General features: G+C 66.6%; 52 protein-coding genes (1 of these 52 running past the window's edge). 34 read left to right on the forward strand and 18 right to left on the reverse strand.

The window, feature by feature from the left end; genetic code table 11:
* Together ileS and AC1DFU_RS19375 are read right to left on the reverse strand one after the other, a co-directional pair.
* On the reverse strand, positions 1-417 hold the start of the coding sequence (ileS, locus tag AC1DFU_RS19370; protein WP_441592311.1) for an isoleucine--tRNA ligase. It extends 2,463 nt beyond the left edge of the window; 417 of the gene's 2,880 nt are visible here — the first part of the coding sequence; its start codon is at positions 415-417; its stop codon lies off the left edge, out of view.
* A 113-nt stretch (positions 418-530) separates the two neighbouring features.
* Positions 531-1,529, reverse strand: a complete 999-nt coding sequence (locus AC1DFU_RS19375) for a bifunctional riboflavin kinase/FAD synthetase (protein WP_441592313.1) — start codon at positions 1,527-1,529, stop codon at positions 531-533.
* Between the two features lie 190 nt (positions 1,530-1,719).
* On the opposite strand from AC1DFU_RS19375, the gene AC1DFU_RS19380 reads away from it, so the two are divergent.
* Positions 1,720-3,525 (forward strand): ATP-binding response regulator, encoded by a 1,806-nt coding sequence (locus AC1DFU_RS19380; protein ID WP_441592315.1) that lies wholly within the window; start codon positions 1,720-1,722, stop codon positions 3,523-3,525.
* Positions 3,526-3,594: 69 nt separating this feature from the next.
* Here AC1DFU_RS19380 and AC1DFU_RS19385 read toward each other — a convergent pair whose 3' ends face one another.
* Complete coding sequence (locus AC1DFU_RS19385) at positions 3,595-4,254, reverse strand: response regulator (RefSeq protein ID WP_092300966.1); 660 nt, start codon at positions 4,252-4,254, stop codon at positions 3,595-3,597.
* Positions 4,255-4,488: 234 nt separating this feature from the next.
* Here AC1DFU_RS19385 and purN point away from each other — a divergent pair, with 234 nt between their 5' ends.
* From purN to nadC, 6 genes are all read left to right on the forward strand, one after another.
* Positions 4,489-5,148 (forward strand): phosphoribosylglycinamide formyltransferase, encoded by a 660-nt coding sequence (purN, locus tag AC1DFU_RS19390; RefSeq protein ID WP_092300963.1) that lies wholly within the window; start codon positions 4,489-4,491, stop codon positions 5,146-5,148.
* On the forward strand, positions 5,145-6,545 hold the full coding sequence (locus AC1DFU_RS19395; protein ID WP_092300960.1) for an RsmB/NOP family class I SAM-dependent RNA methyltransferase: 1,401 nt from the start codon (positions 5,145-5,147) through the stop codon (positions 6,543-6,545). Before purN ends, AC1DFU_RS19395 begins: the two co-directional genes overlap by 4 nt.
* Positions 6,546-6,557: 12 nt before the next feature.
* Positions 6,558-7,871: a mechanosensitive ion channel family protein gene (locus AC1DFU_RS19400; RefSeq protein WP_092300957.1), complete on the forward strand. Its 1,314-nt coding sequence runs from the start codon at positions 6,558-6,560 to the stop codon at positions 7,869-7,871.
* A 302-nt stretch (positions 7,872-8,173) separates the two neighbouring features.
* On the forward strand, positions 8,174-9,364 hold the full coding sequence (locus AC1DFU_RS19405) for a DesA family fatty acid desaturase (RefSeq protein ID WP_092300954.1): 1,191 nt from the start codon (positions 8,174-8,176) through the stop codon (positions 9,362-9,364).
* A 139-nt stretch (positions 9,365-9,503) separates the two neighbouring features.
* The gene (gene nadA / locus AC1DFU_RS19410; protein WP_092300951.1) at positions 9,504-10,658 is read left to right on the forward strand and encodes a quinolinate synthase NadA; all 1,155 of its coding nucleotides are present in this window, start codon (positions 9,504-9,506) and stop codon (positions 10,656-10,658) included.
* Complete coding sequence (gene nadC / locus AC1DFU_RS19415) at positions 10,655-11,518, forward strand: carboxylating nicotinate-nucleotide diphosphorylase (protein WP_441592319.1); 864 nt, start codon at positions 10,655-10,657, stop codon at positions 11,516-11,518. Before nadA ends, nadC begins: the two co-directional genes overlap by 4 nt.
* Before the next feature lie 58 nt (positions 11,519-11,576).
* On the opposite strand, the gene nadB is transcribed toward nadC, so the two are convergent.
* The 4 genes from nadB to radC form a co-directional block, all read right to left on the reverse strand.
* Positions 11,577-13,196, reverse strand: coding sequence for an L-aspartate oxidase (nadB, locus tag AC1DFU_RS19420; RefSeq protein WP_092300945.1), 1,620 nt, complete (start codon positions 13,194-13,196; stop codon positions 11,577-11,579).
* A gap of 180 nt (positions 13,197-13,376) precedes the next feature.
* Entirely contained in the window at positions 13,377-13,547 is a 171-nt protein-coding gene (rpmG, locus tag AC1DFU_RS19425; protein ID WP_008644909.1) for a 50S ribosomal protein L33, read from the reverse strand.
* A gap of 13 nt (positions 13,548-13,560) precedes the next feature.
* Positions 13,561-13,794, reverse strand: a complete 234-nt coding sequence (gene rpmB / locus AC1DFU_RS19430; RefSeq protein WP_006575661.1) for a 50S ribosomal protein L28 — start codon at positions 13,792-13,794, stop codon at positions 13,561-13,563.
* Positions 13,795-13,998: 204 nt separating this feature from the next.
* Positions 13,999-14,691 carry a RadC family protein gene (gene radC, locus AC1DFU_RS19435; RefSeq protein ID WP_477159872.1) on the reverse strand — a complete coding sequence of 231 codons (693 nt, stop codon included), beginning with the start codon at positions 14,689-14,691 and terminating at the stop codon, positions 13,999-14,001.
* A gap of 118 nt (positions 14,692-14,809) precedes the next feature.
* Between radC and AC1DFU_RS19440 the strand changes: the two genes are divergently transcribed.
* The 7 genes from AC1DFU_RS19440 (at position 14,810) to AC1DFU_RS19470 (ending at position 22,018) form a co-directional block, all read left to right on the forward strand.
* Positions 14,810-15,301, forward strand: a complete 492-nt coding sequence (locus tag AC1DFU_RS19440; RefSeq protein WP_092300942.1) for an FKBP-type peptidyl-prolyl cis-trans isomerase — start codon at positions 14,810-14,812, stop codon at positions 15,299-15,301.
* Between the two features lie 26 nt (positions 15,302-15,327).
* Entirely contained in the window at positions 15,328-16,293 is a 966-nt protein-coding gene (gene ispH / locus AC1DFU_RS19445) for a 4-hydroxy-3-methylbut-2-enyl diphosphate reductase (RefSeq protein WP_177220010.1), read from the forward strand.
* 676 nt (positions 16,294-16,969) lie between these two features.
* Entirely contained in the window at positions 16,970-18,172 is a 1,203-nt protein-coding gene (locus AC1DFU_RS19450) for a branched-chain amino acid ABC transporter substrate-binding protein (RefSeq protein ID WP_092300936.1), read from the forward strand.
* Between the two features lie 218 nt (positions 18,173-18,390).
* Positions 18,391-19,326, forward strand: a complete 936-nt coding sequence (locus AC1DFU_RS19455) for a branched-chain amino acid ABC transporter permease (RefSeq protein ID WP_092300933.1) — start codon at positions 18,391-18,393, stop codon at positions 19,324-19,326.
* 13 nt (positions 19,327-19,339) lie between these two features.
* Entirely contained in the window at positions 19,340-20,494 is a 1,155-nt protein-coding gene (locus tag AC1DFU_RS19460; RefSeq protein WP_092300930.1) for an ABC transporter permease subunit, read from the forward strand.
* Between the two features lie 13 nt (positions 20,495-20,507).
* A complete protein-coding gene (locus tag AC1DFU_RS19465; protein WP_092300927.1) occupies positions 20,508-21,284 on the forward strand; it encodes an ABC transporter ATP-binding protein in 777 nt (258 codons plus the stop codon).
* Positions 21,285-21,301: 17 nt separating this feature from the next.
* Positions 21,302-22,018, forward strand: coding sequence for an ABC transporter ATP-binding protein (locus AC1DFU_RS19470; RefSeq protein ID WP_092300924.1), 717 nt, complete (start codon positions 21,302-21,304; stop codon positions 22,016-22,018).
* A gap of 79 nt (positions 22,019-22,097) precedes the next feature.
* Here AC1DFU_RS19470 and AC1DFU_RS19475 read toward each other — a convergent pair whose 3' ends face one another.
* A complete protein-coding gene (locus AC1DFU_RS19475) occupies positions 22,098-23,285 on the reverse strand; it encodes an acetylornithine transaminase (protein ID WP_092300921.1) in 1,188 nt (395 codons plus the stop codon).
* Positions 23,286-23,563: 278 nt separating this feature from the next.
* A complete protein-coding gene (locus AC1DFU_RS19480; protein WP_092300918.1) occupies positions 23,564-24,619 on the reverse strand; it encodes a CDP-6-deoxy-delta-3,4-glucoseen reductase in 1,056 nt (351 codons plus the stop codon).
* Between the two features lie 10 nt (positions 24,620-24,629).
* On the opposite strand from AC1DFU_RS19480, the gene AC1DFU_RS19485 reads away from it, so the two are divergent.
* From AC1DFU_RS19485 to AC1DFU_RS19550, 14 genes are all read left to right on the forward strand, one after another.
* A complete protein-coding gene (locus tag AC1DFU_RS19485) occupies positions 24,630-25,658 on the forward strand; it encodes an NAD-dependent epimerase/dehydratase family protein (protein ID WP_441592326.1) in 1,029 nt (342 codons plus the stop codon).
* A gap of 216 nt (positions 25,659-25,874) precedes the next feature.
* Positions 25,875-26,837 (forward strand): ABC transporter substrate-binding protein, encoded by a 963-nt coding sequence (locus AC1DFU_RS19490; protein ID WP_092300912.1) that lies wholly within the window; start codon positions 25,875-25,877, stop codon positions 26,835-26,837.
* 52 nt (positions 26,838-26,889) lie between these two features.
* Positions 26,890-27,735 (forward strand): ABC transporter permease, encoded by an 846-nt coding sequence (locus tag AC1DFU_RS19495; RefSeq protein WP_092301058.1) that lies wholly within the window; start codon positions 26,890-26,892, stop codon positions 27,733-27,735.
* A complete protein-coding gene (locus AC1DFU_RS19500) occupies positions 27,732-28,511 on the forward strand; it encodes an ABC transporter ATP-binding protein (RefSeq protein ID WP_441592329.1) in 780 nt (259 codons plus the stop codon). Before AC1DFU_RS19495 ends, AC1DFU_RS19500 begins: the two co-directional genes overlap by 4 nt.
* Before the next feature lie 5 nt (positions 28,512-28,516).
* The gene (hutC, locus tag AC1DFU_RS19505; RefSeq protein ID WP_092300906.1) at positions 28,517-29,290 is read left to right on the forward strand and encodes a histidine utilization repressor; all 774 of its coding nucleotides are present in this window, start codon (positions 28,517-28,519) and stop codon (positions 29,288-29,290) included.
* A 145-nt stretch (positions 29,291-29,435) separates the two neighbouring features.
* Complete coding sequence (hutH, locus tag AC1DFU_RS19510) at positions 29,436-30,998, forward strand: histidine ammonia-lyase (RefSeq protein ID WP_441592331.1); 1,563 nt, start codon at positions 29,436-29,438, stop codon at positions 30,996-30,998.
* Positions 30,999-31,055: 57 nt separating this feature from the next.
* The gene (hutU, locus tag AC1DFU_RS19515) at positions 31,056-32,750 is read left to right on the forward strand and encodes a urocanate hydratase (protein ID WP_092300903.1); all 1,695 of its coding nucleotides are present in this window, start codon (positions 31,056-31,058) and stop codon (positions 32,748-32,750) included.
* A gap of 32 nt (positions 32,751-32,782) precedes the next feature.
* On the forward strand, positions 32,783-33,388 hold the full coding sequence (locus AC1DFU_RS19520; protein WP_441592332.1) for a HutD/Ves family protein: 606 nt from the start codon (positions 32,783-32,785) through the stop codon (positions 33,386-33,388).
* A complete protein-coding gene (hutI, locus tag AC1DFU_RS19525; protein ID WP_092300900.1) occupies positions 33,385-34,638 on the forward strand; it encodes an imidazolonepropionase in 1,254 nt (417 codons plus the stop codon). The genes AC1DFU_RS19520 and hutI overlap by 4 nt, the downstream gene beginning before the upstream one ends.
* Positions 34,635-36,041 carry a formimidoylglutamate deiminase gene (locus tag AC1DFU_RS19530; protein ID WP_092300897.1) on the forward strand — a complete coding sequence of 469 codons (1,407 nt, stop codon included), beginning with the start codon at positions 34,635-34,637 and terminating at the stop codon, positions 36,039-36,041. Before hutI ends, AC1DFU_RS19530 begins: the two co-directional genes overlap by 4 nt.
* Before the next feature lie 27 nt (positions 36,042-36,068).
* Positions 36,069-36,884: an N-formylglutamate deformylase gene (hutG, locus tag AC1DFU_RS19535; RefSeq protein ID WP_092300894.1), complete on the forward strand. Its 816-nt coding sequence runs from the start codon at positions 36,069-36,071 to the stop codon at positions 36,882-36,884.
* Positions 36,885-37,091: 207 nt separating this feature from the next.
* Positions 37,092-37,799 carry a hypothetical protein gene (locus tag AC1DFU_RS19540; protein ID WP_441592335.1) on the forward strand — a complete coding sequence of 236 codons (708 nt, stop codon included), beginning with the start codon at positions 37,092-37,094 and terminating at the stop codon, positions 37,797-37,799.
* The gene (locus tag AC1DFU_RS19545) at positions 37,796-38,803 is read left to right on the forward strand and encodes a M35 family metalloendopeptidase (protein WP_477159871.1); all 1,008 of its coding nucleotides are present in this window, start codon (positions 37,796-37,798) and stop codon (positions 38,801-38,803) included. The genes AC1DFU_RS19540 and AC1DFU_RS19545 overlap by 4 nt, the downstream gene beginning before the upstream one ends.
* A gap of 10 nt (positions 38,804-38,813) precedes the next feature.
* Complete coding sequence (locus tag AC1DFU_RS19550) at positions 38,814-39,188, forward strand: hypothetical protein (RefSeq protein ID WP_092300885.1); 375 nt, start codon at positions 38,814-38,816, stop codon at positions 39,186-39,188.
* Positions 39,189-39,285: 97 nt separating this feature from the next.
* On the opposite strand, the gene AC1DFU_RS19555 is transcribed toward AC1DFU_RS19550, so the two are convergent.
* The 4 genes from AC1DFU_RS19555 to AC1DFU_RS19570 all read right to left on the reverse strand — a co-directional run bounded on the left by AC1DFU_RS19555 (position 39,286) and on the right by AC1DFU_RS19570 (position 44,039).
* The gene (locus AC1DFU_RS19555; protein WP_092300882.1) at positions 39,286-40,914 is read right to left on the reverse strand and encodes a bifunctional aspartate transaminase/aspartate 4-decarboxylase; all 1,629 of its coding nucleotides are present in this window, start codon (positions 40,912-40,914) and stop codon (positions 39,286-39,288) included.
* 19 nt (positions 40,915-40,933) lie between these two features.
* A complete protein-coding gene (gene aspT / locus AC1DFU_RS19560; RefSeq protein ID WP_092300879.1) occupies positions 40,934-42,619 on the reverse strand; it encodes an aspartate-alanine antiporter in 1,686 nt (561 codons plus the stop codon).
* Positions 42,620-42,890: 271 nt separating this feature from the next.
* Entirely contained in the window at positions 42,891-43,652 is a 762-nt protein-coding gene (gene loiP / locus AC1DFU_RS19565; protein ID WP_092300876.1) for a metalloprotease LoiP, read from the reverse strand.
* Between the two features lie 132 nt (positions 43,653-43,784).
* A complete protein-coding gene (locus AC1DFU_RS19570; RefSeq protein ID WP_092300873.1) occupies positions 43,785-44,039 on the reverse strand; it encodes an RNA recognition motif domain-containing protein in 255 nt (84 codons plus the stop codon).
* Positions 44,040-44,233: 194 nt separating this feature from the next.
* Between AC1DFU_RS19570 and ppk2 the strand changes: the two genes are divergently transcribed.
* Positions 44,234-45,091, forward strand: a complete 858-nt coding sequence (gene ppk2, locus AC1DFU_RS19575) for a polyphosphate kinase 2 (protein WP_441592340.1) — start codon at positions 44,234-44,236, stop codon at positions 45,089-45,091.
* A 51-nt stretch (positions 45,092-45,142) separates the two neighbouring features.
* Positions 45,143-46,843: a SulP family inorganic anion transporter gene (locus AC1DFU_RS19580; protein ID WP_441592342.1), complete on the forward strand. Its 1,701-nt coding sequence runs from the start codon at positions 45,143-45,145 to the stop codon at positions 46,841-46,843.
* Here AC1DFU_RS19580 and AC1DFU_RS19585 read toward each other — a convergent pair.
* On the reverse strand, positions 46,801-47,865 hold the full coding sequence (locus tag AC1DFU_RS19585) for an AraC family transcriptional regulator (protein ID WP_218158059.1): 1,065 nt from the start codon (positions 47,863-47,865) through the stop codon (positions 46,801-46,803). The genes AC1DFU_RS19580 and AC1DFU_RS19585 overlap by 43 nt on opposite strands.
* A gap of 181 nt (positions 47,866-48,046) precedes the next feature.
* Here AC1DFU_RS19585 and AC1DFU_RS19590 point away from each other — a divergent pair, with 181 nt between their 5' ends.
* The 3 genes from AC1DFU_RS19590 to AC1DFU_RS19600 are packed head-to-tail and all read left to right on the forward strand — an operon-like array spanning position 48,047 to position 51,569.
* A complete protein-coding gene (locus AC1DFU_RS19590) occupies positions 48,047-49,027 on the forward strand; it encodes a quinone oxidoreductase family protein (RefSeq protein ID WP_092300861.1) in 981 nt (326 codons plus the stop codon).
* Between the two features lie 11 nt (positions 49,028-49,038).
* Positions 49,039-49,887, forward strand: a complete 849-nt coding sequence (locus AC1DFU_RS19595; RefSeq protein ID WP_092300858.1) for a TauD/TfdA dioxygenase family protein — start codon at positions 49,039-49,041, stop codon at positions 49,885-49,887.
* Between the two features lie 20 nt (positions 49,888-49,907).
* On the forward strand, positions 49,908-51,569 hold the full coding sequence (locus AC1DFU_RS19600; protein ID WP_441592345.1) for a fatty acid--CoA ligase: 1,662 nt from the start codon (positions 49,908-49,910) through the stop codon (positions 51,567-51,569).
* Positions 51,570-51,653: 84 nt separating this feature from the next.
* Here AC1DFU_RS19600 and AC1DFU_RS19605 read toward each other — a convergent pair whose 3' ends face one another.
* The 3 genes from AC1DFU_RS19605 to AC1DFU_RS19615 are packed head-to-tail and all read right to left on the reverse strand — an operon-like array spanning position 51,654 to position 54,006.
* Positions 51,654-52,631 (reverse strand): Bug family tripartite tricarboxylate transporter substrate binding protein, encoded by a 978-nt coding sequence (locus AC1DFU_RS19605; protein WP_092300852.1) that lies wholly within the window; start codon positions 52,629-52,631, stop codon positions 51,654-51,656.
* 43 nt (positions 52,632-52,674) lie between these two features.
* Positions 52,675-52,932: a DUF1289 domain-containing protein gene (locus AC1DFU_RS19610; RefSeq protein ID WP_441592347.1), complete on the reverse strand. Its 258-nt coding sequence runs from the start codon at positions 52,930-52,932 to the stop codon at positions 52,675-52,677.
* A gap of 18 nt (positions 52,933-52,950) precedes the next feature.
* Complete coding sequence (locus tag AC1DFU_RS19615; RefSeq protein ID WP_092300846.1) at positions 52,951-54,006, reverse strand: beta-keto acid cleavage family enzyme; 1,056 nt, start codon at positions 54,004-54,006, stop codon at positions 52,951-52,953.
* Between the two features lie 160 nt (positions 54,007-54,166).
* On the opposite strand from AC1DFU_RS19615, the gene AC1DFU_RS19620 reads away from it, so the two are divergent.
* Positions 54,167-55,189 carry an AraC family transcriptional regulator gene (locus AC1DFU_RS19620; RefSeq protein ID WP_441592349.1) on the forward strand — a complete coding sequence of 341 codons (1,023 nt, stop codon included), beginning with the start codon at positions 54,167-54,169 and terminating at the stop codon, positions 55,187-55,189.
* Between the two features lie 28 nt (positions 55,190-55,217).
* Here AC1DFU_RS19620 and AC1DFU_RS19625 read toward each other — a convergent pair whose 3' ends face one another.
* Positions 55,218-56,387, reverse strand: coding sequence for a porin (locus tag AC1DFU_RS19625; protein ID WP_092300840.1), 1,170 nt, complete (start codon positions 56,385-56,387; stop codon positions 55,218-55,220).
* Positions 56,388-56,423: the final 36 nt, after the last annotated feature.

Raw genomic sequence — 56,423 nt, forward strand, 5'->3', positions numbered from 1 at the left:
GATCTGTTCGGTGGCGTAGGCGCGGGCCTTGGCCTGCACTTCCTGCACCGGCAGGCCCTTGCCGAATTTCTTCTCGATCTGGATCTCGATCGGCATGCCGTGGCAGTCCCAGCCCGGCACATACACGGCGTCCAGCCCTGTCAGCCCGCGCGCCTTGATGATCATGTCCTTGAGGACCTTGTTCACGGCGTGGCCAATGTGGATGTCGCCGTTGGCATACGGGGGGCCATCGTGCAGCACGAACTTCTTCGCGCCCTTGCGCGCGGCGCGAATCTTCTTGTAGAGCTGCTTGTCCTGCCACTGCTTCACCCATTGCGGCTCGCGCTTGGGCAGGTCGCCACGCATGGGGAAGGGGGTATCCAGCAGGTTCACCGGATACTTGCTTTTCTCGGGCTTGGCGCGTTTCTCGTCGGACATGTTCGATTCTCGGGGCAATTCAGTGGGGCGCGGCGGGTGGAATGGCCGGCGCGCTGGTCATGGGGTACGGCGGGGCGGGTCCCGGCTGCTGCACCTTCGGCAGCGGCCGGCCGCTAGCTAATTCGGTCGGTGGCGGAGGTGGCGAAGTCGCGCCGGCCCGGGCCGGCCTCGGTGCCGCCGGGGGCGGCCAGGCCGAAGAAGGCGCGGGCGTCGAGGGTGTCCTGGGCGATGGCCGCCGTCAGGGCCTCGAGCGTGTCGAAGCGCGCTTCATCGCGCAGCTTCTTCATGAATTCCACGCGGACCAGCTTGCCGTAAAGGTTCTCGTTGAAGTCGAACAGATGCACTTCCAGCAGCACGCGGCCGGCATCCTCGACGGTGGGGCGCACGCCGATGCTGGCCACGCCGGGCAGCGGATGATCGGCCAGCCCGTGCACCTGCACCACGAAGATGCCGTTCACGGCGGGCCGCTTGTGCGAGATCTTGAGGTTCAGCGTCGGGAAACCGAGGTCGCGGCCGAGCTTGCGGCCGTGGATCACGTGGCCGCTGATGGCGTAGCCATGGCCCAGCAGGCGTCGGGCGTGTTCGAGGTCGCCATCGGCCAGCGCCTGCCGCACGGCCGAGCTGGAGATACGGATGCCGCCTTCGGAGACGGAGCCCATTTGCTCGACGTCGAAGCCGAACTGGCGGCCCGCTTCCTCAAGATAGGCAAAGTCGCCGGCGCGGCGGGCGCCGAAGCGGAAATCATCGCCCACCAGCACCCAGCGCGCGTGCAGCCCGTGCCAGAGCACGTTCTCGACGAAGGCTTGCGGAGACTGGGCGGCGAAATGGGCGTTGAAGTGCTCCACCACCACGCGGTCCACCCCGTTGCGGCGCAGGGCGTCGAGCTTGTCGCGCAACAGCGCGATGCGCGTGGGCGCGCGCTCGGGTGTGAAGAATTCGCGCGGATGCGGCTCGAACGTCATTACACAGAGCGGCAGGCCGCGGGCATCCGCGGCGGCGCGCGCGCGCGCGAGCAACGACTGGTGGCCGCGATGCACACCGTCGAAATTGCCGATGGTGAGCGCGCAGGGCGCCCGGCTTTCGGCGTTGGGCAGGCCGCGGAAGACTTTCACGAGGACGGCGGACTAAGCGTTTTGGGGAAAGGGGGCATTATAAGGCGAATGGGGCGGCTTGCCCCGCTTTGGGGGCGGACCGGGGCGGGCAGGGCGGCGCCTTGCCCGCAAGCGTTGACTTTGTGCGTCATCCGGCCCGCCAGGCGTGGCGCCCTCAGGCAAAAGGCGGCATGATATGCGCGACTCCGACATGCCACGGCCCCCTTTGAACGCGCTGCTCAACAAGATCTTGCCCCCGCCCGGGCCACAACTGGACACCGAGACGCGGGCCAAGCTGCTTGCCACGGTGCACCGCGTTTCGCCCACCGGCATCGCCGCGTCGGTCCTGCTACCGTGGCTGACCGCCGCTGCCTTCTGGAGCGAGGCCAACCACTTCGCCCTGCTGGCCTGGTGCGCGATCATGGCGGTCCTGACCGCCGGCGGCACCTGGTTCTACCTTGGCTACCAGCGCGACGCCGGCAGAATGAGCCGTTCGGCGCACACGCGCAAGTGGTGGAACCACATGCGCGCGATTGCCTTCCTCACCGGCCTGACCTGGGGCAGCTCCGCGCTGCTCCATCTGTATTCCAGCTCCGTGGTGTTCTCGAGCGTGCTGTACCTGCTCACGCTCGGCGTGCTGGCGGGCGGCGCCACCTCGCAGTCGCCTATCCCGTCGAACCTTGTCTTCGCGGGCGTCCCGATCCTCGTGCCGAATGTCTTGCTGGCCGATTTCGCCTTCCCGAACCATGGCGGCTACGTGCAGGTGCTGCTCGCCCTGTACGCGCTGATGCTGGCGCGGCACGCGCTGAACCTGCAGCAGACGCTGGTGCGCGCCATCCAGCTGGAGAGCGAAAGCCGCCGGCTGGCCAAGCAGTTCCAGGAGGAAAAGGAGCGCGCGCTCCACGCCAGCGAGGAGAAATCCCGCTTCCTGGCCGCTGCCAGCCACGACCTGCGCCAGCCCGTGCATGCGCTGGTCATGCTCGTGGAAGCGTTGCGTGCGCGCAACCAGTCGAGCTCGCTCCATCCGCTGGTGGAGCAGGTGGCGGCCGGCACGCAGACCATCGACCTGCTGTTCCGGTCCTTGCTCGACCTCTCCAAGCTCGAAGGCCGCAAGGTGCTGCCGACGCTGGAGCCTTGCGAGCTGAGTTCGCTGATCAACGATGTCATGAGCCAGTTCGCCGCCGATGCGCGCGACAGCGGCCTGACCCTGAGCCCGCGCGTGCCGAGCGAGCTGTACGCGATGGCCGAGCCGGTGCTGCTGCGCCGCGCGCTGTTCAACCTCGTGCAGAACGCGCTGCGCTATACCAAGCGCGGCGGCGTGCTGGTGACGGCGCGGCAGCGGCGCAAGCACATCCGGCTCGAAGTCTGGGACACCGGCGCCGGCATCACGCCCGAGCACCTGCCGGACATTTTCTCGCCGTATTACCAGGTCCATAACCCGCAGCGCGACCCCTCGCAGGGCCTGGGGCTGGGTCTGGCGATCTTCAAGGAATGCGTGCGGTTGATGCGCGGCACCTACGGCGTGCGCTCGGTGCCGGGCAAGGGCTCGGTGTTCTGGTTCGCGCTGGCGCCGGTGCCGGCGGAGACCATCGAAGCCGTGCGCGCCATGCGCGCCAACGTCCAGGCGCAGGAGGCCAAGCCGGAACGGCTGCGCGGCACCGTGCTCGTGGTGGACGACGACAGCCAGATCCGCAAGGCCTGGATCGCGCTGATGGAGGCGTGGGGCATCCGCGTGGCCTGCGCCGCCCATGGCGCCGAGGCCGACGCGCTGTTCGCCAAGGGGCTGAAGCCGGACATCATCTTCTGCGACCTGCGCCTGCCCGGCAGCGAAAACGGGCTGGACCTGCTCGAACGCTGGCAGACCACGCAGCCCCAGGCGCGCAGCGCGCTGCTGACCGGCGACCTGAAATCGGCGGCGCTCCAGGCGGCCGAGGAGGCGGGCTACTTCGTGCTGCCCAAGCCGGTGGACCCGAGCAACCTGCGCATGTTGCTGCGGCGCTGGCTCCATCCGGCCTGATCGCTGTTCTGCAATGCAAAACGCCACCGCTAGGGGGGTGGCGTTATTGCTTGAAGATCCTACGATGAATTACTGGCGAAGCCGGAACCGTTCCATGCGCGACATGACCTGCATCCGCGTGCGCACGCCCAGCCGTTGCAGAATGGCGGAGACGTGCTCCTTGACCGTATTCTCGGTGAGGCCCAGCTTGCGGGCGATGACCTTGTTCGGCAGTCCTTCCAGCACCAGCGCGAGCACCGAGCCCTGGCGCGGCGTCAGGCCCAGTTCGGCCGGCGTCACGGGAATGCCGTGGGCGGGGCCGAAGGACTGGGAGCGGCCGGAGAGCGCCTCGTCGGTCGGGAAGCTGGTATCGCCGGCCAGCACTTTGCGCACGGCGGCCGTGAACGCGTTGGCATCGAGGTGCTTGCCCACGAAGCCGCAGGCGGAGAGCGCCCGCGCGCGGCCCACGATCTCTGGCGTGGCCTCGGCGGACATGAAGATGAAGCGCGCGCTCGGGATCACGGTCTTGAATGCCAGCATGGCATCGAAGCCGGTACCGTCGTTCAGCCAGATATCGAGCAGCACGATATCGGGGCGCAATCCCTGGTTTAGCGAGTGGAGGGCTTCCTTGGCACTGCCCGCCGCGTGGACGGCGACATCGGGCATCACCTCCGCGAGAAATGCGGTGGTGCCTGAGAGGGCCATAGGATGATCATCGACCACCAACAAAGTCGGTGCAGCGTTCGACATGCGTATTCCCGTCTAATTTCCCGTCTCGTCCTTGTTGTCACCTACTTGCACAGTGGCGCGTGGACGTAGTGACCACTCTATCAGAGCGGGGGAGGCGTCACAATCCATCACACAGGGGTATATGCATCGTACTGGGCGCCGCGCGCCCGCTCCGGAGGCCGGTTTCGCGTGAATTAAGTACCTAATGTGCTCGCTTTGCAAGCGTTTGGACCACAGCTTGGTAGAATCGCGCCGATGAAAAATATTGTGATCCTGATTTCCGGGCGTGGCAGCAACATGGAAGCCATCGTCCGGGCCTGCGCCGCGGAGCAGTGGCCGGGGCGCGTGGCGGCGGTGCTGTCGAACCGTCCCGACGCCAGCGGCCTGGCGTTTGCGGGGGAACACGGCATTGCCACGGGCGTGGTGGACCACAAGCAGTACCCCGATCGTGCCGGTTTCGATGCGGCGATGCGCGATGCCATCGACGCGCACCAGCCCGATCTCGTTGTGCTGGCGGGCTTCATGCGCATCTTGACGCCCGAATTCGTGGAGCATTACGCGGGCCGGATGCTGAATATCCACCCGTCGCTGCTGCCCAGTTTCCCGGGTCTCCATACCCATCGCCAGGCCCTTGAGGCCGGCGTCAAGTTTCACGGGGCGACAGTCCATTTCGTCACTCCGGAGCTCGATCATGGTCCGATCGTGCTGCAAGCAGCACTCGATGTTCTGCCTGGCGACACTCCCGAGTCGCTCGCCACGCGTTTGCTCGACTGCGAGCATGTGATGTATCCCCGCGCCGTCCGCTGGTTTGTGGAAGACCGTCTGCAGGTACGAGACGGCGTGGTTCAAGTTCAACCGGCCGAACCGCAGTGGTTCCTGGCCCTCTCCGCTCCGGCGGCAGGCATCTCTCAATGAGTCGTAATCCCGCAACACCTCAGGACAAAAGCCAGCGTTCGCGCGGCAGCAAAGGCAAGGGCAGCCCGATCCGCATGGCCCCCACGCCGCGCCCGCAAGGGGTGGATGGCGCACATGGGCGCTCGGGTAGCCTGCAGGCTTTCCACCTGCAACACATCGAACGGCTGCTGGGCAAGGTGCTGCTGTTCGCACGCCCGGCCGACGCCGTCGTCAGCTACTACTTCCGCGAGAACGCGAAACTCGGTCATCGGGATCGCGGCATCATCGCCGAGGCGATCTATGCAGTGTTGCGCCGACGCGTCGAATTCGGCCAATTCGCCGAAAGTGGCACCGGTGCGGCCACCCGCCGACTGGGCCTGCTGGGCCTCGCCGCGACGCTGGGCCGCGATGTCCTGAGCCCGTTCCTTTACCCGGATGAAGCCGAGTGGCTGGACCGTCTGACGACGATCGAGCGCTCCAGCCTCTCGCCGCGCGTGCGGGCGAACCTGCCGGAATGGCTCTACGACGACCTCGTCGCGCACCATGGCGAAGCCTTCACCACCGCCCTCGGCGATGCGTGGCTGCGTCCCGCGCCGCTGGATCTGCGCGTGAACACGGCCAAGATCTCCCGCGAAGAAGCGCTGGCCGAACTGGAAACGGCTGGCATCGCCGCCGAAGTCGCCCCGATGTCGCCCGCCGGCATCCGCCTCAAGGGCAAGCCCGCGCTGAACCAGTTGCCGCTGTTTATCAACGGCGGCGTGGAAGTGCAGGACGAAGGCAGCCAACTGCTGTGCCACCTCGTGGCGCCCAAGCGTGGCGAGATGGTTGTGGATTTCTGCGCCGGCGCGGGTGGCAAGACGCTGTCGCTGGGCGCCGCCATGCGCTCGACCGGCCGGCTCTACGCCTTCGACGTCTCCGAGAAGCGTCTGGCCAACCTGAAGCCGCGCCTGGCGCGCAGCGGGCTGTCGAACGTCCATCCGGTGCTGATCGATTCCGAACGCGACGCCAAGATCAAGCGTCTGGCTGGCAAGATCGACCGCGTACTGGTGGATGCGCCTTGCAGCGGCCTCGGCACCCTGCGCCGCAACCCGGACCTGAAGTGGCGCCAGTCGCCGGAGTCGGTGGTTGAGCTGACCGCGAAGCAGTCGGCCATCCTTGACTCGGCGGCCCGCCTGGTGAAGGGCGGCGGACGAGTCGTATATGCGACTTGCAGCGTGCTGGAAGCTGAAAACGAGGCAATCGTCCGCGATTTCCTGGCAACCCACGAGAATTTCCGCCTCGTGCCGGTGGCTGAAGTGCTGGCCGAGCAAAAGATCGAAGTGCCCCAGTTGCCGGCAGAAGGCGGCATGTTGGCGCTGTTTCCGCATATCCATCAGACCGATGGCTTCTTCGCGGCGGTGTTGGAACGCACCCGATAAGCCCCGGCGCCCATGGAGCATTCCGGATTTGGCAAGATGCTGGACGACCTGCTCCGCGATGCAGGCGGGCCGGGCTTCTTCTGGCAGCTTGGGGTGCTGGCCGCCTGCCTGGTGGTGGCATGGCCGCTCGCGCGCCATGTGACCCGCCGGCTGGAAGCGCGCTACGAATCCTCGAGTTTCTCGCTCCGGCTGGCCGCCGTCAGCCTTGAGCGGGCGATGTTTCCGCTGATTGGCTGGCTGCTGGTCCTGGCCGCGCGCTTCGCGCTGGCGCCGTTCCTGTCGATCAGCGTGCTGCGGCTGGCGCTGGTGCCGCTGTTCGGCATCACCTCGCTTTATGTCGGCTTCTATATCCTGCGGCGCGTATTGTCGGGCAACGGGCAGTTGCACGGCATGCTGGTGCTGGTGGAGAAGGTGCTGACCACGGTGGTCTGGCTCGGCATGGCGCTGTACGTGCTGGGCGTGCTGTCCGACGTGATGGCGTGGATGCATGCGGTGCGCTTCTCGATCGGCGGCAAGCACGACGTCAGCCTGGCCAGCACGCTGATGGCCGTGGTCTGGATTCTGCTGACCGTGCTCGCGGCGATGTGGTTTGGCTCGTGGCTCGAGGAGCGGCTGATGCGCGCGCCGAGCCTCGATTCGAACCTGAAGGTGGTGCTTACGCGCATCGCCAAGGCGTTGCTGCTGCTGGTGTCGCTGCTGCTGAGCCTGTCGCTGGTCGGCATCGATCTGACCGTGCTGTCGGTATTCGGCGGCGCGCTGGGCGTGGGCCTCGGCCTGGGCCTGCAGAAGATTGCCAGCAACTACATCTCGGGCTTCATCATCCTGCTGGACCGCTCGGTCAAGCTCGGCGACCAGATCACGGTGGACAAGTACACCGGCATCGTCTCGCAGATCCGCACCCGCTACACCGTGGTGCGTAATGGTGACGGCGAGACGCTGGTGCCGAATGAGCAACTTGTCGCCCAATCGGTGCAGAACCATTCGTTTTCAGGGACAAATGTGCGCGTAGCGACACGCGTGCAGGCCGACTACGCCGCCGACCCCGAAACGGTGATCACGCTGCTCCAGGATTGCGTGCGCGGCCTGCCGCGTGTGCTGCCCGAGCCGGCCCCGGCTGCGTTTCTTGTCATGTTTGCGGACAGCGGCATCGAGTACGAGGTGGCGGTCAACATTGCCGACCCGCAAAACGGCAAGCTCGGGGTGCAATCGGCGATGAATCGTGCTATTTGGCGCACTTTCCGCGAACATGGCATCGCGATCCCGTATCCCCAGCGGGAGATGCGCGTGCTGGCATCCCAGGCGGCGCCTGCGCCACCCCTCGCATGAAAGGGGAACGAAAGCCATAGGGGGCACTCAAAGTCGGGGAAAAAGCGGATGTTCGAGTGGCGCCGATCCGGTAGAATACCGGGTTGACGCGCGCTTGCAGAGCAAGCCGCAGCCCCACACAAAACAGCCGCCAGATTGCAGCGGCTCGTGCCTTCGCCCGGCTCCCATACTGTTTCGACAGGTTGCGCCAGGCGCCAGTAATAATCGCAATCGCCTGATTTCGCAGTCTTTTTTCTGCGCGTTCGCCGTGCCGCACCATTGTGCCGCGCTGCAAGACCTTCGATTCACAGACGGAGAACAGTTTGTTCGACTCAATTCTTGACTGGGCCGCCAACGGCCTTGCCAACTGGTCCTGGTGGGAGATCGTGATCTTCACCCTCGTGGTGACGCATATCACGATCGCCGGCGTGACCATTTTCCTGCACCGCTGCATGGCGCACCGGTCGCTGGACCTGCACCCTATTGCGCAACACTTCTTCCGCTTTTGGCTCTGGCTGACGACGGGCATGGTGACCAAGGAATGGACCGCCATCCACCGCAAGCACCACGCCAAGTGCGAGACCGAGGACGATCCGCACAGCCCGCAGACCCGCGGCATCCGCAAGGTGCTGCTGGAAGGCGCGGAGCTGTATCGCGAGGAAGCCAAGAACAAGGAAACCGTCGCCAAGTTCGGCCATGGCACGCCTGACGACTGGGTCGAGCGCAACGTGTACTCGCGCTTCGCCTGGCAGGGCGTTGGCCTGATGCTGATCATCGACGTGGCGCTGTTCGGCGTGATCGGCCTGTCGGTCTGGGCCGTGCAGATGCTCTGGATCCCGATCCACGCGGCCGGCATCATCAACGGCCTGGGCCACTGGTGGGGCTATCGCAACTACGATTGCGAGGATGCTTCGACCAACGTGTCGCCGTGGGGCTTTATCATCGGCGGCGAAGAGCTGCACAACAACCACCACACGTATCCGACGTCGGCCAAGTTCTCGATCAAGTGGTACGAGATCGATGTGGGCTGGTGGTACATCCGTGCGATGCAGTCCGTGGGCCTGGCCAAGGTCAAGAAGACCCCGCCCAAGGCGCGTCTGGTGGATGCCCGCCCGGTGGACCACAACACGCTGGAAGCGATCATCGCCAACCGCTACGACGTTATGGCGCGCTACGCCAAGGCCGTGAAGAGCGCATACAACGAGGAACTGGAGAAGCTGAAGGAAGGCCGTGCGGCCGACTACAGCCACTTCAAGCTCGCCCGCAAGTGGTTCCATCGCGAGGAAGGCAAGCTGGCCGCGCCGCAGCGCCAGCAACTGGCCAGCATCGTCGAGCAGAACAAGGCGCTGCATACCTTCGTGGAAATGCGCCGCGAACTCGCCGCGATCTGGGGTCGTTCGAGCCTCACACGCGAGCAGCTGCTCCAGCAACTGCAGGCGTGGTGCCATCGCGCCGAAGCCAGCGGAATCCAGGCCCTGCAAGAGTTTTCGCTGCGCCTGCGCCGGTACGCCTGATACAATTCTCGTCGCGCCCGCATGGTAAAAGCCCCGCCCCTGGCGGGGCTTTTCTTTTCGCTACACTCCCCCATGTCCAGGTCAGACCGCGTGCTTCCAAGCGCGGCGGCCCACGGGTGCCCCGAGGAGTACTGCTGAGATGACCCCACAAACGATCAAGTCCATCGAGTTCGAGAAACCGAACCTGACGGATACCGAAAGCGCAGCCGGCGGCAGTTGCGTGGCCCATGCCTGGGCCAAGGTACCGCCCGCGCTGACCCCCGACGAGCGCCAGGCACTCAAGGCCCGCATCCGCAAGCTGCTCAAGGAGCGCAACGCGGTGCTCGTGGCCCACTATTACGTCGATGCCGACCTGCAGGACCTGGCCGAGGAAACCGGCGGCTGCGTGTCGGACTCGCTGGAAATGGCGCGCTTCGGCCGCGATCATGCGGCTCAGACGCTGGTCGTGGCCGGCGTGCGCTTCATGGGCGAGACCGCCAAGATCCTGAGCCCCGAGAAGACCATCCTGATGCCGGACCTCGACGCCACGTGCTCGCTGGATCTCGGCTGCCCGGCTGACGAATTCTCGGCATTCTGCGACGCCCACCCGGATCGCACGGTGGTGGTCTATGCCAATACCAGTGCGGCCGTGAAGGCCCGTGCGGATTGGATGGTGACGTCGAGCATCGGCCTGAAAATCGTCGAACATCTACACGCGCGCGGCGAGAAAATTCTTTGGGCACCGGACAAGCACCTCGGCGGCTACATCCAGAAGGAAACCGGCGCCGACATGCTGCTGTGGCAGGGCTCCTGCCTGGTGCATGACGAGTTCAAAGGCATCGAGCTGGACCTGCTGCGCAAGGACTATCCGAATGCCAAGATCCTGGTGCACCCGGAATCCCCGGCCAATGTGGTGGCGCAGGCGGACGTGGTGGGTTCCACGAGCCAACTGATCGCGGCGGCCCAGCACCTCGACGCCAACGAGTTCATCGTGGCCACCGACAACGGCATCCTGCACAAGATGCGGATGGCCGCGCCGGGCAAGCACTTCATCGAGGCTCCCACGGCCGGCAACAGCGCCACCTGCAAGAGCTGCGCGCATTGCCCGTGGATGGCCATGAATGCGCTGACCAATCTGGCCGAAGTGCTGGAAACGGGGCGCAACGAGATCCAAGTGGACCCGATCATCGGCCAGCGCGCCGTTACCTGCATTGATCGGATGCTCAACTTCGCCGCGCAGCAGAAGGCCAATGTGCGGCCGGCCAGCGATCTGGCCCAGACGGGCGCGCTGTTCCAGGGAGTGGGCCCGGCATGACTGTGAATTCCGTGTTCGATAGTTACGGCCCGGCGCTGCCCGCGGCGCTGGCAGCCAACGTGCAGGCCGCGATTGCCGAGGATGTGGGCACCGGCGACCTGACGGGCCTGCTGATTCCGGCCGACAAACCCGTGCAGGCGCGCGTGATCGTGCGCGAGAGCGCGGTGCTGTGCGGCCAGCCCTGGTTTGAGGCGTGTATGGCGGCCGTCGATGCGCGGCTCCAGGTGCGCTGGCTCAAGGAGGAGGGCGCGCGGATGGCCCCCGATGATGTGGTGTGCGAGATTGCCGGCCCGGCCCGTGCGCTGCTGACGGCGGAGCGGCCATCGCTGAACTTCCTGCAACTGCTGTCCGGCGTGGCCACGGCCACCCGGCGCTATGCGGATCTGATTGCCGGCACGCGGGCCCGCGTGCTCGACACCCGCAAGACGCTGCCCGGCCTGCGCCTGGCGCAGAAGTACGCGGTGCGCATCGGCGGCGGCGAGAATCAGCGGCTGGCGCTCTATGACGGCATCCTGATCAAGGAAAACCATATCGCGGCGGCGGGCAGCATCACGGCGTCCATGCAGGCTGCGCTGGCGCTGGGCACGGACGCCTCGGTGCAGATCGAGGTGGAGTCAATCGCCGAACTGGAAGAGGCACTCGCTGCCGGCGCCAAATCGGTCCTGATCGACAACTTTACGGTGCCGATGATGCGCGAAGCGGTGGAAATCAACCGTGGTCGGGCGCTGCTGGAGGTGTCGGGCGGCGTCAATGCCGAGTCGATTCGGGAATTCGCCGAAACGGGCGTGGACCGGATCTCGGTGGGCGCGCTGACCAAGGATGTGCGCGCGACCGACTATTCGCTGCGGATCGTTGGGTAACGCGCAAAGCGCATCGCAAAAGGGAAGGGGCCGTATCGGCCCCTTTTTCACGTCTGTTTTACGACTTTTGCTTGTTCTGTCGATGCTGCGCCGCGCGGCCCAGCAGCGGCTGGAGCACGGTCGGCAACGCCTTGGGCAGCGTGTCGGGGTAGTCGCGGCTGAAGTGGAGGCCCCGGCTTTCGTGGCGCGAGTACGCGCTGTCGACGATCAGTGCCGCCACTTCGACCAGATTGCGCAGTTCCAGCAGGTCGCGCGTGACGCGGAAGTTGGCGTAGTACTCGGCAATTTCCTCGCGTAACAGACCAATCCGGTGCTGGGCGCGCTCGAGGCGCTTGTCCGTGCGGACGATGCCGACGTAGTTCCACATCATGCGGCGCAGTTCGTCCCAGTTGTGGGACACCACCACTTCCTCGTCCGCATCGGCCACGCGGCTGGCATCCCAGGCGGGCAGGCTGATATCCGGCGCGCCGGCCTTGTCCTGCCGGGCGATGTCCTCGGCGGCTGCGCGACCGATCACCATGCATTCGAGCAGCGAGTTGGAGGCCAGCCGGTTTGCGCCGTGCAGGCCGGTGCAGGCGGTCTCGCCCACGGCATAGAGGTTCGACAGGTCCGTGCGACCCGCAGTGTCGGTCACCACGCCGCCGCACGTGTAGTGGGCGGCCGGTACCACGGGAATCGGCTCGCGGGTGATATCGATGCCCAACTCCAGGCAACGTGCGTAGATCGTCGGGAAATGTTCCTTCAGGAACGCTTCCGGCTGGTGCGTGATGTCGAGGTAGACGCAGTCGAGGCCGCGCTTCTTCATCTCGAAGTCGATCGCGCGCGCCACCACGTCGCGCGGTGCCAGTTCGGCACGCGGATCGTGGTCGGGCATGAAGCGGGTGCCGTCGGGCAACTTCAGCAGGCCACCTTCGCCACGTACCGCCTCGGAAATCAGGAACGACTTGGCGTAGGGGTGGTAGAGGCAGGTCGGGTGGAACTGGATAAATTCCATGTTCGACACCCGGCAGCCGGCGCGCCACGCCATGGCGATGCCGTCGCCGGTTGCGGTGTCGGGGTTGGTCGTATAGAGATAGACCTTGCCCGCGCCGCCGGCGGCCAGCACCGTGTGGGTGGCCGTGATGGTACGCACGGCGCCCGTGGTGTCGTCGAGCACATAGAGGCCGTAGCAGCGGTTGCCTGGCAGGCCGAGCTTGGTGGCCGTGATCAGGTCGATCGCGAAGTGGTCCTCGATGATCGTGATGTTCGGGTGCTGGCGTGCCTGCTCGGTCAGCGTGGTGACCACGGCGTGGCCCGTGGCGTCCGCCGCGTGGATGATGCGGCGCCGGCTGTGGCCGCCTTCGCGCGTCAGGTGGAAGCCCAGTTCTGCCTGGGCATCGCGGGTGAAGGGCACGCCCCGGTCGATTAGCCACTGGATGGCCTCGCGTCCATGCTCCACGATGTAGCGCGTCGCGCCTTCGTCGCACAGGCCGGCGCCGGCGACCAGCGTGTCCTGCGTGTGTTCGTCGTGGCTGTCGCCGGAGTCGAGCACTGCGGCGATGCCGCCCTGGGCCCAGTCGCTGGCGCCATGCGTCATGGCGCGCTTGCTGAGGATGACAACCCGGTGGCTATCGGCCAGTTGCAGCGCGACGGTGAGGCCGGCCAGCCCGCTGCCGACGATCGCGACGTCGAAGTTCATGGTGCAGGGTTCGCGCGGAGCGAATGCGCGTCAGGGAAAGCTGGAAAGTGTACACCCGCATACCGGTTCGCGGACGCCCCAGCCCTTGCCGCATAAGGGTTTGCGGTCAATAAAAACGGGCAACAAAAAACCCCGCGAAGCGAGGTGCTCGGCGGGGTTCTTCATCGGAGACCAGATCAATTACTTGATCTTGGTTTCCTTGTAAGGCACGTGCTTACGGGCGACGGGATCGAACTTCGAGATCTCCATCTTTTCCGGCATGGTGCGCTTGTTCTTGGTGGTCGTGTAGAAATGACCCGTACCTGCGGTCGATTCCAGCTTGATCTTGTCGCGTCCGCCTTTGCTGGCCATGTTGTACTCCTATTTAGACTTCGCCGCGTGCGCGCAGGTCGGCGAGCACGGAGTCGATGCCTTTCTTGTCGATCAGGCGCAGGCCGGCGTTCGAGACGCGCAGGCTCACCCAGCGGTTTTCCGATTCAACGAAGAAGCGGCGATTCTGCAGATTGGGCAGAAAACGGCGCTTGGTCTTGTTGTTTGCGTGGGAAACGTTGTTGCCGACCATCGGCGCTTTCCCGGTCACTTGACAGACGCGTGCCATGAAGCACTCCTAAATCTTATTCGTGGACAATGTTCGCAACAGATCAACAAAAGGCGCGCGGGCCCGGACTGCAGCGGATTGAGACTTCAGCAAAACGAACATTATAGACCGGAAACGACTGGCGAATCAACGCCTTCCGCGCTGAGGGGAAGACTTAGTGTTGTGCCGCAGGTTTGCCGTGCTGCCGGGATCACGTGGACGCGCTCACGTGGGCGGGACGGCGGGCAGCCGGTCATGCTCGGCGAACGAATAGATATCGCTGCCGGCGACAATGTAATGGTCCAGCAGCCCGATGTCCAGCACGGCGAGCGCCCGGGCGAGGTGCCGTGTGGTGGAAAGGTCAGCGAAGCTGGGTTCTACGGGGCCGTGCGGGTGGTTGTGGGCGACGATGACATGGGCGGCGTTGTATGAAAGCGCTTCGCGCGCCACTTCTCGTGGATAGACCGTGACGCCACCCAGGGATCCGCGTCCAAGCTCTACATTGGCGAGCAGGCGGTACGCACTATCCAGATAGAGGGCGATGAAGACCTCGTGCGGCAAGCGCGACAGCGTCAGCCGCAGGTAGGCGCGGACCGCGCGCTCGGAATCCAGGCCGCGCGGGGCCTTGAGCGTCTCGGCCAGCGCGCGCCGGGTCAGTTCCGGCACCACGCGCAGCTGGGCCTGCTTGGCGGCCCCCATGCCCTTGATCGTGGCAAGGGTATCGGTATCTGCGGCAAACAGCCGCGTCAGCGAGCCGAAGCGCCCCAGCAGTTCCCGGGCGAGGTCCACGGCGCTCTTGCCGGGGCTGCCCACACGTAGGAAAACAGCGAGTAATTCGGCGTCGGACAATGCTCCCGGGCCGCCCAGCGCCAGCTTTTCGYGGGGGCGCTCCTGGGCGGGCCAGCGGGGAATTGGCAGCATCGACATCGAATCGTCTCCAGAAATTGCCACACTAACTGTCATGCCGGCTGCGACGGAGGCCGGCGGCAGACGGGCCAGTCGAATACAATACGGGTTGTTGACCGGTTGATCACCCATGAATTTGCAAACTTTTGCGTCAGAAGCGGAAGGCGGCGGCGCGGCTGCCCGCAAGACAGTCCTGGCGGACTCCTTCCTGACCCTCCACTACAGCATCTCCCTCGAGAACGGCACCGAAGTCGTGAGCACGTTCGAGGAAAAACCCGCCACGCTGCTGCTTGGCCAGGGCCAGCTCGCGCCCAACCTCGAGGCGGCGCTGCTCGGCATGCCCGAGGGCCAGCGCATGACTTACCGCCTGGCGCCGGAGCATGCCTTCGGCCCGCGCAACCCCGAACTGCTGCAGTGGGTCTCGCTGGCCACGCTGCGCGAGAACAGCTCGTTCGAGGAAGACTATTCGCCCGGCGACCTCGTGGAATTCAATGCACCGAACGGCGGCAAGTACGCCGGCGTGCTAAAGGAATTCGGCGAGACCGCCGCGCTGTTCGACTTCAACCACCCGCTGGCCGGACAGACCATCCTGTTCGATGTCCAATTGATCGGAATTCTCTGATGTCAGCCGTTGTGACGGACCCCAGCATGCCCGAGCTCACCCTCCCCATCGACGCCGAGATCCTGATGGCGCAGCCGCGTGGCTTCTGCGCCGGCGTGGACCGCGCGATCGAGATCGTCGAACGCGCGCTGGCGCTGTTCGGCGCGCCGATCTATGTGCGCCACGAGATTGTCCACAATGCCTACGTGGTGGCCGATCTGCGCAACAAGGGCGCGGTGTTCGTCGACGAACTCGACGAAGTGCCACCCGGTTCGACCGTGATCTTCAGCGCGCATGGCGTGTCGAAGGAAGTGCGCGCAGACGCCACCGCGCGCGGCCTGACCGTGTTCGACGCCACCTGCCCGCTGGTGACCAAGGTGCACGTCGAGGTAGGCAAGATGCGCGCCGAAGGCTGCGAGATCATCATGATCGGCCACAAGGGGCATCCCGAGGTGGAAGGCACGATGGGCCAGGCCGAGCGCGGCATGCTGCTGGTGGAGTCGGTCGAGGACGTCAACCGTCTGGCCGTGTCCGACCCGTCGCAACTGGCCTACGTCACGCAGACCACGTTGTCGGTGGACGAGACTGCCGAGATCGTGGCGGCGCTGAAGGCGCGCTTCCCGGATATCCGCGAGCCCAAGAAACAAGACATCTGCTATGCCACGCAGAACCGCCAGGACGCCGTGAAGTTCATGGCGCCGCAGGTGGAAGTGGTGATCGTGGTGGGCAGCCCGAACAGCTCGAACTCGAACCGCCTGCGCGAGCTGGCGGATCGCCTCGGCGTGCCGGCCTACATGGTCGACGATCCTGACCAGCTCAAGCCCGAGTGGGTGGCAGGCAAGCGCCGGATCGGCCTGACCGCAGGGGCCTCGGCCCCCGAAGCACTGGCCCAGGCCATCGTCGAGCGCCTGCGCACGTTCGGCGTGCGCAGCGTGCGAGCGCTGGAAGGCGTGGAAGAGAACATGTCCTTCCCGCTGCCGCGCGGCCTCGCCAGCGTGTCCGTGCAGTCCTGATCCTGCCTGTTTCCGCCTGATTGCCGGACATCGACCTGAAGCGGGTCGGTGTCCGCGCCCGTCGTTCTCCCGTCCCGCCGCTTCTTCTTCCTTCCCCGTTTTTCGCTGTTCTGCCATCGCACCGCGCTGGTGCGTATCGTTGCGTCCGCTATTTTTGTCGCGACGTGCGCTGCCGCACTATCGGAGACATTTAAGGACTTACAAAACCGCGCCCGGCGCCATAATGCCGCAATACGTGTCTTAACACCCAGACAATATCAGGGTAATCCCCGAGGATGGGGTTTTCCCTATTATGGTGCGGCGCTACATTCTGCACATTAGAGAGGCGGCCCGGTATTTGAAATGAAATACCTAATTAATACCTGGCCATTATATGTGGCGCGGCGCAGGCTTGTGACGTGGCGCAAGCGCCTCCGGCGAGACTCGGGCACGATTCTTGTAAGCACAGGTGACGGGTCTGCCAAATGGGCGGAGATTGCCCCAATCTGTGCATTGGGGAAATTCCCTAGCGCAATTGGTGGGTAAATGGTTCAGGTTGTTGCGTCGCGTATTGCATCCGCAAAGAAAGGGGATACAATGCGCGCGTTTCAAATTGAAACTAAACAAAGGGCGGTCCAGGGAATACGTCCGGGAGGCGTAGTATTTCCCTGTTTTTGTGAATCCTAGGAGATCACTCATGCAATTCACGTTTGCCAAGATTCTGCCGATCGCGGCCGCTGTGGCGCTGGTCGCTGCATGTGGCAAGAAAGAAGAAAAGCCGGCTGATGCGGCAGCATCGGCACCTGCCGCGGCGGCACCGGCTGCAGGTGGCGGTGAAACCATCGTCAAGATCGGCCACGCGGCTCCGCTGACGGGCGGCATTGCCCACCTTGGCAAGGACAACGAAAACGGCGCGCGCCTGGCCGTGGAAGAAGTCAACAAGACCGGTCTGGAAATCGGCGGCAAGAAGATCAAGCTGGAACTGGTGGGCGAAGACGACGCCGCCGATCCGAAGACCGGCACCGCCGTGGCCCAGAAGCTGGTGGACGCGAAGGTCGTCGCCGTGGTGGGTCACCTGAACTCGGGCGTCTCGATCCCGGCTTCGAAGATCTACAGCGATGCCGGCATCGTCCAGATCTCGCCGTCGTCGACCAACCCCGACTACACCAAGCAAGGCTTCAAGACCACGTACCGCGTGGTGGCTACCGACGCCCAGCAGGGTCCGGCACTGGCCAACTACGCCGCCAAGAGCCTGGGCGCCAAGAGCGTGGCCATCGTCGACGATGCCACCGCCTACGGCAAGGGCCTGGCCGACGAGTTCGAGAAGACCGCCAAGGCTTCGGGCGTGAACGTGGTGGCACGTGAAGCCACCAACGACAAGGCCACGGACTTCAAGGCCATCCTGACCAAGATCAAGGGCAAGAAGCCGGACGTGATCATGTACGGCGGCATGGATGCCACCGGCGGTCCGTTCGCCAAGCAGGCCAAGGAACTGGGCATCACCTCGAAGATCGTGGGCGGCGACGGCGTGTGTACCGACAAGGTGGCTGAGCTGGCCGGCGATGCCGTGACCAACATCATCTGCTCGGAAGCCGGTCTGGCCCTGTCGAAGATGGAAGCCGGCGACGACTTCCAGAAGCGCTACCAGGCACGTTTCAACGCCCCGGTGCAGATCTACGCACCGTTCACGTATGACGCCGTGATGGTGGTCGTCGATGCCATGAAGCGCGCCAACTCGTCCGAGCCGGCCGCCATCCTGGCCGAAATGCCCAAGACGAACTACAAGGGCGTGATCGGCAACATCGCCTTCGACGAAAAGGGCGACATGAAGGAAGGCACCATCACGCTGTACGAGTACAAGGACAAGAAGAAGTCCGTCCTCGACGTCGTGAAGATGTAATTCCGGGCTTACCGGCCCATCCGAACGGCACCGTGAGTATTTTGCGGTGCCGTTCTTTTTAGTCTCGCCAACGGTTGACAGCATCCTTACCATGGATGGAACAGGGCGGGCAGCACACCAGCAAGTCATCACCTCTCTACCCGACCCATCCAACATTACCGTCCCACCCACGGCATCCACACCATGCCGCGCGGCCTGGGGCTGAAGCAGGAGTTTTCATGGATATCTTTATCCAGCAGATCGTGAACGGTCTGGTGCTCGGCAGCATCTATGCGCTGATCGCACTGGGCTACACCATGGTCTACGGCATTCTGGGCATCATCAATTTCGCGCACGGCGACGTGCTGATGATTGGCGCGCTGACCGCGCTGTCGGCCATCATGGGGCTGCAGAAGTTCGCGCCCGGCCTGCCCGAGTGGCTGACGCTGGTGATCGCCACGCTGATCGCCATGCCCGTCTGTGCAGTACTGTCCTTTTCGATCGAGCGGATTGCCTACCGGCCGCTGCGCAACGCGCCGCGCCTGGCCCCGCTGATCACCGCCATCGGCGTCTCCATCATCCTCCAGACGATGGGCATGCTGATCTGGTCGCGCAACCCGCTGACCTTCCCGCAGCTGCTGCCCTCGAGCCCGATCGACATCGGTTCCACGGGCGCCACCATCACCGGCAAGGAAATCGTCATCATCGGCATGGCCGTGATGGTGATGGCTGGCCTGCTGGCCCTGGTCAACCGCACCAAGCTCGGCCGCGCGATGCGCGCCACCGCCGAGAACCAGAAGGTGGCGGGCCTGATGGGCGTGAACCCCAACTTCGTGATTTCGGCCACGTTCATGATCGGCGCCGCCCTGGCGGCGCTGGCAGGCGTGATGATGGCCACCAACTACGGCAACGCGCACTTCTACATGGGCTTCATCCCCGGGCTGAAGGCGTTCACCGCCGCGGTGCTGGGCGGCATCGGCAACCTGGCCGGGGCGATGGTCGGCGGCATGCTGCTGGGCCTGATCGAAGCACTGGGCGCCGGCTACATCGGCGACCTGACCAACGGGGTGTTCGGCTCGAATTACCAGGACGTGTTCGCGTTCGTCGTGCTGATTACCGTACTTGTGTTCCGTCCGTCCGGCATCATGGGCGAACGCGTGGCCGACCGCGCCTGAGGAGAGCGAATCCATGAATACTCCGATTCCATCCACGGCCGTCGCGGCACCGTCGCGCGTGCCGGCCAAGACGCTGGCGGCCCTGCTGGGCTTCCTCGTCGTGGCGCTGTGCGCGCCATTCTTCGTCCAGACCTTCGGCGGCAACTACTGGGTGCGCGTGCTCGACTTCGCGCTGCTCTACATCATGCTGGCGCTGGGCCTGAACATCGTGGTCGGCTTTGCCGGCCTGCTGGACCTGGGCTACATCGCGTTCTACGCGGTGGGCGCCTACCTCATGGCGCTGCTCGGTTCGCCGCACCTCGCCAACCAGTTCGAGTGGATCCACCAGCTGTTCCCGAACGGGCTGCATCTGTCGATGTGGTTCGTGCTGCCCATTGCACTTGGGGTGGCGGCGCTGTTCGGCGTCATGCTGGGCGCGCCTACCCTCAAGCTACGGGGCGACTACCTGGCCATCGTGACGCTGGGCTTCGGTGAGATCGTTCGTATTTTCATGAACAACCTGGACCGCCCGGTCAACATCACCAACGGCCCCAAGGGCATCACGGCGGTAGACCCGGTGCACATCTTCGGCTTCGACTTCTCGAAATCCCACGAGATCTTCGGGCTGAAGTTCACGCCGGTGTTCATGTACTACTACCTGCTGGTGTTCTTGGTCATCGTGATCGTGTTCATCTGCCTGCGCCTGCAGAACTCGCGGATCGGCCGGGCCTGGGTGGCGATTCGTGAAGACGAGATTGCCGCCAAGGCGATGGGCATCAACACCCGTAACGTGAAGCTGCTGGCGTTCGCCATGGGCGCCTCGTTCGGTGGTGTGTCGGGTGCTGTATTCGGCGCATTCCAGGGCTTTGTCTCGCCCGAGTCGTTCACGCTGTGGGAATCGATCTACATCCTGGCCATCGTGGTGCTGGGCGGCATGGGCCATATCCCGGGCGTGATCCTGGGCGGCATCCTGCTGGTGGGCTTCCAGGAACTGCTGCGCGTGGTGGCGGAGCCGATGCAGACCGGCCTGTTCGGCCATGTCATCGTCGATGCCGAGGTGCTGCGCCAGCTGATGTTCGGCCTGGCACTGGTGGGGGTGATGCTGTATCGCCCGGCCGGCATCTGGCCGTCGCCGCGCAAGGAAGATCGCCCGGTGGTGCGCCGGGCGGGCAGCGTTGGCCGTTTCTGACCAGGAGGACATCATGAGCAACAACGAATTCCTCCTGTCCGTACAGGGGGTCAACAAGCGCTTCGGCGGCCTGCAGGCCCTGTCCGACGTGGGCCTGCAGATCCGCAAGGGCGAGATCTACGGCCTGATCGGCCCCAACGGCGCCGGCAAGACCACGTTCTTCAACGTTATCACCGGCCTGTACACGCCCGATTCGGGCGAGTTCGTGCTGGGCGGCAGCGCCTACCAGCCGACGGCCGTGCATGAAGTGGCCCGGACCGGCATTGCCCGCACGTTCCAGAACATCCGCCTGTTCGGCGAGATGACCGCGCTGGAGAACGTGATGGTGGGCCGCCACGTGCGGACCAAGGCCGGCGTGCTCGGCGCGATCTTCCGTCCGCCCTCGGTACGGCGCGAGGAAGAGGGCATCGAGGACATGGCCCACGATCTGCTGGACTACGTCGGCATCGGCAAGTACGCCAACTTCACCGCGCGCAACCTCTCCTACGGCCACCAGCGCCGCCTGGAGATTGCCCGCGCGCTGGCCACCGAGCCCAAGCTGCTGGCGCTGGACGAGCCCGCGGCCGGCATGAACGCCACCGAGAAGGTGGAGCTGCGCGGCCTGCTCGACAAGATCCGCAACGACGGCCGCACCATCCTGCTGATCGAGCACGATGTGAAGCTGGTGATGGGCCTGTGCAACCAGATGACCGTGCTGGACTACGGCAAGGTCATCGCCCAGGGCCTGCCGCAAGACGTGCAGAACAATCCCGCGGTGATCGAGGCTTACCTCGGCGCATCGGCACACTAAGGCGGGAGAGACGCGCAATGAAACAGACAGTACTGAAGATTTCCGGCCTGAAGGTCGCCTACGGCGGCATCCAGGCCGTCAAGGGCGTGGACCTGGACATCCACGACGGCGAGCTGGTGACGCTGATCGGCGCCAACGGCGCGGGCAAGACCACCACCATGAAGGCCATCACCGGCCTGCAGGGCTGGGCCGGCGGCGACGTGGAGTACATGGGCAAGTCGATCAAGGGCGTGCCCAGCTACACGCTGCTGAAGCAGGGTCTGGCGATGGTGCCGGAAGGCCGCGGCGTGTTCGCGCGCATGACCATCACCGAGAACCTGCAGATGGGCGCGTACACGCGCAACGATGACGCGGGCATCAAGCGCGATATCGACCGCATGTTCGAGACCTTCCCGCGCCTGAAGGAGCGGGCGGACCAGCTGGCCGGCACGATGTCTGGCGGCGAGCAGCAGATGCTGGCCATGGCGCGCGCGCTGATGAGCCAGCCCAAGCTGCTGCTGCTGGACGAGCCGTCGATGGGTCTCTCGCCGATCATGGTCGAGAAAATCTTCGAGGTGGTCCGCACGGTGTCCGCGCAGGGCGTGACCGTACTGCTGGTGGAGCAGAACGCGCGCCTGGCGCTGCAGGCTGCCCACCGCGGCTACGTGATGGAGTCCGGCCTGATCACCATGAGCGGCGACGCCAAGCAGATGCTGGACGACCCCAAGGTGCGCGCGGCCTACCTGGGCGAGTAATCGCCCGGCAGCATCCCGGCCAGTAAAAAAGCCTCGCGATTCGCATCGCGAGGCTTTTTTTATCGACCGAAGCCGGGGATCAGGCCAGCTTCTTGAGCAGCGTGCGCAGCATGCCGATCATCTGGTCGATCTCGCCGCGCGTGACGTTCAGCGCCGGCATGAAGCGCAGCAGGCCCGGACGCGGGGCGTTCAGCAGCAGTCCTTCCGGCCCCATGTCGCGCGCTTCTTCGACGATCTGCGCGCCGATCTCCTTGTTCAGCACGAGCGCGCGCAGCAGACCTTCGCCACGCTCGCCGCCCAGGCCGAATTCGGCCGACAGCGCCAGCAGCTGCTCGCGCAGGTACTCGGCCTTGGCCTTTACCTCGTCCAGGAAGCCCGGCGCGGTCAGCTGGGCGATCACGCTGCTGCCCACCGCCGTCATCAGCGGGTTGCCGTTGTAGGTGCCGCCCTGGTCGCCGGCCTCGAAGCTGGCCACCTCGGCCTTGCAGAGCAGGGCGGAGAGCGGCACGCCGCCGCCGATGCCCTTGCCCAGCGTCATGATGTCCGGCTCCACGCCCGACAGCTCGTAGGCGAACAGCGTGCCGCAGCGGCCGCAGCCGGTCTGCACTTCATCGACGATGAACAGCAGCTTGTGCTTGTCCGCCAGCGCGCGCAGGCCCTGCATGAACTCGCGCGTGGCGGGAATCACGCCGCCTTCGCCCTGCACCGGCTCCAGCATGATGCCGACGGTCTTGTCGGTGATCAGGGCCTCCACGGAAGCCAGGTCGTTCAGCTCCGCCTTCGGGAAGCCCGGCACCTGCGGCGCGAAGATGGTGTCCCAGCCGGCCTTGCCCGACGCGCTCATGGTGGCGAGCGTGCGGCCATGGAAGCTGTGGTCCATGGTGATGATCTCGTACGCGCCGTTCTTGTGCTTGCGCCCCCACTTGCGGGCCAGCTTGATCGCGCCTTCGTTGGCCTCGGCGCCGCTGTTGGCGAAGAAGACCTTGTCGAAGCAGCTGTTGTCGGTGAGCTGCTTGGACAGCACCAGCATCGGCTCGTTGTAGAAGGCGGGGCTCGGGTTCAGCAGCTTGCGGGCCTGCTTCTCCAGCGCCTCGATCATGCCTTCGTTCGAATGGCCCAGGCTGTTCACCGCCCAGCCCTGCACGAAGTCCAGGTATCGCTTGCCGTTATGGTCCGTCAGCCAGGAGCCCTTGCCTTCGGTGAAGACCAGCTCGGGGCGGTTGGTGATGTACATCAGGGATTGGACGGGAAAATCGGCAAATGCCATGGCGGACTCCTGGGTTCGGCGAGTAAGGGGTGAGAGGATCAGACCGGCAAAAACAAAAAGCCACGGGGGTTGCCCGTGGCTTGTCGACCTGAACAGATGCAATGGACGGTCAGCCGCGAGGCACCCTGAGAGGGAGCGACGTACGTGCGCGGCGTCGGAGCATGATCGTGTTCATGTCGGCCAATATAAGGCGCATGCACCCGGGTGTCAAAACCAAATGTGGAAAGTCTGGCAGACCCGGGTGGCATTGTTGTGTCGACGGAACGGCTTGGGGGTGGTCAGGCGGCCCCGGCCGGGTGCATGTCGGCCTCGGACGTGAACGAATCGGCGAAGAACGCGTCCTCGTGCAGTTTGCACTGGGCGGTGAAGTCCGTGCGGGCCGCGTTGACCATCACCGGGGCGCCGCAGGCGTAGACCTCGTGGCCGGACAGGTCCGGATGATCGTCGATCACGGCCTGGTGCACGAAGCCGGTGCGGCCAGCCCAGTTGTCGTCGGGCTGGGCGTTGGAGATCACCGGCACGTACTGGAAGTTCGGCAGGTCGCGCGCCCACTGCTCGCACAGCGTGTGCATGTAGAGGTCGGCCGGGCGGCGGCCGCCCCAGTACAGCGTCATCTTGCGGTCGATGCCGGTATAGGCGGCATGCTCGACGATGGCCTTGATCGGCGCGAAACCCGTGCCGGAGGCCAGCAGGATGATCGGCTTGTCCGAGTCCTCGCGCAGGAAGAAGCTGCCCAGCGGGCCTTCGAAGCGCAGGATGTCGCGCTCCTTCATGGCCGGGGCGCCTTCCTTGGCACCGAACACGTAGTCGGTGAACGCGCCGCCGGGCATATGGCGGATGTGCAGCTCGATCGGGCCTTCCTCGTGCGGCGGCGTGGCGATGGAGTAGCTGCGGCGCTTGCCGTCCCGCAGCAGGAATTCCACGTACTGGCCGGCCAGGTACTGCATGCGCTCGGTGGCGGGCAGTTGCAGGCGGATGGCGATCACGTCGTCCGCCAGGCGCTCCAGCGTGCTCACGCGGCAGGGAATCTTCTTGATGGGGATGTCACCGGCGCCGTGTACTTCGCGGCACTCGATGGTGATATCCGAAGTGGCGTTGGCGCAGCAGAACAGCGCGCGGCCTTCGGTCTTTTCCTGGGCCGTCAGGGCCGAGGCGGCATGGTCGCCCTGGACGAAGCTGCCTTCGACCACACGGCCCTTGCAGGAGCCACAGGCGCCGTTCTTGCAGCCGTAGGGCAGGCCGATGCTGTGGCGCAGGGCCGCGCCGAGGATGGTTTCATCGGCAGCCACCTCGAACTTGTGGCCGCTGGGCATGACGGTTACTTGATAAGCCATAATCAGGTCTATGAGCCAAATTCTGTCGCCGCATGCGGCATTGTCTTACTCCCGGGCGGGTCGCCGCCTGGGCCGTCCGCGCCTGCTGATCGTCGGCTGCGGTGATGTCGGTTCGCGGGTGCTGCGCCTGCTGGCGACGCGCATGCGCGTGTTCGCCGTGACGTCGCAGCCTGCCCGGCGGGCCGAGTTGCGCGCCGCGGGCGCGGTGCCGCTGGTGGCCGATCTGGACCGGCCTGCCACGCTGGCAAGGCTGCGTGGACTGGCGGACCGGGTCATCGACCTGGCCCCGCCGCCCGCGCAGGGGAATGGCGATCCGCGCACACGTGCCTTGCTGGCTGCGTTGCGCCGTACGGCATGGCGCCGCGCCCGGTCGGGGCGCATGGCTGCCCACGCCGCCAGCGAGGCCGCCATTCTACCCGAGCGAGGCTGGCACCGCGCGTTTGAGGCGGCGGCCCGGCATCAGTCCGCCGGAGCCTTTGTCTATGCCAGCACGACTGGCGTCTATGGCGATCGGGGCGGCGCCCGCGTCCAGGAATTCGACACCGTGCGGCCGAAGACGCCCCGGGCGCGCCGCCGCGTGGCGGCCGAGTCCGCCGTGCGCCAGTTCGGGCGCGACGCAGGCTGGCGCGCCAGCATCGTCCGCATTCCCGGCATCTACGCGGCGGACCGCCTGCCTGTAGCCCGCCTGCACAAGGGCACGCCGGCGCTGGCGTCGCAGGACGACGTCTACACCAGCCATATCCACGCCGACGACCTCGCCCGCACCATGATCGCGGCGCTCTGGCGCGGCCGGCCCCAGCGCGTGGTGCACGCCAGCGACGACACCGAGCTGCGCATGGCCGATTACTTCGACCTCGTGGCAGACCGCCGTGGCCTGCCCCGGCCCCCGCGCATCACCCGCGAGCAAGCGCGCGAGGTGATCGAACCGGCACTGCTGAGCTTCATGAGCGAATCGCGCCGGCTCGACAACGGCCGGCTCAAGCGCGAGTTGCGGCTGCGGCTGCGCTATCCCACCGTCACGGACTTCTTCGACGCCTGACTGGGCCCTGACCCAGCCTGCGGCTCCCCTGGCACACCGCTTGCGATCCCTATCGCCGCGGTGCTGCTGTCTATACAGGACTGTGCACAATCACCCCATAACGGTGCGATTCAAGGCGTATTCGGCGCTTTTATAGGGCCTCGCCTAGTGCAAACCCCGCGTTGACTTGTATAGACAGGCATTGCACCATTGCCCGACCACAAAGGAGCCGACAGCATGACCCTGCACCGCCGCGCAACGCTCGCCGCCATCGCCCTCGCATCCCTCGTCACCACGCTCGCCGTCCCGGCCCACGCGCAGAACACGCCCGTGACGCTCGGCATGAGTGGCTGGACCGGCTTCGCCCCGCTCACGCTCGCCGACAAGGCCGGCATCTTCAAGAAGAACGGCGTGGACGTGGATATCAAGATGATTCCGCAGAAGGACCGTCACCTGGCGCTGGCCTCGGGCGCGATCCAGTGCGCGGCCACCACGGTGGAGACCCACGTGGCCTGGAATGCCAACGGCGTGCCGATCACGCAGATCGTGCAATTAGACAAGTCTTATGGCGCGGACGGCCTGGCCGTGCGCGGGGATGTGAAGTCCTTCGCGGACCTCAAGGGCAAGACCATTGGCGTGGATGCGCCGGGCACCGCGCCGTACTTCGGCCTGGCGTGGATGCTCAAGAAGAACGGCATGACGCTCAAGGACGTGAAGCTGACCACGCTGTCCCCGCAGGCCGCGGCGCAGGCTTTCGTGGCCGGGCAGAACGATGGCGCGATGACCTACGAGCCGTATCTGTCGACGGTGCGCGCCAATCCGGACAAGGGCAAGATCCTCGCCACCACGCTCGACTACCCGATGGTCACCGACACCCTCGGCTGCGCGCCGAAATGGCTCAAGGACAATCCCAAGGCCGCCCAGGCGCTGGTGGACAGCTACTTCGAGGCGCTTGAGATGATTCGCAAGGATCCGGCCAAGTCGAACGAGATCATGGGTGCGGCGGTCAAGCAGACCGGCGAGCAGTTCGCCAAGTCGTCGGCCTACCTGCGCTGGCAGGACAAGGACGCCAATCGCACCTTCTTCGCGGGCGAGCTGGCCAGCTTCAGCAAGGAGGCCGCGGCCGTGCTGCTCGATATCGGCGTGATCCGCCAGGCGCCGGACGTGACCACGCTCTATGACGCCCGATTCCTCAAGTAAGCCGGAGGCCGCCGTGAGCCAGATTTCCCAGGTTTCCACGCCCGTGGCGCGCATGCCCGCACCGGCGAACGGTGCAAGCGGCGATGACAGCACCGCCGCCGCGCGCCGCCGCCATCCGTGGCTGTCGCCGCTGGTGCCGGTGGGCGGCCACGCGCGCTGGCTGCTCGGCCTGTCGTTCTTCGCGGTCTTCTTCGCGGTGTGGGCGGCGGTCACGCTGGGCGGCTTCGTGCCGCGCACCTTCCTGGCCGATCCGCTGACCATGGCGCGCGAAGGCGTGGTCCTGTTCACGCAATACAACTTCCTCGGCGACATCGGCATGACGGTGTGGCGCGTGGTCGGCGGCTTCTTGCTGGCCGCCGTGCTGGCCGTACCGCTCGGCATCTTCATGGGCGCGTACAAGGCGGCGGAAGCGTTCTTCGAGCCCTTTGTCTCGTTCTGCCGCTACCTGCCGGCCTCGGCCTTTATCCCGCTGCTGATCCTCTGGGCCGGCATCGGCGAGACGCAGAAGCTGCTGGTGATCTTCATCGGCTCGTTCTTTCAGATTGTGCTGATGGTGGCGGTGACGGTGGGCGGGGCGCGCAAGGATCTGGTGGAGGCCGCCTACACGCTCGGCGCCACGCCGCGCGGCATCGTGCGGCGCGTGCTGATTCCGGGCGCGGCGCCGGAGATTGCCGAAATCCTGCGGCTGGTGCTGGGCTGGGCCTGGACCTATGTGATCGTGGCGGAGCTGATCGGCTCGTCGTCCGGCATCGGCCACATGATCACGGACAGCCAGGCGCTGCTCAACACCGGGCAGATCATCTTCGGGATCATCGTTATCGGCTGCATCGGGCTGGTGTCCGACCTCGTCTTCAAGCTGGCCAACCAGCGCCTGTTTCCGTGGAGTTCGATCAAATGAGCGCGCTGTCGATCCAGCAGGTTTCTCGTACTTTTTCGAATCCGCGCGGTGGCGTCACCCAGGCGCTGCTGCCGGTGGACTTCGATGTGCGCGACAACGACTTCGTCACCATCCTTGGCCCGTCAGGCTGCGGCAAGTCCACGCTGCTGCGCATCGTGGCAGGGCTGGACACGCCCTCGGGCGGGCGCGTGCTGCTCGACGGCCAGCCGGTGGCCGGGCCGGGCGCCGATCGCGGCATGGTGTTCCAGTCGTACACGCTCTTTCCGTGGCTGACCATCGAGCAGAACGTGCGCTTCGGCTTGCGTGAGCGCGGCATGAGCGCGGCGAACCAGAAGGAGCGGAGCGACTATTTCATGGCCCGCGTGGGGCTGCGCGGCTTCGAGCACCACTACCCGAAGCAGCTCTCGGGCGGCATGCAGCAGCGCACGGCGATTGCGCGGGCGCTGGCCAACGACCCCAAGATCCTGCTGCTCGACGAGCCCTTCGGCGCGCTGGACAACCAGACCCGCGTGCTGATGCAGGAGCTGCTGCTCGGCATCTGGGAGTCCGCGCGCAAAACGGTATTATTCGTCACGCACGATATCGACGAGGCCATCTTCATGGCCAACCGCGTGGCGGTGTTTTCCGCCAGACCGGGTCGGATCAAGAGCGAGATCGCGGTGGATTTCCCCCATCCGCGCCATTACACGATCAAGACTTCGCCCGAGTTCTCCGCGCTGAAGGCGCGGCTGACCGAGGAAATTCGTGCCGAGGCCATGGCCGCGGCCGAGCACTGACCGCCATGAATCACCCCGCTGCCGGCCCCATCCCGACCAACCCCTCCACGCCTTCGGCGCCCTCCGCGCTCTATCAGCAGGTGAAGGAGTACATCGCCCGCCAGATCCAGAGCGGCGCATGGCAGCCGGGCGACCGCGTGCCGTCGGAGCAGGAGCTGGTGACCCGGTTCTCGGTGTCGCGCATGACCGTCAACCGGGCGCTGCGCGAGCTGTCCGAGCAGGGCAGGGTGGTGCGCGTGGCCGGCGTGGGCACCTTCGTGGCGGAGCACAAGCCGCAATCGACGCTGCTCTCCGTGGTCAACTTGCAGGACGAGATCCGCATGCGCGGCCATGACTATGCGTGCGATGTGATCCTGGTGGAGCGCGTCTCGGCGTCGATCGAGGTGGCGGCGGCGCTCGAGCTGCGCACCGGCGAGTCGGTCTATCACTCGGTCTGCGTGCATCGCGAGGACGGCGTCCCGGTGCAGCTGGAAGACCGCTACGTCAATCCGCGCGTGGCGCCGGACTTCATCACCCAGGATTTCCGCGATACGCAGCCGGGCGAATACCTGCTGCGCAACGTGCCTTACGACCAGGTGGAACACGTGGTCGATGCGATTGCCGCTACCCCCGAGCAGGCCGCGCAACTGGAAATGCCGCCGACCCAACCGTGCCTGCTCCTGACGCGGCGCACCTGGACGAGTGGCGTGCCGGTCACGTTCGTGCGCTGCCTGCATCCGGGCAACCGCTATCGCCTCGGCAGCCGCTTCCGCGCCGACGGCAATCCGGCCTTCGGCTAAAACTGAGTAGCTGGGGCCAGTTAGTACTGGCCTTCGGCCCCCATTTTCGACTAACCTGTATAGACAGGCTCATACAACTGATTTTAGAACGCGGTTGAGCCGATTCTCAAAAGATCCCCAAAGATCCAACAGGACGATGCAGCACATGACCACTCCCGATTCCCGCCCCGACCTGACGCTGGACCCCGGCCACGTCACCCTGGCCGACCTGCGCCGCATCTACCGGGGCGAAGTGCGCCTGGTGATGGCGGACGCGGCCTGGGCCGGCGTGCGCGCGGCGCAGGCCACCGTGCAGGACATCATCGACGCCGACGCCGTCGTCTACGGCATCAACACCGGCTTCGGCAAGCTGGCCCAGTCGCGCATTCCGCATGACAAGCTGGCCGAGCTGCAACGCAACCTCGTGCTCTCCCACAGCGTGGGCACCGGCCCGGACCTCGCGGCGGACACCGTGCGCCTGATCCTGGCGATGAAGGCCATCAGCCTCGCGCGCGGCCATTCGGGCGTGCGCCCGGCCGTGATCGAGGCGCTGCTGGCGCTGGCCAACCACGGCGTGACGCCGTGTATCCCGGCCAAGGGCTCGGTGGGCGCCAGCGGCGACCTCGCCCCGTTGGCCCATATGTCGTGCACGCTGATCGGCGTGGGCGATGTCTATATAGATAGCCGCCGCGTGCCGGCGGCGCAGGGGCTGGCCCACGCCGGGCTGGAGACCTTCGCGCTCGGCCCCAAGGAAGGGCTGGCGCTGCTGAACGGCACGCAGGTCTCCACCGCGCTGGCGCTGGCCGGCCTGTTCGCCGCCGAAGACGCCTTCGCGGCCGGATTGGTGGCCGGGGCGCTCTCGCTCGAAGCCATCAAGGGCTCGGTCAAGCCGTTCGATGCGCGCATTCACGCCGCGCGGGGCCAGGTCGGCCAGATCGAGGTGGCCGGCGCGGTGCGGGCGATGCTCGACGGCAGCGAGATCGTCGATTCCCACAAGGGCTGCGGTCGCGTGCAGGACCCGTACTCGATCCGCTGCCAGCCGCAGGTGATGGGCGCCTGCCTGGACAACCTGACTCATGCCGCGCGCATCCTGCGCATCGAGGCCAACGCGGCGTCCGACAACCCGCTGGTCTTCCCCGAACAGGGCGACGTGGTCTCGGGCGGCAACTTCCACGCCGAGCCGGTGGCCTTCGCCGCCGACATCCTCGCGCTGGCCATCGCCGAGATTGGCGCGATTTCCGAACGCCGGCTGGCGCTGCTGCTCGATACCGGGCTGTCCGGCCTGCCGCCGTTCCTGGTGCGCGATGGCGGCCTGCACTCCGGTTTCATGATCGCGCAGGTGACGGCGGCGGCACTCGCCTCCGAGAACAAGTCGCTCTCGCATCCGTCCAGCGTGGACAGCCTGCCGACCTCCGCCAACCAGGAAGACCATGTGTCGATGGCCACCTACGGCGCGCGCCGGCTCGGCGAGATGGCGGCCAATACAGCGGTGATCGTCGGCATCGAGGCGATGGCCGCCGCGCAGGGCATCGAATTCCATCGGCCGCTGAAGTCGTCGCCGCTGGTGGAGCAGGAACTGGCACGCATCCGCGCCCGCGTGGACTTTGTCGAGGGCGACCGCTACCTCGCGCCCGACATCGAGGCCATGAAGCAATGGGTCGTGCAGGGCGATGCCGGGGCCGGCTGGCCCGAGGCCGTGCGCGCGATCCTGCCGACGAATGCCAGCTGATTTCAGCCTCTGACCCCCATCTGACAAATTCGAATCTCCCAACGGAGCCCCCCGACCATGAACGCTAACGAACACCAATTCCAGCGCGGCCAGCGCGAGATCCGCGCGCCGCACGGCAGCCAGTTGCATTGCAAGAACTGGCTGATCGAAGCTGCCTACCGGATGATCCAGAACAACCTCGACCCCGATGTGGCCGAGCGCCCGCAGGACCTGGTGGTCTACGGCGGCATCGGCAAGGCCGCGCGCAACTGGGAATGCTTCGACGCCATCCTGGACAGCCTGCGCCGCCTGGGCGAGGACGAATCGCTGCTGGTGCAGTCGGGCAAGCCGGTGGGCATTTTCCGCACGCACCCGGACGCGCCGCGCGTGCTGATCGCCAACTCCAACCTCGTGCCGCACTGGGCCAACTGGGACAAGTTCAACGAGCTGGACCGCGCCGGACTGATGATGTACGGCCAGATGACGGCCGGCTCGTGGATCTATATCGGCACGCAGGGCATCGTGCAGGGCACCTTCGAGACCTTTGTCGAGGCCGGCAACCAGCACTTCGGCGGCGACCTCGCCGGCAAATGGATCCTGACGGCCGGGCTGGGCGGCATGGGCGGCGCGCAGCCGCTGGCCGGGGTGCTGGCCGGAGCCTGCGTGCTGGCCATCGAGTGCGAGGAATCGCGCATCGACTTCCGGCTGCGCACGCGCTATGTGGACAAGAAGGCCACTACGCTGGACGAGGCGCTGGCCATGATCGCCGACGCCACCGCGAAGAAGGAGGCCATCTCGGTCGGCCTGCTCGGCAACGCCGCCGAGATCGTGCCGGAGCTGGCGCGTCGCGCCCAGGCCGGCGGCATGCGGCCGGACATCGTCACTGACCAGACCTCGGCCCATGACCTCGTCAACGGCTACCTGCCCGAGGGCTGGACCGTGGCGCAGTGGGAAGACCTGCGCCAGCGCGACCCGAAGGCGGTGGAAGCCGCCGCGCGCGCGTCCATCGTCAAGCATGTGAAGGCGATGCTGGCCTTCAAGGCGATGGGCGTGCCGACGCTGGACTACGGCAACAACATCCGCCAGGTGGCGTTCGACGAAGGCGTGAAGAACGCGTTCGATTTCCCGGGCTTCGTGCCGGCGTATATCCGCCCGCTGTTCTGCCGCGGCAAGGGGCCGTTCCGCTGGGTGGCGCTCTCGGGCGACCCGGAAGACATCTACAAGACCGACGCCAAGATGAAGGAGCTGTTCCCCGAGGACAAGCACCTGCACCGCTGGCTGGACATGGCGCGTGACCGCATTGCCTTCCAGGGCCTGCCGTCGCGGATCTGCTGGGTGGGGCTGGACGAGCGCCACCGCGCCGGGCTGGCGTTCAACGAGATGGTGAAGTCGGGCGAACTCAAGGCGCCCATCGTGATTGGGCGCGATCACCTCGACTGCGGCTCGGTGGCCTCGCCGAACCGGGAGACCGAGGCCATGCGCGACGGTTCCGATGCCGTGTCAGACTGGCCGCTGCTCAACGCACTGCTGAATACCGCCGGCGGCGCCACCTGGGTCAGCCTGCACCATGGCGGCGGCGTGGGCATGGGCTTCTCGCAGCATGCCGGGGTCGTCATCGTCTGCGATGGCACCGACGCTGCCGCGAAGCGCATCGAACGTGTACTCTGGAATGATCCGGCCACGGGCGTCATGCGCCATGCCGATGCCGGTTACGAGAGCGCCATCGCCTGCGCCCAGGAGAAGGGCCTGGACCTGCCGATGGTGAAGGGTTGAAGGGTTGAACGCTTGAAAGGTTGGAAGCGAGCATGAAGGAACTGGAGCCGGGTGTGGTGCGGTTTGCCCTCGACGCCATCGCCCCCACGCCGTGGAAGAACGGCGGCGGTACCACGCGCGAGATCGCCGTGTGGCCGCCGGGCGCGGGCATGGACGCCTTCGCGTGGCGCGTAAGCGTGGCGGACATCGTCGCCGACGGGCCGTTCTCGGCCTTCCCCGGCATTGACCGCCAGATCGCGCTGCTGGACGGCGCCGGCGTGCATCTGCAGGCCCACGACGACTCGTTCTGCCACCGGCTCACGGCCATCGGCGAGCCGTTCGGGTTTGCCGGCGACACGGCCGTGCACGCCACGCTGGTGGAGGGCCCGACGCGCGACTTCAACGTGATGTCCCGGCGCGGGGTGTGCCACGCCGACGTGACCCTGCAGCGCCAGCCGTTCGACGTGGAAACCGGCAACGACGCCGTGATGGTGTTCGTGATCCGGGGCGAATGGCGCGGTGCCGATGGCCTGACGCTACGGGATGGCGAGGGCCTGCTGGTGTCGGCAGGCGCTGCGCCGGGCCGGCTGGCGTTGGCACCGGCCGAAATCTCCGCGCTGTGCCTGCGCGTGTTGCTGCAAATGGAGCCTGCTCAATGACGATTTCCCACGCGCCGTCTGCCGATGGCGTCTGGCACCACTGCCACCTGCTGCCCGAGCCCGGGCAGGACACGGCGCTCCGCGATGGCGCTATCGTCGTGGCCGATGGCCGCATCGTCTGGATCGGCGCGCACGCGGCGCTGCCGGACAGTTATCTCCACCTGCCGCGCCACGACGCCGGGGGCGCCTGGATCACCCCCGGTCTGGTCGATTGCCATACCCATCTGGTTTATGGCGGCCAGCGCGCCGACGAGTTCGCGATGCGGCTGGCCGGCGCCAGCTACGAGGAGATTGCCCGGGCCGGTGGCGGCATCGTCTCCACGGTGCGCGCCACGCGCGAGGCCGACGAGGACACGCTGTTCGCCCAGGCCGCGGCGCGGCTGCAGCCGCTGCTGGCCGAAGGCGTGACCGCCATCGAAATCAAGTCCGGCTATGGACTCTCGCTGGACGCCGAGCGCAAGCAGTTGCGCGTGGCGCGCCGGCTCGGCACGGCCTTCGGCGTCACCGTCCACACCACCTTCCTGGGTGCGCACGCGCTGCCACCCGAGTACGTGGGCCGGGCGGACGACTATATCGATCTGGTCTGCGACACCATGCTGCCGGCGCTGGCCGGGGAAGGGCTGGTCGATGCCGTGGATGCGTTCTGCGAGGGCATCGGCTTCTCGCCCGCGCAGACCACGCGCGTGTTCGAGGCCGCCACGCGGCACGGCCTGCCCGTCAAGCTCCATGCCGAGCAACTCAGCAACCTCGGCGGCGCGGCGCTGGCGGCGAGCTTCCACGCGCTGTCCGCCGACCATCTCGAACATCTGGACGAGGCCGGCGTACGCGCCATGGCCGCCGCCGGCACCGTGGCCGTGCTGCTGCCGGGCGCCTACTACTTCCTGCGCGATACCCACCTGCCGCCGCTGGCGCTGCTGCGCGAGCACGGCGTGCGGATTGCGCTGGCGACCGACCATAACCCGGGCACCTCGCCGACCACCTCGCTGCTGCTGATGATGAACATGGCCTGCACGCTGTTCCGCATGACCGTGCCCGAGGTGCTGGCCGGGGTGACCACCCACGCGGCGCACGCGCTGGGCGCGGCGGACCGGCATGGCACGCTCGCCGCCGGGCGAGCGGCGGACTTCGTGCTGTGGCAGGTGGCCACGCCGGCCGAGCTGGCCTACTGGTTCGGCCGCAATCCCTGCGCGGCAGTGGTGCGGCAGGGACGTATCTATCCGACTGGGGCTAGCGTGGGGGGCACGCCATGAGCGCGGGCCATCTCTTCGCACCGTCCGCCCTGCTGCCCGAAGGCTGGGCGCGCAACGTCCGCCTGGGCTGGGACGCGCAGGGCAGGCTGACCGAGGTCACGCCCGACGCCACCGCCGCCCCGGGGGACGAACACGCGGCGGGCCCGGTGCTGCCGGGCATGCCCAACCTCCACTCGCACGCATTCCAGCGCGGCTTTGCCGGGCTGACCGAGTACCGCAGCATCACGGCGGACGAAGACCCGGCCGGCGGCGACTCGTTCTGGAGCTGGCGCACGCTGATGTACCGCTTCGCGCTGCGGCTCTCGCCGGACGCGCTGGAGGCCATCGCCACCCAGCTCTATATAGAGATGCTGCGCGCCGGCTATACCAGCGTCTGCGAATTCCATTACGTCCATCATGATCCGGAGGGCCAGCCGTACGCCACGCCCGCCGAGATGTCGCTGCGGCTGCTGCGCGCGGCGCACCGGGCCGGCATCGGCATGACGCTGCTGCCGGTGCTGTACCAGACCGCCGGTTTCGGCGGCAAGCCGGCGCAGGCGGACCAGCGGCGCTTCCTGCACGACACCGATGCCATGCTGGCGCTGCTCGCCGACCTCGCCCCGGCCTGCGCCGAGCACGGCGCGCGGCTCGGGCTGGCGCCGCACTCGCTGCGCGCGGTGCCGCCGGAGAGCCTGGCGCGCGCCGTGGCCGGGCTGCATGCGATGGACGCCACCGCGCCGGTGCACATCCATATCGCCGAACAACAGAAGGAGGTCGATGACTGCCTCGCGTGGTGCGGCGTGCGGCCGGTGGAGTGGCTGCTCGATCACGCGCCCGTCGATGCGCGCTGGTGCCTGATCCACGCCACGCATATGGATTGGGACGAGCGCCGGCGGCTGGCCCACAGCGGCGCGGTGGCCGGCATCTGCCCGACCACCGAGGCCAACCTCGGCGATGGCGTGTTCGATGCCGCGCCCTACCTCGCCCAGCAGGGCGCGTGGGGCATCGGTTCGGACAGCCACGCGAGCGTGAGTGTGGCTGAAGAACTACGAACCTTCGAATACGGCCAGCGGCTGGGCCTGCAACGGCGCAATGTGCTGGCTTCGGCGCAGCATGCCCAGGTGGCGGACCGGCTCTGGCTCGAAGCCGTGGCCGGCGGCGCCCGCGCGGCGGCGCGTAACGTGGCCGGGCTGGCGGTGGGCCAGCAGGCCGATTTCCTCGTGCTGGACGGCGCCCACGCCACGCTGGCGGGGCTGGACGGCCCGCGCGCGCTGGCGACCCACGTGTTCGCCAGCCACGGGCATGAGACACTAGCGGAAGTCCGCACCGCCGGCATCCGCCGGGTGCAGCAGGGTTCGCATCCGCAACAAACGGAAGCGGCCCGGTTGTTCGCCGCCACGCGCGCCGGCCTGCTGGCCGACTGATCTCCTGAAGCAGCCCCCTACATCACGATGTCCTTCACCACCGATACCCCCGCTTTCACCCTGCATCGCGGCACGCGCCCGCTGCTGGTGTCGATGCCGCACGTCGGCACGTACCTGCCCGCGCCGCTGGCCGCCCGCCTCACGGCCGAGGCGCGCACCGTGCCCGATACCGACTGGCACATGGACCGGCTCTATGAATTCGCGCGCGAGCTGGGCGCCTCCGTGCTGATGGCCACCCATTCGCGCTACGTGGTGGACCTGAACCGCCCGCCCGATAACGCCAACCTGTACCCGGGCCAGGACACCACGGGCCTGTGCCCGGTCGACACCTTCGACAAGACGCCGGTCTACGCCGATGGATCGAAGGGCCCGGACGACGCCGAGATCGCCCAGCGCCGCGACGCGATCTGGCATCCGTACCACGCCGCCCTGCAGGAAGAACTGAAGCGCCTGAAGGCCGAACACGGCACCATCGCGCTGTGGGACGCCCACTCGATCCGCTCGGTGCTGCCGCGCTTCTTCGACGGCAAGCTGACCGACTTCAACCTCGGTTCGGCGGATGGCGCGAGCTGCGACAAGGGCCTGGCGGACGATGTGCTGGCGATTGCCAGCGCGGTGCCGGCGCACACCGCCGTGCTCAATGGCCGCTTCAAGGGCGGCTACATCACGCGCCAGTACGGCAACCCGGCCAACGGCGTGCACGCGATCCAGCTCGAGCTGACGCAGTCGTCGTACATGGAAGAGGTCTACCCGTTCGCCTACGACCCGTCGAAGGCCGGCGCCATCCAGCCGGCCATCCGGCAGATGCTGGAGACGGTGCTGGGGTTTGTGGAAGCGCGCTGAGGGTTTGAGGCGCTGACCCTCTTCCGCTGTTGGGGGAAGGGCGCCTGACTCAGGCCGCTATTGCTCGGGGACAATTGCATTCCCATTGCAATTAGGAAGTGGCCCCGAGCGATTTCATTGATCGCGTCGCATTCAAGAGAATTGCTATAGACGTTGGTGATCGCATTGCGTCAGCCTTTTGGCTTTTGCCAGGAAGGGAGACGTAAGGTGAAGCAAAACGACGCGCCGAATGCAAGGCCATGCGGGCACATCCTGCATACGGATCCACCTCTCTACGTGCTCGTCACGTACTGCCCGCAGCGCGCTCAACCGGACTTCGTCCGGGCCTCCTGCGAGGCCATCGACGAGACCTATCATGGGCGTCCTGGCAATGCCCTGACGGTTTTTCTGTCGCCGTTCGATGCCTATCTGTCTGCGGCATACATCTCGCAACCCGGCGAGCCGTATCACGTCGTGCACGCCGCTCGTTTCGACCCGCGCGAACTGATCCACACCAACGGCGGCAAACTCCATATTTCCCTTCATTGCGGTTTCGGGGCTCACGACGGGCGACTCGTCAGACGGCGTGCGGGCAGTATCGTGACGCTCTCGGCGGAACAATCCTGGGACATTGATTCCCACAACGTCAGTGCCGTCGATATCAACCTCACGGATCATGACCTCAAGGGATATCAAAGCCTTCGAGACGCTGCAGGACTCTTCGCGCACGCGGAATCCCACGCGCCGTTCCTGAGCCTGCCTCACCCGGCAAGGGCGCAGGCCGTCGGGCGCGCCATTGCTTGCATGGAAGGCACCGTGGATCTGTCGCACAAGGCGAACCAGTGCGCGATTTATGATCCGGAAGCCGGCGCATGGCATTTCGTCCCCATCGGCGTGTTCTTCGACGCCCAGAATGAGGAGGCGTGCCCATCATGACATCGGCCGATACGCGTTACTTGATCGGGGAAGGTGACAAGACTGGAACAGGCGGTTATCAGTCCGCCAGCAGCCCGTCGACCAATATGGGGAAGCGCATTGCGTTGGAAGGAGACTATGCGAGCTGCCCCGCCTGCAAGGCTGGCGGTCCCGTCTATAACGACTGCGACCCGCGATGGTACGAGAACGGAAAAGCCGTGCTCGTCGAGGGCGCCCGGGTCTTCTGTCAATGCAAGGAGAAGCCGCGTGTTTTTGCCTCGCAACGCACGATGTCCACTGAGGTGGTCAGCGGGAATACTGGTGCTACCGCGCCGACGGTCCTGTCTCCTTCGCAATGGGTAGATGCAAGCCGTCACAAAGCCAGCCATAGGGACACCGCGACGGCGCTGGCAGATCATCCCACGCTGATCTGCCCGAACATGACCAATGACGCCTTCGCCGCGCTCGCGATGGATCTATGCGCGATTCTCGTGGCTCGCACCGAGGCACGACTGGCGGAATTGCGCCGCTGGGATGCCGAAGCCAGACGCAATGTTCAAACGTGGTTTGGCGTTACGGATAGCCGGACACGCGAGACGCTGAGCAGTGGGTTGGGCCGGATGCTGGCCGTATTCAGGCGCTTGCGGCCGGCCAATTTCGTACGGTACTMGCCTTCGGCGCTTGAGTTTGTTGGCTGTGTTTCCAAGCCGGACGCAGAAAAGCGCGGCGTCGTTGCGGCTGTTTGCAAACCGGACGTCAAGACCCATACGATTGCCATAGCATTGAATTTCTGCGAGATGCCGGATGACCATGACCGCAAAGACTCTCAACTCCTCACCTTGGCACATGAGGTCTCACATTTCCACGACACCATGGATACCGAGGATCATCACTATTTCCTCTGGAATGCCATCGCGCTTGCGCGCGCCAGGCATCCCGCATGCATCACGAACGCAGACAACGTGGCGGGGTATGTTGTCGTACATGGCCCGATCCCTGATAGCTTTGGCGTTGGTATGCGGTAGCGCCATCGCAATGGCATGCAAGCCGGGCGAGCAGTTCAACGCGAGGTTTTCCACCGAGGCCGATCAGTTAGCCGGTGCGGAGGCTGGCAGGCTAGGTGCCTGGGTTGCGGAGCTGCAGCGCAGCTACCCAAAACGCGATCTGTTCATCCTGGTGAGCTATGTAAAGGAACGGGGAGCATCCGAGGCCATTGCGGAGCGGCGCGCCGACTGGATAAAGGATTTCCTTGTCAGCATGGGCGAGGAGCCGAAGACCATCGTCTACGGCGGGGCGACGGTGCGCCTGAATCCGACAGGGCGGGACTACAGCGGCGCCACCGATTCCTCTGTCGCCATCGAATTTGGGCCGGGGTGCCCGAATCGATGCTGCGGAGCGCTGCGCGAGTAATTGGGCGCCAGCGGCGCTTGAATGCCGACGGTTTTCTCCCCTCGCCCTTCGGGAGAGGGGCGGGGGAGAGGGCAGGCGGTTCAACCTGCCCCGCCGCTTACTTCTTCGTCACCTTCGCATCGGCCTTGTTGCCGGTCGCCTCGTTGTACCGTTCGACATATTCCTCGAACAGTTTCCGGATCGAGCGGCCGATCTTCACGTAGTCGGACTCGTTCAGGTTCGCCAGCGATACCCGGCCGGACGGGTGCTGCGTGCCGAAGCCCCGGCCGGGCAGCAGGACCACGCCGGCTTCCTCGGCCAGGCGGAACAGCAGTTCCACCGGCTCGGCCGAGCCCAGCACCCACTTCACGAACTCCGGCCCGATGGCCTTGCCGCCCAGTTGCTCGATGTCGAGCAGGGTGTAGTAATCCACCGCATTCGGGTCGTCCGCGTTCTCCGGCGCGATGCCGATCTCGCGGAACAGGGCGGCCTTGCGGTTGCGGATGAGCCGCTTCATCGCCTGCTTGTAGGCGTCCGGCGTGTCCATCAGCGAGAACAGCGAGAACAGCACCATCTGCACCTGCTGCGGCGTGGAGAGCCCTGCCGTGTGGTTCAGGGCCACGGTACGGCTGTCCGCCACGATGCGGTCGATGAACTTGAGCTGGTCCGGCGTGGTGGTGATGGAGTTGTAGCGCTTGTGCAGTGCCTTGCGCTGCGCCTCCGGCAGCTTGGCCAGCTGCTCGTCGAAGATGTTCTCGCGGTGCGTGGCAATCACGCCCAGCCGCCAGCCTGTGGCGCCGAAATACTTCGAGAACGAGTACACCAGGATGGTGTTGCGCGGGCAGAGCGCGAACAGCGAGACGAAGTTATCGGCAAACGTGCCGTACACGTCATCGGTGAGGATGATCAGGTCCGGGCGGGATTCGACGATGGAGGCCAGGTACTCCAGGCTCTCGTCGCTCATCCGCACGGACGGCGGGTTGCTCGGGTTGACCAGGAAGAAGGCCTTGACCTTGGGGTCGCGCAGCTTGTCCAACTCCTGCTTGGAGTACTGCCAGCCCGCCTTCGGGTCGGCATCGACCATCAGCTCCACGAGCTGATAGTCGTTCAGCTCGGGGATCTCGATATAGGGCGTGAAGATCGGCATGCCCAGCGCGATGGTGTCGCCGGCCTTGATCAGGTGGTTCTCGCGGAACGAGTTGAACAGGTAGGTCATGGCGGCCGTGCCGCCTTCCACCGCGAACAGGTCGAACTCGCCGATGAACGGATGGTCGCCGATCATCTCCTTGCGGATGTACTGGCCGACGACGACCTCGGACAGCTTCAGCATGCGGTCCGGCACCGGGTAGTTGCAGGCCAGGATGCCTTCGCACATCTCGTACAGGAAATCCCCGGCGTTCAGGCCGAGCTGGTCGCGCACGTAGGACACCGCGCCGGCCAGAAACTTCACGCCGGGCACGTTCTCGAATTCGCGGGCGAAGAGGTCGAAACGCTCCTCGATGCCATCCCGCCGCGGAAAGCCGCCCACGCCCTCGGGCATGTACGAGAACGACCGCTCCGACTCGCGCATCGCGAACAGCCCAAGCTGCCAGAAGCCATGGCGTGGCACGGTGGCCAGGAAGTTCGGATTGCCGCGCCCGGCGTTGAGCATCAGGCGGTTGGCGTCGCCGCTGGCCAGCTGGATCAGTTCGTCCTTGAGTTCGAACGGCGACAGGCTGGAGAGTTTTGCAAGATCCGGTTTGCTCATCAATCGCTCCTTCAGGAAATCAGACCAGTCCGACCACGAGCGGACCCAGCAGGGTCAGCAGCACGTTGGCCAGCGCGTAGGTGATGGCGAACGGCACGGTGGGCACCGGGCTCTCCGCCTTGTCGAGGATGCCGCCGAAGGCGGGGTTGGCGCTGCGCGAGCCAGACAGCGCGCCGGCCAGCAGCGCGGCGTTGTCGTAGCGCAGCACGTAGCGGCCGAACAGCATGGTCAGGAACAGCGGCAGCAGGGTGACCACGGCGCCGAGCAGGAAGATGGTCACGCCACTGTCGCGCAGTGTGTGCACGGCCTGCAGGCCCGAGTTGATACCGACGATGGCCACGAAGGCGGCCAGGCCGAAGTCCTTCAGCAGCTGGCACGCGGCCGTCGGCATGGCGCCGTACATCGGATGCTTGGACCGCGCCCAGCCGAACACCAGGCCGGACAGCAGCGCGCCGCCGCCCGAGCCCAGCGTAAGCGGGATATCGCCGATGCGCACTACCAGCAGGCCGATCAGCAGGCCCACCAGCACGCCGGTGCCGAAGTAGACGAAATCGGTCTTCTCGCTCGGCACCAGCTCGTAGCCGGCGCGCTCGGCGGCGCGCCTGGTGTCCGCCGGGGTGCCGTAGAAGGTGATGATGTCGCCGTGCTGGAGCTTCAGGTCAGGCAGGATCGGCAGCGCGTGGTCGTAGCGCTCGATGCGTTCCAGGTACACGCCGTGCCGCATCTCGCGCTCCACGCCGGCCACGATCTCGCCCAGCGGCTTGTTGTTCATGCCGGTGGCCGTGAACACCGCGCGGCGGGTCTGCATGACCATGCCCATGCCTTCCGCATCGGCAATTTCCTCGCCGATCTGGAGCGCCGTGGGCACCATGGCGTCGCGACGGCCCACCAGCAGCACGACGTCGCCCTCGTTCAGCACCGTGTCCTGCTTGAACTCGAGCGCCTTGCCGCCGCGCTGGATCTTCTCCACCGTGACGAGGTCCTCGCCGCCCATCTCGATCTGGGCCACGGTCTTGCCCGCCGCCCCGCCCACGCGGAACAGCCGGCCCACCAGCCGGGGCAGCGCGCCGGCCTGGCCCGGCCCGAACTGCGGCAGGCCGCCGTGCATGGACGCCTCCACCTTCTTCGAGTCAGTCTTCAGGTCGCTGCCCATGAAGCGGGGCAGGATGTTCACGCAGACGATGATCGCGCCGAGCGAGCCGAACACATAGGTCACCGCGTAGCCGATGGCGACGTTGGCCTGCATGATCTTCACCTGGTCCGGCGGCAGGCCGAGCTTGGTGATGGCGTCCCCGGCCGTGCCGATGATGGCCGACTGGGTCATGCCGCCCGCCGCCAGCCCCGCCGCGATGCCCTTGTCGAGGTGGAAGATCTTGGCCAGCACCACCACCGTGACCAGCCCCGCCACGGCCATGAACACCGCCATGGCGATCTCGCGCAGCGAACTGCGGTTCAGCGAGTTGAAGAACTGCGGGCCGCTTTCATAGCCCACCGCGTAGATGAAGACCGCGAACATCACGGCCTTCACGCCGTTGTCGATCTCCACGCCCACCTGGCTGATGATCACGGCCGCCAGCAATGAGCCGGCCACGCCACCCAGCTGGAACTTGCCGAACGTGATCTTGCCGATGGCGTACCCGACCGCCAGCGACAGGAACAGCGCCGACTCGGGTGACTTCTGGAAGATGGTGTGCAACCAATCCATGGGACCTCCTGAAACGCGACACAGGGTCAAAGTTTTGACGGGGAACGGCAGGGGGTGTGTGACGCAGCGGGAGGCGAACTGGGAGGGCGGGTGAAATCCATGGCGCGGCGGGGGCTCCTCGTCGGACGCCTGCCGGGGGCGGCAGACGTGAAGGATTATCCGCGTGGCGTTATTCAGCCCGTACTGAATTGTTTTGGATGCGTATTAAACGCATTGGAGGAATGTGACGAATCGGACGCCGCGCCGGGGGTGGCGCCGGCGTCGCAAATCATTACTTGCCGCTGGCAAGCCGCTCCTGGATATGCTGGGCGCGCTGGGCCGAGCCCGGGTGCGAGCTGAGCATGCTGGACTGGCCGCCATCGAGCGTGGCCATCTTCTGGAACGCGGTGACCAGCGCCTGGCGATTGGCGCCATTCCTGGTCAGCAGGTCGAACGAGTAGTCGTCGGCGGCGCTTTCCTGGCGCTGGGAGAACTGCGCGTTGACGAACTGCTCGCCGATGGCGGCCAGTTGCGACGAGGACAGCGCGGTCAGCGTGGCGTTGCCGGTGGCGCCGAGCAGCCCGCGCGCGGCGGCGGTGGTGTAGGCCACCTGCATGGCCGACTTGGTGTGGCCGAGCGCCACGTGGCCGACCTCGTGGCCGAGCACGCCGCGGACCTCGTCGTCGCTCATCATGTCCATCAGCCCGCTGTAGACGCGCACGCAGCCGTTGGCCATGGCCCAGGCGTTGACGTCCTTGGTCACGTAGACCTTGGCGTCCAGCGGCAGGCCGGTGTTCTGCAGGCCACTCATGACCGTGGCCAGCCGCTTGGTGTAGGGGCTGTCGGCCGGGGCGAGCGTGTTCTTCTTGTCCATCTCGGCGCAGGACTGGTCGGAGAGTTGCTTGACGCTCATGTCGGAGAGCGTGGCGGCGGTGAACAGGCTGCCGCCGGCCTGCGTCAGGCTGTTCATGTCGGCACCGGCGCAGCCGGCGAGCAGCAGCGCGCAGCCAAGGGCCGCGCTGGCCGATGCGGCGGGGGCGGTGAAGCGGTTCATAGTCTTCCCTGAGTCGTCAAATGTCATGGCATGCAGACAACATCCACGGGGGATGCGGCGCAGGGAAAGGATAGGCAAGCCGGCGGGGGGCTGGCTAGTGGAGTTCGTCCGACATGGCTGACGGCGGGTGGCTCAGGTAAACCGCTCGTGCAGCACCATCACGGACAGCCGCTTGTTCTTCCAGTACATGTCGTGGATGCGCGGGCGCAGCAGCTGGAGCGCGTCCGCATCCACTGCGTGGAAGGTCAGCATGACCGAGGGGCGCGAGCCGTCGCCCTCGATATGCTCGATCTCGTCCGGCGCCGGAATGCCGTACTTGCCGAGGAAGGCGAGCAGTTCCTCGTCGGTGGTGCCGTCCGGTACGTTGGTCAGCATGAATAGGGCCATGATCGCGCCTCCTGGCGGAACCGGGTGAATGGCGGGTCGGCGGTGCCCGCAATCGAACCTTAGCCCCACGCGCCGCGCGCGGCAACCGGGGCGGGCCCAAAGGCCAATCTGTTTCCCTTTGCCTCCGCCCGGCAAAGCCACCACACTGTAAGCGGAACGCTCCCTGTTTCTCCCCTGCCAGAGGAGGGCCGTGCATGAGCAAGTCATCGAAGAAGAGCAAGGACCGCGCGCCGGACGACTCGTACCCGTCTCCCCCGCCGCCGCCCCCGGAGGCGGGCGCGCGCATGTCGAACAAGGACTATCTCGCGGCGCTGCGCGAACTCCATGTGGAGCTGGTCAAGCTCCAGCAATGGGTGGTGCAGAGCGGCAGCAAGATCTGCATCGTCTTCGAGGGGCGCGACGGCGCCGGCAAGGGCGGCACGATCAAGGCGCTGACCGAGCGCGTGAGCCCGCGCATCTTCCGCGTGGTGGCACTGCCCGCCCCGACCGACCGCGAGAAGAGCCAGATGTACGTGCAGCGCTACCTGCCGCACCTGCCGGCCGCCGGCGAGATCGTCATCTTCGACCGCAGCTGGTACAACCGCGCCGGCGTGGAGCGCGTGATGGGTTTCTGCACGCCGGACGACGTGGAGAGCTTCCTGCGCTCCGTGCCGCTGGTGGAGCGCGCCATCGTCGCCTCCGGCGTGATCCTGATCAAGTACTGGCTCGAAGTGAGCCAGGCCGAGCAGACCCGGCGGCTCCAGGCGCGCATCCACGATGGCCGCAAGACCTGGAAGCTGACCGGCATGGACCTGAAGTCCTACAGCCGCTGGTACGACTATTCGCGTGCGCGCGACGCCATGTTCGCCGCCACGGACACCCCCGACACGCCCTGGTACGTGGCCGATTCGAACGACAAGCGGCGCGCGCGCCTGAACATCATCAGCGACCTGCTGGATCGGATTCCGTACCAGGCGCCGGCGCGCAAGCCGCCCAAGCTGCCCGAGCGCCAGAAGCGCGGCGGCTACCGCGAGTCGGACCACCCGTTCCGCCATATCGCCACGCGGTACTGACGATATTGACGATACCGGCGCCGCCAGGGCGCTGGCACGCGGAGGGCGCGCATGAAAGCCGATGGAGCGCTGCACGGGTGGATGCCGGCCTGGCTGGCCGGCTATCGCCGCGAATGGCTGCGGCCCGATGTGGTCGCGGGCCTGGGTGCGGCGGCCGTGGTCATTCCGAAGTCGCTCGCCTACGCCACCATCGCCGGGCTGCCGGTGCAGGTGGGTCTGTACACGGCCTGCGTGCCGATGGCGATCTACGCGCTGCTCGGCACCTCGCGGCTGCTCAGCGTGAGCACCACTACCACGCTGGCGATCCTGGCCGGCGCGGCGCTGGCGCAGGTGGCTGCCGCCGATCCTTCGGCAAACCTGCTGGTGGCCTCGGCCACGCTGGCCCTGCTGGTGGGGCTGGTGCTGGGGACCGCGTGCGCGCTGCGGCTCGGCTTCGTCGCGGACTTCATCTCGGAGCCGGTGTTGGTGGGCTTCAAGGCCGGCATCGGCATCGTCATTGTGGTCGACCAGATTCCCAAGCTGCTCGGCATCCATTTCGCCAAGGGGTCGTTCCCGCACAACGTGTGGGCGATCGTGCAGGGCGCGCCGCATGCGTCGATGCCGACGTTGGCGATTGCGCTCGTCACCCTCGCCCTGCTGGCGTTCATGGTCTGGCGCCTGCCCCGGGCGCCGGCGCCGCTGATTGCGGTGGCGCTCGGTGTGGCGGCCGTGGCGCTGCTGGACCTGCCGGCGCGCGGCGTGGAGATCGTCGGGCGGGTGCCCACGGGGCTGCCGGCGGTGATGCTGCCGGACCTGTCGATGGTGGCCACGCTGTGGCCGTCCGCGCTCGGCATCGCGCTGATGAGCTTCACCGAGACCATCGCCGCTGGCCGGGCTTTTGCGCACGAGCGCGAGCCGCCGCCGCAGCCGAACCGCGAACTGCTGGCCACGGGGCTCGCCAATGCCGGCGGTGCCCTGCTCGGGGCGATGGTGGCCGGTGGCGGCACCAGCCAGACCGCTGTGAACCAGCGCGCCGGGGCACGCTCGCAACTCGCCGCGCTGGTCACGGCCGGCGCCGCGCTCGGCACCATGCTGCTGCTGGCGCCGGTGATCGGCCTGATGCCCAATGCCACGCTGGCCGCCGTGGTTATCGTCTATTCGATCGGGCTGATCGATCCGGCCGAGTTCCGCGCCATCCGCAAGATTCGGCGCATGGAGTTCGTGTGGGCGCTCGTCGCCATGGCTGGCGTGGTGGGGCTGGGCACGCTGCAGGGCATTCTCGTGGCGATCATCGTGTCGCTGCTGGCGCTGGCCTACCAGGCGGCCGACCCGCCGCTGTACGTGCTGGCCCGCAAGCGCGGCACCAATGTGTTCCGGCCGCTCTCGCCGGAGCATGCCGGTGACGAGGTCTTCGCCGGGCTGCTGATCCTGCGGCCCGAAGGGCGCGTGTTCTTCGCCAATGCGCGGCGGTTGGGTCAGCGCATGCGCCAGCACGTGACGGAGGATATGCCGCGCGTGGTGCTGCTCGACCTTTCCGGTGTGATCGATCTCGAATACACGGCGCTCAAGATGCTGATCGAGGCCGAGCGCGCGCTGGGGGAGCAGGGCGTGTCGCTGTGGCTGGCCGGGCTGAACCCCGAGGTGCTGGCGATGGTGCGCCGCGCCGCGCTGGCCGACGCGCTGGGCGCGCACCGGATGTTCGCCACGCTCGAACAGGCGCTGGTCCGGTTTCAGTCGCCGGAAACTTCGTCGCCGGCGGCTTCGTCGTCGTAAGCCGTCTCGTCAGGCGGCCCCGGCACCCGCGTGGCGGCCTGCGCGCGCCATGCCGAGGGCGCCATGCCGAACTCCCCCGTGAACCAGCGCGTGAACGTGCTCGGTGAGCCGTAGCCGAGCAGCACCGCCACCTGCGCCAGCGGCACCCGGGGGTTCTCCACATGGCGCGGGGCCTGCTCGCGCCGCACCGCGTGCAGGATGTCGTGGAAGCTCGCGCCTTCGTCGCCGAGCGCGCGCTGCAGCGTGCGCAGGCTCATGCCGAGCCCTTGGGCGACGGAAGCACCGGTGGCGCGGCCCATCGGCAACAGCAGGGCGATGGCGCCGCGTACCTCATGGGCGACGGTCGGCGCGGCGGGCCGGGGCAGCGCCTCCACCACGCGCTGGGCGTGGCGCGCCATGGCCGGATCGGCGCCCGGATTCGGCACGTCGAGGTCGACGGCGCGGCAGACGATGCCGTTGTACTCGTCGTTGAAGGCCAGCCCGCAGCGGAACAGTCGCCGGTGCACGCTCTCGTCGGCAGGCGCCGGGTGCGTGAAGCACACGCGCAGCGGCTGCCAGCGTGCGCCAAGCAGCGCGTTGCAGAGGCGGAAGACCACGCCCATCGCCAGTTCGCCGGCCTGGCGCGAGGGCGCCTCGCCCACCACTTCCACGCGGATGATGACCGAGCTGCCGGCGTCTTCGAGCAGCATCGCCACGGATTCGTTGACCAGATGGCGGTAGCGGATGATGGTGGCCAGCGCCGCGCGCAGGTTGGGCTGGTGGGCGATCAGCAGGCTGATGACGCCGAAGTCCGCCAGCTGGCGCGACTCGGCCATGCGCAGCGCGAAGTTGTCGCAGCCGCTGGCTGCCGCCGCGTCCTCGAGCAGCGTCACGCAGGCGGCCATCGGCACACGGAAGTCCGGATCGGCCAGCAGGGTGCGCTTGAGGCCGGCCTGGCGCAGCAGGGGCTGCACATTGAGCCCGCGCGCCTCCGCCACTTCGAAGAAATTGGTAAGCGCCGCGGCGCGTATCCGTGTATCCAAGCCGTCTCCCCCTGGCTGTGTGCCCGGTGTGATCCCGGGCATCCGTGCGCCGATGATAGGCGCGGGTGGCGCGAATTGCAAAGTCGATGGAAGGAATTGTCACGCGTGCCGCGACCCCCCGGGCCTACATTGGGCTCAACGCGGCGCAAGGTGTGCCGCTCCGCCTGACAGGAGAGTTGGCATGGCAAGAATCGTACGCATGATGGAAACGGGTGGCCCCGAGGTACTGCGGCTGGAAGAGGTGGAAGTGGGCGATCCCGGCCCGGGCCAAGTCCGCATCCGGCACGTGGCTGTCGGCCTGAACTACGCCGATACCTACTTCCGCAACGGCACGTATCCGGTGCCGCTGCCGTCCGGCATGGGCGTGGAAGCGGCTGGCGTGATCCAGGCCGTGGGCGAGGGCGTGCGCAACGTCGCCGTGGGCGACCGCGTGACCTACACCGGCTTCCTGAACACGCTCGGCGCGTACAGCAGCGAGCGCATCATGCCGGCGGCGCCGCTGATCCGGCTGCCCGAGTCGATCGGCTTCGAGACCGCCGCCGCGATGACCATGCGCGGCCTGACCGCCGCCTACCTGATGCGCCGCATCCACGCGTTCCGGCCGGGCAACACCATCCTGCTGCACGCAGCCGCTGGCGGCGTGGGCTTGATCGTCTCGCAGTGGGCCAAGCTGCTCGGCCTGACGGTGATCGGCACGGTGTCCACCGATGCCAAGGCCGCCATCGCCGCCGCCCATGGCTGCGACTACACCATCAACTACAGCCATGAGGATGTGGCCCAGCGCGTACGCGAGCTGACCGACGGGCAGGGCGTGGACGTGGTGTTCGACAGCGTCGGCAAGACCACCTTCATGTCCTCGCTGGACTCGCTGCGTCGGCGCGGCACGCTGGTCTGCGTCGGCACGGCTTCCGGCCCGATCCCGCCGTTCGACCCGGTGCTGCTGGCGATGAAGGGCTCGCTGTTCGTCACGCGTCCGGCGCTGGCCGACTACATCGCCGATCCGGCCGAGAAGGCGGAGCTGGCGGGCGAACTGTTCGACCACGTCGGCGCCGGCCGCATCGGCATCGAGATCCACCAGACCTATGCCCTCGAAGATGCCGTGCAGGCGCACCGCGACCTCGAGTCGCGCCGCACGACCGGTTCGTCGATTTTCGTGATTTGAAGGAGACCGCCATGCGAGTGGAACCCCTGACCTGCCATATCGGCGCCGAACTGTCCGGCGTCAACCTGGGCGAGGCGTCGCGCGATGCCGGCCTGTTTGCCGAGATCAAGTCGGCGCTGCTCCAGCACAAGGTGCTGTTCCTGCGCGACCAGGACATCACCCGGGCCGAGCACGTGGCCTTCGCGCGCCGCTTTGGCGAGCTGGAGGACCACCCGGTGGTCGGCAGCGACCCGGAGCACCCCGGCCTGGTGCGCATCTACAAGTCGCCCGACAGCAAGGTGGAGCACTACGAGAACTCGTTCCACTGCGACGCCACCTGGCGCGCCGCGCCGCCGATGGGCTGCGTGCTGCGCTGCGTGGAAACCCCGCCCGTGGGCGGCGACACGATCTGGGTGAACATGGCCGAGGCGTACCGCCGGCTGCCGGACGACATCAAGATCCGCATTCACGGCCTGCGCGCCAAGCACAGCATCGAGCACACCTTCGGCGCCAATATGCCGCCGGAGAAGCGCGCCGCCCTGGCGGCCCAGTTCCCGATGGTGGAGCACCCGGTGGTGCGCATCCACCCGGAAACCAGCGAGCCCGTGCTGTTCGTCAACGCCTTCACCTCGCACTTCGCCAACTACCACCGGGGCGACACCGTCCGCTTCGGCAAGGACTTCATGCCCGGCTCGGGCGACCTGCTGCAATACCTGTGCGCGCAGGCCGAGGTTCCCGAGTTCCAGGTGCGCTGGCGCTGGACGCGCAACAGCGTGGCGATCTGGGACAACCGCTGCACGCAGCACTACGCCGTGCAGGACTACGCGCCTACCGTGCGCAAGATGGAGCGCGCCGGCATCGTCGGTGACGTGCCTTACTGACTGACCGCGAGATGCCTCACATGACAGATTTCAAGACCGATGCCCGCATCGTCTCCACCCCCTCGGCCTACGCCTACCCGCTGCTGGTCAGCCAGTTGCTCGTCAACGCGCTGAGCCTGAGTCCGGAGCAGGAGATCACCTACCAGGGCACCACGCGCTACACCTACCGGGCGTTCCGCGGCCGCATCGGCCAGCTGGCCTCGGCGCTGGGCGCGCTGGGTGCCCGCCACGGCAGCACCGTGGCCGTGATGGACTGGGACAGCCACCGCTACCTGGAATGCTATTTCGGCGTGCCGATGATGGGCGCCACGCTGTTCACCGTGAACGTGCGGCTTTCGCCGGCGCAGATCCTGTACACGCTCAACGACTCGCAGGCCGAGATCGTGCTCGTGCACCGTGACTTCCTGCCGCTGCTCGAGGAGATCCGCGACCAGCTAACCGGCGTCAAGCGCTTCGTGCTGATGGCCGATGGCGAGCCGGCGCCGGCCACCACGCTGCCGCTCGACGGCGAGTACGAGGCGCTGCTCGCGGCGGCCTCGCCGGACTACCCGTTCGCGGAGTTCGACGAGAACACCCGCGCGGCGATGTTCTACACCACCGGCACCACGGGCGACCCCAAGGGCGTGTCGTACAGCCATCGTCATATCGTGCTGCACGCGCTGACCACGGCCACCACGCTGTGCTCACCGCGTACGGGCCAGCGCCTGCATCGGGAGGACGTGTACATGCCGATCACGCCGATGTTCCACGTGCTGGCGTGGGGCATCCCGTACGTGGCCATCCTGCTGGGGCTGAAGACGGTGCTGCCGGGCCGCTACGTGCCGGCGCAGCTGCTGGCGCTGCGTGCGTCCGAGGGCGTGACGTTCTCGCACTGCGTGCCGACCATCCTCCAGATGCTGCTGCAGACCGCCAGCGAAACCGGGCAGGACCTGTCCGACTGGCGCGTCATCATCGGCGGCTCGGCCCTCCAGCCGGCGCTGTGCGCGGCGGCGCTCGATGCCGGCATCGACGTGTTCTCGGGCTACGGCATGTCCGAGACCGGACCGATCGTCGCGCTGGCCCAGCTCGCGCCCGGTGTCCGTCCGGCCAGCCGCGAGGCCGAGATCGCCATGCGCTGCGCCACGGGGAGACCGGTGGCGATGGTCGACTTCCGCATCGTGGACGAACAGATGCGCGACGTGCCGCACGATGGCCGCCATCAGGGCGAGATCGTGCTGCGCGCGCCGTACCTGACCGAGTCGTACCACGGCAAGCCGGAGGCCTCCGAAGCGCTGTGGGCCGGCGGCTACCTGCATACGCAGGACATCGCCGTGATGGGCGCGGATGGCGGCGTCCGCATCGTCGACCGCATCAAGGACGTGATCAAGACCGGCGGCGAGTGGGTGTCGTCGCTCGAGGTGGAGGGGCTGGTGGCGCAGGTGCCCGGCGTGCGCGAGTGCGCAGTGATCGGCGTGCAGGACGCACGCTGGGGCGAGCGGCCGATGGCCTTCGTGGTTGGCCAGCCCGGCCACGCGGTGGATGCGGCCGATATCCGCCAGCGCCTGCTGGACCATGTGGCCGGCAACCGCCTCAGCAAGTTCGCCGTGCCGGAGGCGGACCGCATCGTCTTCGTGGCGGAGATCCCCAAGACCAGCGTCGGCAAGATCAACAAGAAGCAGCTGCGGGAATCCGCGCAAGGCTGACCCCGGCCGGGGAAGGAGAGCAGCAAAAAGGCCAGCCGCGAGGCTGGCCTTACTCATTGCCCGATCGGATCGGGCGGGATTGGATCAAGGCTGGATATTGAACGTCTTCACGATGCCTGCGTTGCGGTCGAACTCGGCGCGCACGGACTGGCTCAGTTGCGGTAGCGGCAGTTCGGCGATGGGCTCGTAGCCGAGGGCTTCCATGCGGGCGCGGACCTTGGGGGTCTGCGCGGCCTTGTCGACGGCGGTCTGGATCTTGCGCGCCAGGTCTTCCGGCATCTGGCCCGAGGCCACCACGCCGATCCAGTTGCTGAAGTCGACGTCCGGATAGCCGAGTTCGGCGAAGGTCGGCACGTCAGGCAGCAGTGGCGAGCGCGTCTTGGCGGCCAGCGCGTAGGGCTGGAGCTTGCCGGCCTTGATCAGCGGCAGCGAGGTGACCATGCCGTCGTACATCACGGCGATCTGGCCGCCCATGACTTGCGTCAGGGCCGGGCCGGAACCCGCGAACGGCACGTGCTGGAGGTCGATGCCGGTCTTCTGGTTGACGATCATCCCCGCGTAGTGAGAGGCCGTGCCGGCGCTGTACGAAGCAAAGCCGAGCTTGCCCGGATGCGCCTTGGCGTAGCTGACCAGGCTCTTGAAGTCCTTGGCCGGCAGTTGCGGCGCGCCGACCATCAGCAACCGCGAACGCGCGATGGCGGCCACGGGGCGGATGTCCTTGAGCGGATCGAAGTTGCTCTTCAGCACGTGCGGGATCTCGGTCAGCACGTTGCTGGCCGTGACCATGATGGTCTGGCCATCGGCCGGTGCGGCGATCAGCGTGTGGATGGCGATGCCGCCGCCCGCGCCGGGCTTGTTGTCGACCACGACCGGCTGGCCGAGATCGGCGGAAAGCTGCTCCGCCAGCAGGCGGGCGACCACGTCCATGGTGCCGCCAGCGGGGGCCGGCACGAGCATGCGTACCGGCTTGTTGGTCCACGCAAACGCGGCCGGCATGGCCAGCGCGAGCAGGACAGCCACGGCGGTGCGCCGCGGTATCAGGTGGGCAAGGCGTTGGGCCATGCTTGTCTCCGTTCGATGTATTGGAATAGTAGGGCAGGCACGCTCAGGCGGCGTGTCTTGTTCCCGTATTGCAGGGGTTGCAGGGGTTGCAGGGGTTGCAGGGGCTGCAGGTATTGCCGGAACTGCTGGAACTGCCGGGATTGCGGCGCTGGGCGATGGCCGCCAGCGTGGCGGCGCGCTCCAGCAGCGTCATGCGGGGCCAGCGGCCGATCTCCAGGGGGGTACGGCGACACCCCTGGCAGAACTGGCCGGACAGGTCCATGCGGCAGATATTGATGCAGGGATCGGTCAGTGCGTCCATGTCGTGCGTCAGCCAGTATCAGGCGGGACGGCGCGGCAGGTTGCGCTCGCCGGCCCGGCGGTTCGGGGCCATGCCGTGCGCGCGCAGCGTCTCTTCGGCGCTGTCGTACCAGGTGCCGATGCGGTAGATCGCGCGGGCTTCCTTGCCGGTGGCGATCTCGCGGCCCAGTTCCTTGGCCACGCGCACGCACTGCTGGATCTGCTGCACCGAACTCATGCGATTGCCGTGCTGGTCGATGATGGTGTCCTCGATGCCGCAGCGCGGGTGCAGGCCCATCGCCATCGCCATCATGTTGAACGGCAGCACGTTCTTGAGCAGCGACTCGGCCGTCAGCGTGCAGCCATCCGGCGCGCGGTGGATGAAGTTGAAGAAGTTGAACGGGTTGGGGCCGTCGAAGCCGCCGCCGATGCCGATCCAGGTCAGGTTCAGCGGACCCAGGTAGACCCCGGCGCGCACCAGGCGCTCGAGCGTCTCCAGCGCATGCATGCCGGTCAGCTGGAAGTGCGGCTGCACGCCGGCGCGTTGCAGGCGGCGCAGGTGCTCGGCCACCCAGGCCGGGCCGGCCGGCACGGTCATCTCGCTGTAGGCCGCCTGGTACGCCGGGTTCTCGAGCGAGGTGCCCGCGACGTACTCGGGGTACAGCAGCTCCATGATGTTCATCTGCGTGGTGTTGATGGCCACGGTCACCTGGTCGGGCTTCGGCGTGAGTTCGGCCAGCATGTGGCGCGTGTCGTCCGAGAGCCATTTGGCGGATTCGCCTTCGTCTTCCGGTGCGAACGAGATCGACCCGCCCACCTGGATGATCATGTCCGGCACGGCCTTGCGCACGCCGGCGATCAGCTCGTTGAACTTGGACAGGCGCTTGGAGCCCTTGCCGTCGAGTTCGCGCACGTGCAGGTGCAGCACGGTGGCGCCGGCTTCGTAGCAATCCACGGCTTTCTGGATCTGGGCTTCCATGGTGACGGGGATGTCTTCCGGGAAGTCTTCGGGCATCCACTCGGGGCCGTACGGCGCCACGGTGATGACCACTTTGTCCATGGTCTCGGGGTGAAGGGAATCGTCAAGAAATTGCATGTTGTCTCCTCGCTGGGTGCGGTGGGAATGTGCGGACGGCACGCGGGGCGCCGGTGTCCGAAGTATCGGCCAGCGGGTATACGCGGTTTGACATGACGGGACATTGAATTAACCTGTGGGGACACCCCGGGAAAGCACGCATCCATCCTTCTATGTGCCTATGTCCTATACGTTGCGCGGCGCCAGCCTGACCCATTACGTGGATGTGGCGCGGGCCGTCGGGCTCGACCCCTACCAGCAGTTGCGCGCGGCGCGCATCGCCCGTTCCGCGTTGCTGGATCCCGACTTGCGCATCCGGGCCGAACTGGTCGGCGGGCTGCTCGATGCCTCGGCGCAAGCGGCCGGCGTGGACGACTTTGGCCTGCGCATGGCGGCGCTGCGCGAGTTCTCGAACCTGGGCCCGCTGGCCTTCGTGGTGCGCGAGGCACCCACGCTGCGCGAGGCGCTGGTGTCGATGGTTCGCTATATGGACCTGCAGAACGAGGCGCTGGGGATGTGGGTGGAAGAGGCGGGGCCGCTGGTAGTGATCCGGCTGCAGATTCTGAGCGAGCGGCCCGGCACGATGCGCCAGGCCTCCGATCTCGCAGTGGGGGTGATGTTCCGCATGCTGCGGCTGTTCCTGGGCACCGGGTGGCGGCCGCGCAGCATCAGTTTCACGCACGCGGCGCCGGCCAGCACGGCCACGTCGCTGCAGCTGTTCGGCATGCCGGCGGACTACGGGCAGGATTTCGATGGCATCGTCTGCCAGGCGGCGGACCTGGAGGCGCCGCTGCCATCCTACGACCCGGTGATGGCGCGGCAGGTGAAGCAGTACCTCGGCACGCTGCTGGCGCAGTCGTCCGCGACGATGCAGGACCAGGTGCGCAAGCTGATCTACGCGCTGCTGCCCACCGGCCTGTGCACGGTGGACCGCGTGGCCCAGCACCTCGGCGTGGATCGGCGCACCGTGCACCGGCGGCTGGCCCAGGAAAAGACGACGTATTCCGATGTGCTCGATGCGGCGCGCGCGGACCTCGTGCTGCGCTACATCGACAACGCCACGCGGCCACTCTCGGAAGTGGCCACGCTGCTTGGGTTTTCATCGCTCAGTGCTTTTTCGCGCTGGTTCTGCGGCCGCTTCGGCTGTAGCGTCACGGCCAGGCGCATGGGCAAGGCGGAGGCAAAAACGACCACCGCCGGCTGAGGGGCTGGCGGCGGTTTGAGCACGGGGCTCAGAAGCGGTGGCGGATGCCCACGGCGGCGCCGATCATCGACCGTTCGCCATTGCCCAGCGCGTAGCTGTTGCCGAGCGAGAGGCTGTTGGCGTAGACCGTGGCCAGCGATTCGAGCATCAGGCCGGCATTCTTGGCGTAGGCGGTGGTCAGGTACACGTCCGTGCGCTTGGAGAACGCGTAGTTGGCCACGAAGCCGATCTGCCACGGGTTGGCGAGCTGCGTCGCGCCGGCCAGGCTCTTGAGATCGTCGTAGTGATACTCGAGCGTCAGGCCGACGGCCGGCGTGAGTTGGTAGAGCGCGCCGATCCAGTACAGGTCGTCGCGCTGGATCACCGTGCCGCCCGCGTTCTTGTTCTGGCCCCAGCGGTAGCCGGCCATGATCTTGGCATCGCCAAAGCCGTAGCTGCCGCCGATGGCCGCCTTGCGCAGCGTGCCGCTGCTGGTGCCGATGGTCGGGTTCCACTGGTCATAGCCGACGGTGACCCCGAACGGGCCGGCCGCGTAGGCCACGGCCGCGCCGTAGGCGGTGTCGCGCCGGAACGAGCCCGGCACTTCGCCGTTGCCGCCGATCGGCGTGGCCACACCCACCGTGGCCGGCAGCGCCAGGCCGGTGCCGAAGGACCAGTGCGCCAGCGCCGTGACCGGGCCGAACTGGCCCGTGTACTTGATGGTGTTGTCTTCGCGGAAGTTGGCGCCCGACTGCAGCACCACCGGCTCGTACTGGGTGGCGTAGGCGGTGGGCGAGAAGTTGGCGAGCGCCTCGAACATCGACGTGTACTGGCGCCCGAAGGTGATCTGCCCGAGTCCCGTGCGCTGCAGGCCGACAAACGCCTGACGTCCGAACATCCGGCCCGACTGCTGCAGCGTGCCCGAGTCCAGGCTGAAGCCCGACTCCAGCACGAACATGGCCTTCGCGCCGCCACCGAGGTCCTCGGTGCCGCGAATACCCCAACGGGAGCCGGCGAGGCCGCCCGAGTTCATGCGTACCACGTCGTGACCCTGCCCGCGGTTGAACTGGTTCGTGGCGACCGGCACCGCGCCCACGTGATTCGCGTATTCGACGTTCACGTCGGCCACGCCATATAGCGTGACCGCCGATTGTGCTTGTACTGCACCCGTTCCCGCAGTGGTCATCAGCGCCGCTGCGGCAATATTCCTGGCCTTCATGTTGTCTCCGTGTCTCGGTTCGAGTTATGTGCAACC

This window comes from Cupriavidus sp. 10L45, assembly GCF_056395225.1.

Excerpts from the sequence above, each read along its gene's own strand:
- AC1DFU_RS19520 (WP_441592332.1), top strand. The coding sequence starts at position 32,783 with ATGAAGGAACTGGAGCCGGGTGTGGTGCGGTTTGCCCTCGACGCCATC.
- rpmG (WP_008644909.1), bottom strand. The coding sequence starts at position 13,547 with ATGGCCAGCAAAGGCGGACGCGACAAGATCAAGCTGGAATCGACCGCA.
- aspT (WP_092300879.1), bottom strand. The coding sequence starts at position 42,619 with ATGGATTGGTTGCACACCATCTTCCAGAAGTCACCCGAGTCGGCGCTG.
- hutU (WP_092300903.1), top strand. The coding sequence starts at position 31,056 with ATGAACGCTAACGAACACCAATTCCAGCGCGGCCAGCGCGAGATCCGC.
- AC1DFU_RS19605 (WP_092300852.1), bottom strand. The coding sequence starts at position 52,631 with ATGGCCCAACGCCTTGCCCACCTGATACCGCGGCGCACCGCCGTGGCT.
- ispH (WP_177220010.1), top strand. The coding sequence starts at position 15,328 with ATGCCCGAGCTCACCCTCCCCATCGACGCCGAGATCCTGATGGCGCAG.
- ppk2 (WP_441592340.1), top strand. The coding sequence starts at position 44,234 with ATGAGCAAGTCATCGAAGAAGAGCAAGGACCGCGCGCCGGACGACTCG.
- AC1DFU_RS19460 (WP_092300930.1), top strand. The coding sequence starts at position 19,340 with ATGAATACTCCGATTCCATCCACGGCCGTCGCGGCACCGTCGCGCGTG.
- nadA (WP_092300951.1), top strand. The coding sequence starts at position 9,504 with ATGACCCCACAAACGATCAAGTCCATCGAGTTCGAGAAACCGAACCTG.
- hutI (WP_092300900.1), top strand. The coding sequence starts at position 33,385 with ATGACGATTTCCCACGCGCCGTCTGCCGATGGCGTCTGGCACCACTGC.
- AC1DFU_RS19570 (WP_092300873.1), bottom strand. The coding sequence starts at position 44,039 with ATGGCCCTATTCATGCTGACCAACGTACCGGACGGCACCACCGACGAG.
- AC1DFU_RS19595 (WP_092300858.1), top strand. The coding sequence starts at position 49,039 with ATGCGAGTGGAACCCCTGACCTGCCATATCGGCGCCGAACTGTCCGGC.
- rpmB (WP_006575661.1), bottom strand. The coding sequence starts at position 13,794 with ATGGCACGCGTCTGTCAAGTGACCGGGAAAGCGCCGATGGTCGGCAAC.
- AC1DFU_RS19610 (WP_441592347.1), bottom strand. The coding sequence starts at position 52,932 with ATGGACGCACTGACCGATCCCTGCATCAATATCTGCCGCATGGACCTG.
- AC1DFU_RS19385 (WP_092300966.1), bottom strand. The coding sequence starts at position 4,254 with ATGTCGAACGCTGCACCGACTTTGTTGGTGGTCGATGATCATCCTATG.
- loiP (WP_092300876.1), bottom strand. The coding sequence starts at position 43,652 with ATGAACCGCTTCACCGCCCCCGCCGCATCGGCCAGCGCGGCCCTTGGC.
- AC1DFU_RS19550 (WP_092300885.1), top strand. The coding sequence starts at position 38,814 with ATGGCATGCAAGCCGGGCGAGCAGTTCAACGCGAGGTTTTCCACCGAG.
- AC1DFU_RS19495 (WP_092301058.1), top strand. The coding sequence starts at position 26,890 with ATGCCCGCACCGGCGAACGGTGCAAGCGGCGATGACAGCACCGCCGCC.
- AC1DFU_RS19400 (WP_092300957.1), top strand. The coding sequence starts at position 6,558 with ATGGAGCATTCCGGATTTGGCAAGATGCTGGACGACCTGCTCCGCGAT.
- purN (WP_092300963.1), top strand. The coding sequence starts at position 4,489 with ATGAAAAATATTGTGATCCTGATTTCCGGGCGTGGCAGCAACATGGAA.
- AC1DFU_RS19500 (WP_441592329.1), top strand. The coding sequence starts at position 27,732 with ATGAGCGCGCTGTCGATCCAGCAGGTTTCTCGTACTTTTTCGAATCCG.
- AC1DFU_RS19615 (WP_092300846.1), bottom strand. The coding sequence starts at position 54,006 with ATGCAATTTCTTGACGATTCCCTTCACCCCGAGACCATGGACAAAGTG.
- AC1DFU_RS19590 (WP_092300861.1), top strand. The coding sequence starts at position 48,047 with ATGGCAAGAATCGTACGCATGATGGAAACGGGTGGCCCCGAGGTACTG.
- AC1DFU_RS19395 (WP_092300960.1), top strand. The coding sequence starts at position 5,145 with ATGAGTCGTAATCCCGCAACACCTCAGGACAAAAGCCAGCGTTCGCGC.
- AC1DFU_RS19450 (WP_092300936.1), top strand. The coding sequence starts at position 16,970 with ATGCAATTCACGTTTGCCAAGATTCTGCCGATCGCGGCCGCTGTGGCG.
- AC1DFU_RS19455 (WP_092300933.1), top strand. The coding sequence starts at position 18,391 with ATGGATATCTTTATCCAGCAGATCGTGAACGGTCTGGTGCTCGGCAGC.
- hutH (WP_441592331.1), top strand. The coding sequence starts at position 29,436 with ATGACCACTCCCGATTCCCGCCCCGACCTGACGCTGGACCCCGGCCAC.
- nadB (WP_092300945.1), bottom strand. The coding sequence starts at position 13,196 with ATGAACTTCGACGTCGCGATCGTCGGCAGCGGGCTGGCCGGCCTCACC.
- hutG (WP_092300894.1), top strand. The coding sequence starts at position 36,069 with ATGTCCTTCACCACCGATACCCCCGCTTTCACCCTGCATCGCGGCACG.
- AC1DFU_RS19440 (WP_092300942.1), top strand. The coding sequence starts at position 14,810 with ATGAATTTGCAAACTTTTGCGTCAGAAGCGGAAGGCGGCGGCGCGGCT.
- AC1DFU_RS19490 (WP_092300912.1), top strand. The coding sequence starts at position 25,875 with ATGACCCTGCACCGCCGCGCAACGCTCGCCGCCATCGCCCTCGCATCC.
- AC1DFU_RS19620 (WP_441592349.1), top strand. The coding sequence starts at position 54,167 with ATGTCCTATACGTTGCGCGGCGCCAGCCTGACCCATTACGTGGATGTG.
- AC1DFU_RS19380 (WP_441592315.1), top strand. The coding sequence starts at position 1,720 with ATGCCACGGCCCCCTTTGAACGCGCTGCTCAACAAGATCTTGCCCCCG.
- nadC (WP_441592319.1), top strand. The coding sequence starts at position 10,655 with ATGACTGTGAATTCCGTGTTCGATAGTTACGGCCCGGCGCTGCCCGCG.
- AC1DFU_RS19475 (WP_092300921.1), bottom strand. The coding sequence starts at position 23,285 with ATGGCATTTGCCGATTTTCCCGTCCAATCCCTGATGTACATCACCAAC.
- AC1DFU_RS19485 (WP_441592326.1), top strand. The coding sequence starts at position 24,630 with ATGAGCCAAATTCTGTCGCCGCATGCGGCATTGTCTTACTCCCGGGCG.
- AC1DFU_RS19625 (WP_092300840.1), bottom strand. The coding sequence starts at position 56,387 with ATGAAGGCCAGGAATATTGCCGCAGCGGCGCTGATGACCACTGCGGGA.
- AC1DFU_RS19580 (WP_441592342.1), top strand. The coding sequence starts at position 45,143 with ATGAAAGCCGATGGAGCGCTGCACGGGTGGATGCCGGCCTGGCTGGCC.
- AC1DFU_RS19465 (WP_092300927.1), top strand. The coding sequence starts at position 20,508 with ATGAGCAACAACGAATTCCTCCTGTCCGTACAGGGGGTCAACAAGCGC.
- AC1DFU_RS19470 (WP_092300924.1), top strand. The coding sequence starts at position 21,302 with ATGAAACAGACAGTACTGAAGATTTCCGGCCTGAAGGTCGCCTACGGC.
- hutC (WP_092300906.1), top strand. The coding sequence starts at position 28,517 with ATGAATCACCCCGCTGCCGGCCCCATCCCGACCAACCCCTCCACGCCT.
- AC1DFU_RS19555 (WP_092300882.1), bottom strand. The coding sequence starts at position 40,914 with ATGAGCAAACCGGATCTTGCAAAACTCTCCAGCCTGTCGCCGTTCGAA.
- AC1DFU_RS19530 (WP_092300897.1), top strand. The coding sequence starts at position 34,635 with ATGAGCGCGGGCCATCTCTTCGCACCGTCCGCCCTGCTGCCCGAAGGC.
- AC1DFU_RS19600 (WP_441592345.1), top strand. The coding sequence starts at position 49,908 with ATGACAGATTTCAAGACCGATGCCCGCATCGTCTCCACCCCCTCGGCC.
- AC1DFU_RS19480 (WP_092300918.1), bottom strand. The coding sequence starts at position 24,619 with ATGGCTTATCAAGTAACCGTCATGCCCAGCGGCCACAAGTTCGAGGTG.